Origin of the sequence: Martinezella lusitana, from assembly GCF_016901135.1 — a bacterium.
Classification (GTDB): Bacteria; Pseudomonadota; Alphaproteobacteria; order Rhizobiales; family Rhizobiaceae; genus Rhizobium; species Rhizobium lusitanum_D.
The window spans coordinates 1-57671 of sequence record NZ_JAFEVL010000020.1 but is presented as its reverse complement, the minus strand read 5'-3'; the positions used below and the strand labels follow the sequence as shown (position 1 = coordinate 57671).

40 protein-coding genes, 1 tRNA gene and 1 pseudogene (1 of these 42 running past the window's edge) are annotated in these 57671 nt (G+C 60.9%); 16 read left to right on the top strand and 26 right to left on the bottom strand.

The window, feature by feature from the left end; translation table 11 throughout:
• The 5 genes from rirA to JTP94_RS07385 form a co-directional block, all read right to left on the bottom strand.
• Positions 1-174 carry the start of an iron-responsive transcriptional regulator RirA gene (gene rirA / locus JTP94_RS07405; RefSeq protein WP_204849890.1) on the bottom strand. 315 nt of this gene lie to the left of the window's left edge, so only the first 174 of its 489 coding nucleotides appear in the window; the start codon lies at positions 172-174; the stop codon falls past the left edge of the window.
• Between the two features lie 120 nt (positions 175-294).
• The gene (locus tag JTP94_RS07400) at positions 295-1398 is read right to left on the bottom strand and encodes a M48 family metallopeptidase (protein ID WP_204849889.1); all 1104 of its coding nucleotides are present in this window, start codon (positions 1396-1398) and stop codon (positions 295-297) included.
• Positions 1370-2437 (bottom strand): YjgN family protein, encoded by a 1068-nt coding sequence (locus tag JTP94_RS07395; protein WP_204849888.1) that lies wholly within the window; start codon positions 2435-2437, stop codon positions 1370-1372. The genes JTP94_RS07400 and JTP94_RS07395 overlap by 29 nt, the downstream gene beginning before the upstream one ends.
• A gap of 228 nt (positions 2438-2665) precedes the next feature.
• Positions 2666-3013, bottom strand: coding sequence for a VOC family protein (locus tag JTP94_RS07390; protein ID WP_204849887.1), 348 nt, complete (start codon positions 3011-3013; stop codon positions 2666-2668).
• 145 nt (positions 3014-3158) lie between these two features.
• The gene (locus JTP94_RS07385; RefSeq protein ID WP_204849886.1) at positions 3159-4655 is read right to left on the bottom strand and encodes a CoA-acylating methylmalonate-semialdehyde dehydrogenase; all 1497 of its coding nucleotides are present in this window, start codon (positions 4653-4655) and stop codon (positions 3159-3161) included.
• Positions 4656-4766: 111 nt separating this feature from the next.
• Between JTP94_RS07385 and JTP94_RS07380 the strand changes: the two genes are divergently transcribed.
• Complete coding sequence (locus tag JTP94_RS07380; protein ID WP_204849885.1) at positions 4767-5648, top strand: LysR family transcriptional regulator; 882 nt, start codon at positions 4767-4769, stop codon at positions 5646-5648.
• A gap of 14 nt (positions 5649-5662) precedes the next feature.
• Here JTP94_RS07380 and JTP94_RS07375 read toward each other — a convergent pair whose 3' ends face one another.
• Entirely contained in the window at positions 5663-5821 is a 159-nt protein-coding gene (locus tag JTP94_RS07375) for a hypothetical protein (protein ID WP_204849884.1), read from the bottom strand.
• 220 nt (positions 5822-6041) lie between these two features.
• On the opposite strand from JTP94_RS07375, the gene JTP94_RS07370 reads away from it, so the two are divergent.
• A complete protein-coding gene (locus tag JTP94_RS07370) occupies positions 6042-6755 on the top strand; it encodes a hypothetical protein (RefSeq protein ID WP_204849883.1) in 714 nt (237 codons plus the stop codon).
• Positions 6756-6870: 115 nt separating this feature from the next.
• A complete protein-coding gene (locus tag JTP94_RS07365; protein WP_162183873.1) occupies positions 6871-7017 on the top strand; it encodes a hypothetical protein in 147 nt (48 codons plus the stop codon).
• A 51-nt stretch (positions 7018-7068) separates the two neighbouring features.
• On the opposite strand, the gene JTP94_RS07360 is transcribed toward JTP94_RS07365, so the two are convergent.
• Together JTP94_RS07360 and JTP94_RS07355 are read right to left on the bottom strand one after the other, a co-directional pair.
• Positions 7069-7145, bottom strand: a tRNA-His gene (locus JTP94_RS07360).
• Between the two features lie 216 nt (positions 7146-7361).
• Positions 7362-7811: a phasin gene (locus JTP94_RS07355; protein WP_204849882.1), complete on the bottom strand. Its 450-nt coding sequence runs from the start codon at positions 7809-7811 to the stop codon at positions 7362-7364.
• Between the two features lie 221 nt (positions 7812-8032).
• On the opposite strand from JTP94_RS07355, the gene JTP94_RS07350 reads away from it, so the two are divergent.
• Positions 8033-11665, top strand: a complete 3633-nt coding sequence (locus JTP94_RS07350) for an ATP-binding protein (protein WP_204849881.1) — start codon at positions 8033-8035, stop codon at positions 11663-11665.
• A gap of 301 nt (positions 11666-11966) precedes the next feature.
• Here the strand turns inward: JTP94_RS07350 and JTP94_RS07345 are convergent, their stop codons facing one another.
• Complete coding sequence (locus JTP94_RS07345) at positions 11967-13898, bottom strand: DEAD/DEAH box helicase (protein WP_204849880.1); 1932 nt, start codon at positions 13896-13898, stop codon at positions 11967-11969.
• Positions 13899-14253: 355 nt separating this feature from the next.
• Positions 14254-16206 (bottom strand): acetoacetate--CoA ligase, encoded by a 1953-nt coding sequence (locus JTP94_RS07340; RefSeq protein ID WP_204849879.1) that lies wholly within the window; start codon positions 16204-16206, stop codon positions 14254-14256.
• A 165-nt stretch (positions 16207-16371) separates the two neighbouring features.
• Here JTP94_RS07340 and JTP94_RS07335 point away from each other — a divergent pair, with 165 nt between their 5' ends.
• On the top strand, positions 16372-18276 hold the full coding sequence (locus JTP94_RS07335) for an AsmA-like C-terminal region-containing protein (RefSeq protein WP_204849878.1): 1905 nt from the start codon (positions 16372-16374) through the stop codon (positions 18274-18276).
• A gap of 23 nt (positions 18277-18299) precedes the next feature.
• Here JTP94_RS07335 and JTP94_RS07330 read toward each other — a convergent pair whose 3' ends face one another.
• The 4 genes from JTP94_RS07330 to JTP94_RS07315 all read right to left on the bottom strand — a co-directional run bounded on the left by JTP94_RS07330 (position 18300) and on the right by JTP94_RS07315 (position 22494).
• Positions 18300-19115 (bottom strand): ABC transporter permease subunit, encoded by an 816-nt coding sequence (locus JTP94_RS07330; RefSeq protein ID WP_204849877.1) that lies wholly within the window; start codon positions 19113-19115, stop codon positions 18300-18302.
• A 3-nt stretch (positions 19116-19118) separates the two neighbouring features.
• On the bottom strand, positions 19119-20030 hold the full coding sequence (locus JTP94_RS07325) for an ABC transporter permease subunit (protein ID WP_204849876.1): 912 nt from the start codon (positions 20028-20030) through the stop codon (positions 19119-19121).
• A gap of 2 nt (positions 20031-20032) precedes the next feature.
• Positions 20033-21175 carry an ABC transporter ATP-binding protein gene (locus JTP94_RS07320; RefSeq protein ID WP_204849875.1) on the bottom strand — a complete coding sequence of 381 codons (1143 nt, stop codon included), beginning with the start codon at positions 21173-21175 and terminating at the stop codon, positions 20033-20035.
• A 230-nt stretch (positions 21176-21405) separates the two neighbouring features.
• Positions 21406-22494, bottom strand: coding sequence for a polyamine ABC transporter substrate-binding protein (locus JTP94_RS07315; protein WP_246754735.1), 1089 nt, complete (start codon positions 22492-22494; stop codon positions 21406-21408).
• Positions 22495-22825: 331 nt separating this feature from the next.
• Between JTP94_RS07315 and JTP94_RS07310 the strand changes: the two genes are divergently transcribed.
• The gene (locus tag JTP94_RS07310; protein ID WP_204849873.1) at positions 22826-23824 is read left to right on the top strand and encodes an aldo/keto reductase; all 999 of its coding nucleotides are present in this window, start codon (positions 22826-22828) and stop codon (positions 23822-23824) included.
• A gap of 36 nt (positions 23825-23860) precedes the next feature.
• Here JTP94_RS07310 and JTP94_RS07305 read toward each other — a convergent pair whose 3' ends face one another.
• A complete protein-coding gene (locus JTP94_RS07305; protein ID WP_204849872.1) occupies positions 23861-24733 on the bottom strand; it encodes a LysR family transcriptional regulator in 873 nt (290 codons plus the stop codon).
• Positions 24734-24821: 88 nt separating this feature from the next.
• On the opposite strand from JTP94_RS07305, the gene JTP94_RS07300 reads away from it, so the two are divergent.
• Positions 24822-25079, top strand: a complete 258-nt coding sequence (locus tag JTP94_RS07300) for a hypothetical protein (RefSeq protein ID WP_204849871.1) — start codon at positions 24822-24824, stop codon at positions 25077-25079.
• Here JTP94_RS07300 and JTP94_RS07295 read toward each other — a convergent pair.
• The 3 genes from JTP94_RS07295 to JTP94_RS07285 form a co-directional block, all read right to left on the bottom strand.
• Positions 25055-27592: a HAMP domain-containing methyl-accepting chemotaxis protein gene (locus JTP94_RS07295; RefSeq protein WP_204849870.1), complete on the bottom strand. Its 2538-nt coding sequence runs from the start codon at positions 27590-27592 to the stop codon at positions 25055-25057. The two genes, JTP94_RS07300 and JTP94_RS07295, sit on opposite strands and share 25 nt — an antisense overlap.
• Before the next feature lie 321 nt (positions 27593-27913).
• Positions 27914-28057 carry a hypothetical protein gene (locus JTP94_RS07290; RefSeq protein ID WP_202904179.1) on the bottom strand — a complete coding sequence of 48 codons (144 nt, stop codon included), beginning with the start codon at positions 28055-28057 and terminating at the stop codon, positions 27914-27916.
• Between the two features lie 155 nt (positions 28058-28212).
• Entirely contained in the window at positions 28213-29397 is a 1185-nt protein-coding gene (locus JTP94_RS07285; RefSeq protein WP_204849869.1) for an NAD(P)/FAD-dependent oxidoreductase, read from the bottom strand.
• A gap of 137 nt (positions 29398-29534) precedes the next feature.
• Here JTP94_RS07285 and JTP94_RS07280 point away from each other — a divergent pair, with 137 nt between their 5' ends.
• The 5 genes from JTP94_RS07280 (at position 29535) to edd (ending at position 36603) form a co-directional block, all read left to right on the top strand.
• Positions 29535-30971, top strand: a complete 1437-nt coding sequence (locus tag JTP94_RS07280) for a glutamine synthetase family protein (RefSeq protein ID WP_204849868.1) — start codon at positions 29535-29537, stop codon at positions 30969-30971.
• Between the two features lie 11 nt (positions 30972-30982).
• Complete coding sequence (locus JTP94_RS07275; protein WP_204849867.1) at positions 30983-32281, top strand: FAD-binding oxidoreductase; 1299 nt, start codon at positions 30983-30985, stop codon at positions 32279-32281.
• Between the two features lie 132 nt (positions 32282-32413).
• Positions 32414-33889 carry a glucose-6-phosphate dehydrogenase gene (gene zwf / locus JTP94_RS07270; protein WP_204849866.1) on the top strand — a complete coding sequence of 492 codons (1476 nt, stop codon included), beginning with the start codon at positions 32414-32416 and terminating at the stop codon, positions 33887-33889.
• Between the two features lie 15 nt (positions 33890-33904).
• Complete coding sequence (gene pgl, locus JTP94_RS07265) at positions 33905-34603, top strand: 6-phosphogluconolactonase (protein WP_204849865.1); 699 nt, start codon at positions 33905-33907, stop codon at positions 34601-34603.
• A gap of 179 nt (positions 34604-34782) precedes the next feature.
• Complete coding sequence (edd, locus tag JTP94_RS07260) at positions 34783-36603, top strand: phosphogluconate dehydratase (protein ID WP_204849864.1); 1821 nt, start codon at positions 34783-34785, stop codon at positions 36601-36603.
• Between the two features lie 58 nt (positions 36604-36661).
• Here edd and JTP94_RS07255 read toward each other — a convergent pair whose 3' ends face one another.
• On the bottom strand, positions 36662-37459 hold the full coding sequence (locus JTP94_RS07255) for a DUF3313 domain-containing protein (protein WP_246754715.1): 798 nt from the start codon (positions 37457-37459) through the stop codon (positions 36662-36664).
• Positions 37460-37780: 321 nt separating this feature from the next.
• Between JTP94_RS07255 and JTP94_RS07250 the strand changes: the two genes are divergently transcribed.
• The 3 genes from JTP94_RS07250 (at position 37781) to JTP94_RS07240 (ending at position 48926) form a co-directional block, all read left to right on the top strand.
• Positions 37781-38371, top strand: a complete 591-nt coding sequence (locus tag JTP94_RS07250; protein ID WP_204849862.1) for a TetR/AcrR family transcriptional regulator — start codon at positions 37781-37783, stop codon at positions 38369-38371.
• A 275-nt stretch (positions 38372-38646) separates the two neighbouring features.
• Positions 38647-46542, top strand: coding sequence for a hypothetical protein (locus JTP94_RS07245; protein ID WP_204849861.1), 7896 nt, complete (start codon positions 38647-38649; stop codon positions 46540-46542).
• A gap of 314 nt (positions 46543-46856) precedes the next feature.
• The gene (locus tag JTP94_RS07240; RefSeq protein WP_409456591.1) at positions 46857-48926 is read left to right on the top strand and encodes a glycosyl transferase; all 2070 of its coding nucleotides are present in this window, start codon (positions 46857-46859) and stop codon (positions 48924-48926) included.
• Positions 48927-49093: 167 nt separating this feature from the next.
• On the opposite strand, the gene JTP94_RS07235 is transcribed toward JTP94_RS07240, so the two are convergent.
• The 6 genes from JTP94_RS07235 to JTP94_RS07210 all read right to left on the bottom strand — a co-directional run bounded on the left by JTP94_RS07235 (position 49094) and on the right by JTP94_RS07210 (position 56115).
• Complete coding sequence (locus tag JTP94_RS07235) at positions 49094-49447, bottom strand: hypothetical protein (protein WP_204849859.1); 354 nt, start codon at positions 49445-49447, stop codon at positions 49094-49096.
• Between the two features lie 197 nt (positions 49448-49644).
• Complete coding sequence (locus JTP94_RS07230) at positions 49645-50736, bottom strand: ABC transporter ATP-binding protein (protein WP_204849858.1); 1092 nt, start codon at positions 50734-50736, stop codon at positions 49645-49647.
• Between the two features lie 23 nt (positions 50737-50759).
• On the bottom strand, positions 50760-52412 hold the full coding sequence (locus JTP94_RS07225; protein WP_204849857.1) for an alpha-glucosidase: 1653 nt from the start codon (positions 52410-52412) through the stop codon (positions 50760-50762).
• Positions 52413-52448: 36 nt separating this feature from the next.
• Entirely contained in the window at positions 52449-53612 is a 1164-nt protein-coding gene (locus JTP94_RS07220; protein ID WP_204849856.1) for a carbohydrate ABC transporter permease, read from the bottom strand.
• Position 53613: 1 nt separating this feature from the next.
• Positions 53614-54630, bottom strand: coding sequence for a carbohydrate ABC transporter permease (locus JTP94_RS07215; RefSeq protein ID WP_204849855.1), 1017 nt, complete (start codon positions 54628-54630; stop codon positions 53614-53616).
• Positions 54631-54753: 123 nt separating this feature from the next.
• Positions 54754-56115, bottom strand: coding sequence for an ABC transporter substrate-binding protein (locus tag JTP94_RS07210; protein WP_204849854.1), 1362 nt, complete (start codon positions 56113-56115; stop codon positions 54754-54756).
• Between the two features lie 308 nt (positions 56116-56423).
• Here JTP94_RS07210 and JTP94_RS07205 point away from each other — a divergent pair, with 308 nt between their 5' ends.
• Positions 56424-57449 carry a substrate-binding domain-containing protein gene (locus JTP94_RS07205; protein WP_204849853.1) on the top strand — a complete coding sequence of 342 codons (1026 nt, stop codon included), beginning with the start codon at positions 56424-56426 and terminating at the stop codon, positions 57447-57449.
• A gap of 7 nt (positions 57450-57456) precedes the next feature.
• Here the strand turns inward: JTP94_RS07205 and JTP94_RS07200 are convergent.
• Positions 57457-57671 (bottom strand): annotated as a pseudogene (locus tag JTP94_RS07200) (bifunctional methylenetetrahydrofolate dehydrogenase/methenyltetrahydrofolate cyclohydrolase); the annotation flags it as partial.

Below are 57671 nucleotides of genomic sequence, written 5' to 3'. Positions count from 1 at the left end.
GCGTACGGTTTCGACGAGACCTGCCTTCGTCAGCGGCTGCAGAATCTTGAAGAGGAAAAGCTCGGAAACGCTGTATGCCCTGGCGATTTCCGGGATGCGGCTCAAATGGCCGTCGTTCGCGGCGCAATACATCAACATGCGCACCGCGTAATTGGTCTGTTTCGTCAAGCGCATGCCGATCTCCTGGAATCGAGGCTGCTTAGGGGGTCGATCCGTATATAGAGACTTTCTTAGTTTTGAACAATTCCAAAATATGAAATTCATATTCACGTTATTCTGACGGCGCCGACTTCCTCATCCGCCCGTCCTCGCCTGCTTCTCCTTCAGTTCCCTGGCATAATCGAGGATCGCCTGCTTGCGCTCCGGCGGACCCGGATGGGTCGACAGCATGCTGGTGTCACCATGATCATCGAGCTTCGCTTCGAGGAGATCGAAGAAGCGCGACAACGCTGCCGGATCCTTGCCGGCGGCCAGCATCAGCTCCACCGAGCGGCGATCGGCCTGCGCCTCGGCTTGCCGGGAGTAGGAAAGCGCGAGAAGGCCGCCGCCCTGTGTCAATACGTCGTGAACGCCGGAGCCGACGTCTCCGGCGATCAGCAACACGAGACCGGCGACACCCGCGGCGCTATATAGCTGGCGCAGGCTGTGCTTGTATTCGACGTGACCGATCTCATGGCCAAGCACAGCGGTGATCATCTCCTTGTCGCCGCCGGCCAGCTCGACGAGCTGATCGGTCAGGACGAGATTGCCGTCCGGCAGCGCGAAGGCGTTGGGGCCGATGAGGCCGCCATCGCGGAAATTCAGATGATAGCGGCCCGCACCGCCTTCCGCATTCGCGGCTATCCCGGCGAAATCATCGCGAATTTCCGCCTGCTGCGCCTCGGGAAGCTTGCTGGGGCCGAAGGTCACTCGATCCAATGTCTTCAGCGTTCCCGCCGACATCATCTCCGGCACCACCGGCGGCGTTACCAGGACGGCGACTTCCACGAGGGCCGGCAGGGCATAGCGATAGATGATCGAGCCCAGGACGAACACCGCCAGGGCGAAGGCGATCAGCCGGGGACGGACGATCTCGAGCCGATGAACGAAACTGCTTCGTCCTTCGCCGCGGCTTTGCAGATAGGCATCGACGGCGTCGTTATCGCGGGTTTCGAAAACCGAATCGTTTCCGAACACGATACGGCGCGGGATGGAACCGACGCGCTGACTGACGTCGATATCGGAGCGGATGCCCCAGGCAAGCCGCCTGCTCTCGTCTCCCTCTTCGTCCGACAGCACGATGAGCGATCCGCCGACATCCAGCAGCCGGGCAGGAACCTCCCGGCTGGAATGCGGCGGATGCCAGATGCCAGTGGCGATCGCTTGCGGATCAGAAGCCAAAGTCGAATCCATCGACATCGAGATATTCCGCGCTGATGGCAGTGCCGGTCGAGCTGATCTGATCGAAGACGACGCCGATTTCACCGTCGACGCTGATCGCCGTGTGTTCTGCCAAAAACCGTTGCATCTGCACCGCTGCCCACGGACGCATCAGGCCGAGCGTTACAAGCGTCAGCACCGTATTAACAACGACAACCCAAATATATTGCCGGCGGCCGAGATTGCTACGGAGCTGATGGCGATGATCGATCATTGCTGCCGACCAGATGATGTTACGGATCGAGGCCCGATAATAGAGGCCTGCGAACACATATGCGAGCAGGCCAACAACAAACCCGAAATGCACCGGACTGAGACCGGCGCCTGTCGAACTCATCGGGACGTGGCGGAAAACGCCCAAGGCGCCGGCAGCAAAACCAAGGATCGCACCACCTGCAAGAGAAAGCGCGATCATGGTGCCGAAAACCTTGTAAATCGCGCCCAATCGCGGCTCGGTCGAGAACGGTCGATCTCCATAACGCAGATTATCGAAGACGTATTTGTAGAACCAGCGGCTGGCGACCGGAGACAGCAGCCCGACCGATATTACAGTTACCAGGGTACCCAGGAAGATCGCCTTGAACGCGCCGCCATAGGTCCCGACGAAATCAAAACGCACATTGCGATAGCTCGTCACGCGCGCATTGAACCTAAGCCCGCGCATGAGAAACCATGGGAATACCACCAGCATGACAGGCCAAATCGCCAGCACCGCCAATGGCGCCACATGTGAAAGTATGTTCACCACGATGAGAAAGCCGAACACGATCAGCCGGCCGATGAGTATCTGTTTGCCCTTGGCATGATATTCGAAGCTGTGGCCCAGAAGGACCGTATTCCCATAAAAATACCGGTTGCGGCGTACCTTTGCCCAGGCCGAATAGATGCCTAGTGTCACGATCGTCAGCAGAATATTGACGATCCAGATGCCGAAATATTCGGAGGCGTTGCCCGTGAAGGAAGCCCTCTGGAAAAAGGGCCTTCCGCCCAACGGATAGCTTTGCTCGACAGTTGCCATATTGTAATCCCCTACCCCACAAGAGGACGAGCGTTTCCCAGAGACGCCTCACATGAGCACGAGCCGCGGGGAGATGTGTTGCGCATCACATCACTCGCCTTACCGTTGCACTTGAAAGCAGGAAAATAAGCGCCGATCAACGGAAAAATATCCGGCAGCAGCATTCGCCCCGCCGGGGGACAAATAGCCCGCGTAGCTGCAACCTTAATGTCACACTGGCCTGGATGCTCAGGGCGCGGAGACCCAGACGGCCATTTCGCAGCCGCCCGGCTCGCGGAAGTGAAAGCGTCGGCCACCGGGGAAATCGAAGGCGGGACGAGTTACGACACCGCCGGCGAATTCGACCGCGCGCTGGGCCTCTTCCAGATCGGTGGTGCGCACCACGGGCAGCGGCGCGCCGGCGGCTTCCCCTGCGTCCCCATCGATGCCGGCGTCTATCCCCGCCGCCTCGATAACATGGTAGGTCGGCCCGTAACTGACGAAGCTCCAATCGAAAGCTTCCTCGAAGAAGCGCCGTGTTTTCAGGCCATCCTTCGACGGAAATTCGAGATAGTCGATCTGATAGGTCACGGTCATCACGCGGCCCTCCCATTGTTCTTGTTTTGTTCTAGAGCAAAACAATGGCGTAGACAAGCTCACTCTACCCAAAACAATCGCAACAAAAAACCGCCGCCCGGCATATTTCCGGGCGGCGGTTGAAATCATTCGATAATAGCGATCCTTAATTCATCGTCGGCATGACGAATTCGGCGCCATCCTTGATGCCGGACGGCCAGCGGGCGGTGATCGTCTTGGTGCGCGTCCAGAACTTGATCGAATCTGTGCCGTGCTGATTGAGATCGCCGAAGCTGGAAGACTTCCAGCCGCCGAAGGAATGATAGGCGAGCGGAACCGGGATCGGAACGTTGATGCCGATCATGCCGATATTGATGCGCGAGGCGAAGTCGCGGGCCGCATCGCCGTCACGGGTATAGATGGCGACGCCGTTGCCATATTCATGCTTCATCGGCAGGTCGAGCGCCTCTTCATAGTTCTTTGCACGAACAACAGAGAGAACCGGCCCGAAGATCTCGGTCTTGTAGATATCCATGCTCGGCGTGACGTGGTCGAACAGCGTGCCGCCGACGAAGTAGCCGTCCTCGTATCCCTGCAGCTTGAAGCCACGGCCGTCGACGACGAGCTTGGCGCCCTCTTCGACACCGCGGTCGATCAGACCGTTGACGCGGTTATAGGCGTCCTTGGTGACGAGAGGGCCCAAATCGGCCTTGTCGTCAGTGTAGGGGCCGATGCGCAGGGATTCGATCTTCGGCACCAGCTTCTCGACGAGACGGTTGGCCGTGTCCTCGCCGACCGGCACCGCGACGGAAATCGCCATGCAGCGCTCGCCGGCCGAGCCGTAGCCGGCGCCCATCAGCGCGTTGACAGCCTGATCCATGTCTGCATCCGGCATGATGATCATGTGGTTCTTGGCGCCGCCGAAGCACTGGGCGCGCTTGCCGTTCATGGCAGCCGTGCCGTAGACGTAACGGGCGATCGGGGTGGAGCCGACGAAGGAAACGGCAGCGATATCCGGATCGGCCAGGATGGCATCGACGGCGGCCTTGTCACCGTTGACGACGTTGAGGATGCCTGCCGGCAGGCCGGCTTCGATGATCAGTTCGGCAAGACGGATCGGCAGGGAAGGATCGCGCTCGGAAGGCTTCAGGATGAAAGCGTTACCGCAGGCGATTGCCGGCGCGAACATCCACATCGGGATCATGCCCGGAAAATTGAACGGCGTGATGCCAGCGCCGATGCCGACCGGCTGGCGGATGGAATACATGTCGATCGCCGGACCGGCGCCCTCGGTGAACTCGCCCTTGGCGAGATGCGGAATGCCGCAGACGAATTCACAGACTTCCAGGCCACGGATGATGTCGCCCTTGGAATCCTCGATCGTCTTGCCGTGCTCCTTGGAGAGCATCGCGGCCAGCTCATCCATGTGCTTGTTCAGAAGCTCGACGAACTTGAAGAAGACGCGAGCGCGGCGCTGCGGGTTGGTGGCCGCCCATTTCGGCTGCGCTGCCTTGGCGTTTTCCACCGCTGCGCGGATTTCCTCGACGCTGGCGAGTGCTACCGTCGCCTGAACTTCGCCGGTTGCCGGATTGTAGACGTTGCTGGTGCGTCCGCTGGTGCCGGCGACGTGCTTGCCGCCGATGAAATGACCGATCTCTTGCATGATGTGCCTCCTCGTTTTCTTGGATGAACACAGGATCGCACTTCAATTTGCACAAATCAATCAGCTGTTATAAGCAACCGTTGTGCAAAAATTAAAGCCCTGGATGTGCATATGGATTGGGATGATGTCCGCATGTTTCTTGCCGTCGCCCGCACGGGGCAGATTCTGGCGGCCTCCAAGCGGCTCGGCGTCAACCATGCCACGCTCTCTCGGCGAGTGACGACGCTGGAGGAGCGGCTGAAGACGCGGTTGCTCGTGCGCCGCACCAATGGCTGCGAGCTGACGGCAGAGGGCGAGATCTTCCTGCATGCGGCGGAGCGCATGGAAACCGAGATGCTGCGCGCGCAGGCAAGCATCGGCCACCTCGACACCGCCATTACCGGCACGGTGCGCATCGGCGCACCGGATGGTTTCGGCGTCTCCTTCCTGGCGCCCAGGCTCGGACGGCTGATCGCGCGATATCCGGAGCTGCGCATCCAGCTCGTGCCGGTGCCTCGCTCCTTTTCGCTGTCGCAGCGCGAGGCCGATATCGCGATCACGCTGGAGCGCCCCGAGCAGGGCCGCTTGGTCTCATCGAAGCTGACGGATTACACGCTCGGCCTCTATGCCTCGAAGGCCTATCTGGAGCAGGCAGGCCTGCCCGATAGCGTGGAAGCCCTGAAGCTGCATCCGCGCATCGGCTATGTCGAAGACCTGATCTTCACCGCCTCGCTGAATTTCTCCGGCGAGATCATGCGCAGCTGGGATGCCTCTTTCGAAATCTCCACCTCCATCGGCCAGACGGAAGCGGTTCGCTCCGGCGCCGGCATCGGTATCCTGCACGATTATATCGCCAGGCAATTTCCGGAACTCACCCGCATCCTGCCCGATATCTCCATCAAACGCGCCTACTGGACTGTCTATCACGAAAGCGCCCGCGATCTCGTGCGTGTGCGCACCGTGTCGGACTTCCTGCAGGAGCTGGTCAGTGAAGAGCGGCGGATGTTCCTGTAAAGCCATGCCTGGCCCTAAGCATGTTTCGGCGGCTCCTCGTTCTCGTCGGGATTGGGCATAGGAATTTCATCCGGCAACCTGTCCGGATCCGGCTCCTCTATCGGCGGCTTCGGTGCCCAACCCGGATCGGGCATCGGTGGCGTCTCGGGAATCGGCTCGTGTGGCACGGACATGCCAGCTCCTTCTATTTCGTTGCTGATATTGGCTAACGGTCGGGAGCAGGCAGGGTTCCACAGGAAGTCTCGCAGGTCCATCATCGGAAGCCGCGACCGAAGCCGGCACCGTGTCCTCGCCTTGGAAGACTTTCGGTTTTATTTGCGCATACGGCCAGCTCGTGCATAAGTAGAGTGGCAGGCTTTCATTTCATCTGAGCAGATTCCGAGGGAGCGCTTGATGCTGAAAGGCGGGGTATTCTTCACGGCGCTTGCCGTTGGTCTCAGCGCATGCACGACTGTCGACTTTTCACAGCTTGCTCCGGCGACGCTAACCGGCAGCCTGTTTGTGATGTGGGTTGGCGAGGGTGATTCCAGCGGAGATGGCAAGTTCGTCTTCGTTCCCGATCCCGCCGATCCCTTGACGTTCCGCCGAGCTGATCGCTCTCTGCCCGGCGCCGAAATCCAGCCCGGCTTGATGTACACGGACGGGGGCTCTATTCCGAAGATCGCGCAGGTCTTCAAAGGATTGTCACCGTGGGGTTATGCGCCGGCCTACATGATCCACGACTGGCTGTTCACGGCGCACCATTGCATTGTGGATGGCGAGAATAGCAAGCGGTTCGACCAGGTACGCAACGTATCGTTCGAGGATTCCGCCAAGATACTCGGCGAGGCCATCCGGGGGATGGTGAAAGCAAACAAAGTTCAGCAGAACGATATAGCCGGAACAGCCATCACCGCCGCGGTGGGCAGCAGCATTGCCGAAAGACTCTGGAACAAACAGGGTGCCTGCACCGCCGCCAAAGTCAAACCCGAGGATATCGCCGCAGTCGAAAGCGCCATCCCTGGCACCGCGCAGCGCGCCGCGAGAAAGACATTCGGGGTTCCCCCCGAGACTCCCGCAATACCACCTCGCGGCCGCGCTACGATCGTGTCGCGGATTACATTCTAAGAACATCTCGCGGTGGATGCCAAGAAGCGCACGACACGGCGTTCAGATGAGGCCACGCTGGACAAGGGCATCCCACGGTCTAGTTATTTCAGGAACACCTTGGGGAGTAAGGATGATGAGCGAGAAAAAGAAACCGAAGCAGGCCGAGAAAGACCACAAGGAGCAGGACGACTATCTCGAGGAGGCGCTCGAGGAAACCTTTCCCGCGAGCGATCCGATCTCGCCGGGGCATGTCGTAAAGAAGCCCGAAAACAAGAAATAGCCCTCGGCCGGTGTCGGGAGAGCTATCATGTCTGATCGACCAAAGAGAGAATGGTACGGTTGGGGGGTCTCGAACCTCCGACCTCAGGTGCCACAAACCTGCGCTCTAACCAACTGAGCTACAACCGCACATGCTCGCGTCGCCGCGAACGGGGGTGACATACGAGGACTTTGAAAGTATTTCAAGTCCTATCTCCCCGCAATACAAAAAAGCTTCAAAGATATCCGGATGATGGTGCGCCGCCGGCATTTGCACGAACAGAAACCATCCCTAAACGAAAAGTCCCGCCTTCAGAGCTTTCACCTGAAAACGGGACGCTGGTGCCTTGGGAGGCTTTTGGGAAATCAGACCGTCTTGAAGGAAGCCATTGCCTTTTCAGCGGCATCCTTGGCCGGCTTTGCCAGCTTTTCGGCAACCTTCTTGGTGGTTTCCTGAATGGACTTGGCCTGTTCGATGGTGACTTCGGCCTGCTTGCGGATGAAGGAGGTCTGAAGTTCGAAGAGTTCGGCAACGGACTTGACGCGAAGCAGGGCTTCCATGTGCGCCAGCGAGCTTTCGGCATTGGTGCGCAGAACGTCGATTGCCTTGAGGCCGATCTCGACGGAGCCAGCCTGTGCGGTCTGCACGGTCGCCTCGACGGTCTTGCCGGCTTCCTCGGTGGCAGCCTTCATCTTGGCGAAGGCTTCCTTGGACTGGGCAGCACCCTTTTCCGCGAATTCGCGGAAGGATTCGGAGACCTTGGAAGGATCGAATGCAGCCGTTGAAAAAACGTCGTCTTTCTTTACAGTAGCCATGATTACGCTCCTATGTGGGTCCTCTTCGAGGCACCCTTCGTGAACTGTGTGAGGCTTATATAATATAAAAAATTGTGCAGTGCAACATATTTGTGCGGCGCACAACGCGTTAACCTTTCCGGCCGAAAGATGGGGCCTTCGCTGGACCCAAAAGCGGGGCACGGTTATTAATAAACCGTTAAAACACGAGAGGCGGTCACGCCCGCAAAACAGGTTGGAATATGCCCGCAGTTCAATATCCGTTCATTGACATTGCCGTGCATCCGCGCGTTCGGGAACGCTTTGCCCGTGGTGAAGCCATGGTGATGTTCTCGACCGGCATGGATCGCGTGCTGTGGGCCAATGGCGCCGGCGCCAACCTCTTTGGTTACGACGTCATCTATGATTTCCTCGATCAGGGACCGAAGCCCGGCGACGTCTCGTTCCGCCAGCTCGAAGCGACGGCGCGCGGACTTGGCGGCATCGGCAACCAGCGTACCTTCCTGATCCGCATGGCCTCCGGCTTCCAGCGCGCGGTCGTCAACGCGGCGGTCGAACTCATCCGAATTCAGGCGGGCGAGGAAGCGATCCTGTTTTCCTCGCCGGTCTCGGCCAAGCCGATGGCATCAGCCGAATGCGCCAAGCGCATGATCGATGGGTTCGACGACCCCGATACCCACATGGCCGTCATCGGTCGCGACGGCGAAGTGATCGCCGCATCCGCCCGCTTCGATACGCTCGGCGTCACGCCGCAGACGGCAAGAATGCTGACGACCATGGCCGGCGCGCAGCCGGACCGGTTGATCAAACGGCCGATCCCGACCGGTCGCGGCTATCTGCCGGCCGCCATCGGCAAGCTGTCGGAAATCCCCGCCCTGCACCTGCTGTTCGTCGTCGAAACCGTGCTTGGTCACCTCGATCTGACGGGCAGCGTCGGCGCCGCGGCGGCTTCGGCCGAACCACAGGCGGAAGAAGCTCGCCGGGAACTCGAAGGTGCGGCCCTGGAGGAAGCGCCCAACCCCGCTACGACAGCGCCTTTCGGCGACGTCATCGATGCGGTGGCGCATATTCAGGAACTGGACGAGACGCCGGAATATCAGGCGGGCGAGCAGCCAGAGGCGGCTCCGGCCACCGATGGCACGGCAGAGGATACGCATGCGCTGGCCCTGATGGATGGCGCAAGCGACGCCGATGTCGAAGCAGCTGCTCAATCCGACGAACCGAACATGGAAGCGGCAGATGACGGCGAAGACCATATCGCCGATGACCCAACGGACGTGAGCGCCGAGCCGGCCGCCCCGCCCGAAGCGCCCGCCGCCGAAGATGATCATCCGGAAAGCTTCACCTTCACGCGCAACGGCCGCGCTACCCGCTTCGTGTGGAAGATTGATGCCGCAGGCCACTTCAGCGAGGTTTCGCGTGAGTTCGCCGATGCTGTGGGACCGCACGCGGCGCAGCTTGCAGGCGCCGCCTTTACCGATGTCGCCGCCCGCTTCAATCTCGATCCGGACGGCAAGATCGCCGAACTGCTGGCGCGGCGCGACACCTGGTCGGGTCGGACGATCTATTGGCCGGTGGAAGGCACGGGCCTGATGGTGCCGGTCGACCTGGCGGCCTTACCGACCTATACGCGCAGCCGCGAATTCGACGGCTTCAGAGGCTTCGGCGTGGTCCGTCTGGCGGATACCATCGAAGATCCGATGAAGCGTGGTATGATCCTGGGCGCGCAGGACGACCAGTCCACGCCGCCTGCCGCTATCGATCAGACGGCGGAGATGGAAGAGGCGGCGACCGAACATCCAGCTCTCGAGCAGGAAGAGGCAGCCGCGACCGAACAGGCCGAAGATATTGGCCATGCAACGATTGAAGACGCCCCCGCCACAAGCGAGGAGCCACCCGCTCTGCAGATCGCCGACACACCGAACCGCCGCGAGTCGGACAAGGTCATCCGGCTCTACGAGCGCCGTCCGCTGACACCGGCCGGCCTTTCAGCCAGCGAGCAGGCCGCCTTCAGGGAAATCGCTCGGCAGCTCGAACCCTTCGGCAAACGCACTGAGCCACCCGCCGAGCAATCTGAGGAAAGCGTCGATATCGCGCCGCAACCGAACGCGGCCGACGAAATCCTGTCCGACGCGGCCGAAACGGCTGTCGGAAATGACAATGTCGACGCTCAGCATGCCGACCTTGCGGCAGAAGCGAGCGCATTGCCATCCGAACCGACCCAGGAACCCTCCGAAGCTACGGGGGAGCCGGGCGATGCCGCCACCGGCAATGCTCCCGGCGAAACGCCGGCCGCGTCAGCCGAGCCGGAAGAGGATTTCGATCCGCTGGATGTTCTAAGCACCGCCATTCCGTCGCGCATAAAAATGCACACCGGCCTGTCGGCTGAGATTGTTGATCAGTTGCCGCTGGCCGTTCTCGTTCATGCCGGCGATCGGTTGATCCATGGCAATCCGGAATTGCTGCGGCTGACCGGCTACGAGAGCCTGGCGGATCTGGAGCGGGTCGGCGGTCTGGATGCGCTCCTGCAGCGCAACGATCTCGAAGGCAAGACCGAGCAGCCGGGCACGATGATGGTCGTGCGCGCCGACGATGCGTTGGTGCCGGTCACCGCACGGCTGCAATCGATCCGCTGGGAGGACGGCACCGCCTTGATGCTGGCACTGATGCCCGTGGAAAGGAATGAGCCGACCGCCCCGCCGCAACCGGTTGCCGAGGAAGCCCGCCCCGAACGCATCCTCGAAAAGGTCGCAAAGCTGCAGGTCGAGATCGAGGAACTGCGCTCGACGCTGGAAACGGCGACCGACGGGGTGATCATCATCGGCCAGGAGGGCGAGATCCGCTCGGTGAACCGCTCGGCAAGCGCGCTCTTCAACTATGACGACCAGGAAACCCGCGGCAAACCTTTCACCATGCTGTTTGCCCATGAAAGCCAGAGGGCGGTGCTCGATTATCTCGGCGGCCTTTCCGGCCACGGCGTCGCCAGCGTGCTCAACGACGGCCGCGAAGTGATCGGCCGCGAGGCGTCTGGCGGCTTCGTGCCGCTGTTCATGACCATGGGCCGGCTCAACTCCTCCAACGGCTACTGCGCCGTCATCCGCGACATCACGCAATGGAAGCGGACTGAAGAAGAGCTGCGCAACGCCAAGCGCGCGGCCGAAACCGCCAATGCCCACAAGACGGATTTCCTCGCCCGCGTCAGCCACGAGATCCGCACGCCGCTCAATGCCATCATCGGCTTTTCGGACATGATGGCCGGCGAGCGTTTCGGGCCGATCGGCCACTCGCGCTATATCGAATATGCGACCGATATCGGCCGATCCGGCCGGCATGTGCTCGACATCGTCAACGATCTGCTCGACATCTCCAAGATCGAGGCCGGCGAGATGGATCTGGAATTCGCGTCGGTCGGCCTGAACGAGGCGATCACCGAGTCCGTCTCGCTGGTGCAGCCACAGGCCAACAGCCAGCGCGTCATCATCCGCACCGCGCTGTCGCAAGCCGTGCCGAATGTTGTGGCCGACCAGCGTTCGATCAAGCAGATCGCGCTGAATATCCTGTCCAACGCCATCCGCTTCACGCCTTCAGGCGGCCAGATTGTCGTCTCGACCTCCTATGAAGGCAATGGCAGCGTTGTCTTGCGCATCCGGGACACGGGCGTCGGCATGACGCGCTCGGAACTGGAACAGGCCATGAAACCTTTCCGACAGGTCTCGACCAATTCCCGCAAGCGCGGCGACGGCACCGGCCTCGGCCTGCCGCTGACGAAAGCCATGGTCGACGCCAACCGCGCGAGCTTCTCGATCAACTCCGCGCCCAATGAGGGAACGCTGGTGGAAATCACCTTCCCGTCGCCGAGGGTGCTGGCGAATTAGGTTTTAATCAGTGAAATTGGGCGACATGTTGCCGCAAATTCGGAGCCCTATCTCGCCCTTGGCGGGCGAGAAAGCAATTTCACTGGTTTAGGAATTGCGATATCGAGGGCTCAGCATATTCGAGGCTCAGCGCAATTTCTAAGCCATTGAAATTTCCAGAGCGGGGGTCGCATTCTTGCTTAAATCATTCCGAGGGTTGGTGCGTCCCTGCCTACCCCCGCCCTTGCAAAATCTAGCAGTTAGCCTTGCGGCTAAATGCTGATTTTGCTTTCCCGCCCGCAAGGGGCGGGATAAACCAAGGCTATTCCCCCCGAACCTTCGCCACCTTGCGCTTGGCCCGCGAATTCGGCTTGCCGGGCGCCGGGGCTGCATCGCTCTTGGCGAAATGCGGTTTGCCGGGCTTCTTCACCCAAGGCTTCTTATCCTGGCGTTCAGAAGTAACGCCCTCGCCTGCCTGCGCCCGTTCCGGCTTGCGGTCGGATTTCCATTTCGGCTTGCCGCCCTCCTGCGGGCGGGCGCCCTTGTCGGCGAAGGGCTTCTTTTTCTCGAAAGTCCCTTCTCGCCTGGCTTGCTGGAAATCCGGTACTCCGGCGAGCGGCTTCACACGGATGCCTCTTTCCAGCGTCTTGTCAGGCCCAATGGCTGCAAGGAAGCGTTCGGCGCCTTCCTGTGAAAATTCGACGAAGGTTTCCTCCGGCTGCATCTTGATCGCGCCGATGTCGCGCTTGGTCAGGTTGCCGTTGCGGCAGAGCATCGGGATCAGCCAACGCGGCTCGGCATTCTGCTTGCGTCCCACAGAGAGCGACACCCAGACGCCGTCGGTGAAATCGTTACGGCCATCGCCATCACGAAAAGCCGGCGCATCATCGCGTGACACGGGGAAATCGTCGCGGCGGGGCTTCCTCCGTTCGCCTTCAGCGGGCACGTCCTGCAGGTCCTCCGGCGCGGAATGGCCGGCGCGGTATTGTCGCAGGAAGGCTGCCGCGACTTGTTCGGCGCCGTGGCTCTGCAACAGCTGCTGAACCAATGACTGCTCATCGTCACCCAACGGCGCGGAGAAAATCGGATCGGCGAGAAGACGCTCGTCATCGCGTCGGCTGACTTCGTCGGCGGACGGCGGCTTCGCCCAGGTGGCGCGCAGGCGAGCGGCCTCCAGCAGGCGTTCGGTGCGGCGGCGAGCGCTGAGCGGCACGATCAGGGCGCTGACGCCCTTGCGGCCGGCACGGCCGGTGCGGCCGCTTCGATGCAGCAGCGTTTCCGGATTGGTCGGTATGTCAGCGTGAATCACCAGATCGAGGCCCGGCAGGTCGATACCGCGGGCAGCGACGTCGGTCGCAATGCAGACGCGGGCGCGGCCGTCGCGCATGGCCTGCAGTGCATGCGTACGCTCGCTCTGGCTAAGCTCACCCGACAGGGCGACGACGGAGAAGCCGCGATTGTTGAAGCGCGCCGTCAGATGGTTGACGGCTGCACGCGTCGAGCAGAAGACGATGGCATTCTGCGCTTCGTAGTAGCGCAGAACGTTGATGATGGCGTTTTCCCTGTCGCTCGGCGCGACCGTCAGGGCGCGGTATTCGATATCGACGTGCTGCTTGGTTTCCGAAGCCGTGGCGATACGCACGGCGTCACGCTGGTAATTCTCGGCAAGCTTGGCGATCGAGCGCGGCACGGTCGCCGAAAACATCAGCGTCCGCCGCTCGGCCGGCGACGTTTCCAGGATGAATTCGAGGTCCTCGCGGAAGCCGAGATCGAGCATCTCGTCGGCTTCATCCAGTACGACGGCCTTCAGCTCGGAAATATCGAGCGAATGACGGCGGATATGGTCGCAAAGGCGGCCCGGCGTGCCGACGACAATGTGCGCGCCGCGCTCCAGCGCCCGCTTTTCGGTGCGCATGTCCATGCCACCGACGCAGGAGACAATGGTGGCGCCCGTCAATTCATAGAGCCATTCCAGCTCGCGCTGGACCTGTAGCGCCAGTTCACGGGTGGGCGCGATCGCCAAAGCCAGCGGCGTGCCGGCGCGGCCGAAGCGCTCCGCGCCCTCCAGCAGGGTTGGGGCCAGCGCCAGGCCAAAGGCTACCGTCTTGCCGGAGCCGGTCTGGGCCGATACCAGCGCGTCCTTGCCGGCAAGGTCGGGATCGAGCATGGCCTTTTGCACCGGCGTCAGCACTTCGTAACCGCGCTTCGCCAAAGCCTGGGCAATCGCAGGAACGATGCCTTCGAATTCGGTCATAGTTTGTCTTTCGGAATTCTTCGCGTGCCAAGCGGCACGGATCATCGTGGCCCGCACGTCGCAGGCCTCTTCTTCAAGCCTGCACATACTTGGTCGGTAGGCCAATGTACAGAGCGGGCGCGTATTTGCGTGCGGCGGAACGAAAAAAAGGCAGCGAACGCGCTGCCTTTGAAGTTGATGCTGCCTAACGAAAGCTCGAGTCGGTTAACTTCATGTCTCGGGAGCCAGGGGTAGCTCCAATCCGCTCATAGCTCATGCGAACGGTCTCAAGTTGGCTTTTACCTTTGACCAATCTTTCTTAACGCGCGGTTAGCAGAGGGAGGTCATCGTTTGCCCATCAGTTTTAGGGTACGGCTCAATTCTTCAGCTCCTCCAGCCCGGCGAAGAGATCCAATGCTTCCGGATTGGCAAGCGCTTCCTTGTTCTTGACGGGCCGGCCATGCACGACATCGCGCACCGCAAGCTCGACGATCTTGCCGGATTTCGTGCGCGGAATATCGGCAACGGCGATGATCTTGGCCGGCACGTGGCGCGGCGAGGCTCCGGTGCGAATAAGCGTCTTCATCGCCTTGACCAGGTCCTCCGTCAGCGCGGCGCCGGCGGCGAGGCGGACGAAAAGTACGACACGGACATCGTCGTCCCAATCCTGGCCAATGCAAAGCGCCTCCAGAACCTCCGGAATCTGCTCGACCTGATTGTAGATCTCGGCCGTGCCGATGCGCACGCCGCCGGGATTGAGCGTCGCGTCAGAGCGGCCGTGAATGATCAGGCCGTCGTGCTCGGTCCATTCGGCGAAGTCGCCATGGCACCAGACATTGTCGAAACGCTCGAAATAGGCGGCATGATATTTGGCGCGCTCTGGATCATTCCAGAACATGACCGGCATCGAGGGAAAGGCCTTGGCGCAGACCAGCTCACCCTTCTCGCCGCGCACCGGCTTGCCGTCCTCGTTCCAGACGTCGACGGCAAGGCCGAGGCCAGGTCCCTGGATCTCGCCGCGCCAGACAGGCTGCAGCGGATTGCCGAGCACGAAGCAGGAGACGATATCGGTGCCGCCGGAGATGGAGGCCAGCTGGACATCATCCTTGATGCCTTCATAGACGAAGGAGAAACCTTCCGGCGACAGCGGCGAGCCGGTGGAGGTCATCAACCGCAGGCTTGAAAGATCATGCGACGTCTTCGGGGTCAGGCCGCTCTTGCGAACGGCATCGATATATTTGGCCGACGTCCCGAACACGGCGAACTTCTCTTCCTGCGCATAGTCGAACAGGATGTTGCCGTCGGGCGCAAAGGGCGAACCATCGTAGAGGCAGAGCGTCGCGCCGGCGGCAAGCCCGGTCACGAGCCAGTTCCACATCATCCAGCCGCAGGTGGTGAAATAGAAGACCTTTTCGCCGGGAACGACGCTGCAATGCAGCCGATGCTCCTTGATCAGCTGCAGAAGCGCGCCGCCGGTGGAATGGACGATGCATTTCGGCACGCCGGTCGTGCCAGAGGAAAACAGGATGAACAGCGGATGGGAGAAGGGCACCGCGACGAACTCGACCGCCTTCGCCTCGAATGGCGCGACAAACTCATCGAGGGTTCGCGCGCCAGGCGTAGGCACCACGACCGCGTCGGCGCTGCCGGCATAGGGCACGACGAGGGTGGGCACATTCAACCGCTGCGCAATGGCGCTGACCTTCGACGTGACATCCTGCAGCTTGCCGCCATACCAATAGCCGCTGCAGGCGATGAAAAGCTTCGGCTCGATCTGGCCGAACCGATCCATGACGCCCTGCTCACCGAAATCGGGAGAGCAGGAGGACCAGATCGCGCCGATCGACGCGGCCGCCAGCATGCAGGCGATGGTTTCAGGCATGTTCGGCATCATTGCCGCCACGCGATCGCCCTTGCCGATGCCGAGGGCGCGGTAGGCCTGCTGCAGGCGCGATACCATCGCCGCCAGCCGATCCCACGACCAGCGATCGCGCACCTTGTCCTCGCCCCAGAACACCAGCGCATCGCCCTCGCCGCTCCTCGACAGCAGGTTCTCGGCGAAATTCAGTTCGGCATCGGGAAAGAAGCGGGCTTCCAGCATGAGGTCGCCGTTGATCAGCGCCCTCTCCCCACGTTCTCCCTTGATGCCGCAGAAATCCCAGACCGCTGTCCAGAAGTTCTCACGGTCGGCGATGGACCAGGCATGCAGACCGCCGAAATCGGACATTGACAGGCCGAAACGCTGGTTGCATTCCTGCATGAAGGAAAACATCGGGCTCTGGCGACGAAATTCTTCCGATGGCGTCCAGAGCAGCTGTTGATCGTGCATATTTCTCTCCCCCTCTTTTCGACGTATATAGCAATGCTGCAGTGCATTATAAAGTCACGGAGTCGTGGGCATTTCCAGTGTGCAATGTTTGCATCCGCTAAACATTTCCTATATCCGGCAAACGCAGGCAGATCATCCCTATCAGTTTGAGAGTCTCACGGGATCATGAGAGCGTCGAGAAACAATAAGTGGCGGTTGACGATGCGATCGGCCTCGCGCTGGCTGCCGACCGTCGTTCGCACGACGGGCATCATTCTTCTAACAATCCTCATCATCTTTGCTGTCTTCAGAGCGACGGCGCCTTTCCTGATCTCAAGCGGGCTGGTTCGCTCCGGCATCGAAAAGGCGCTTTCGGAATGGACGGGATACCGCGCCCAGATCGAGGGCGATCCCACTCTCGATTTCTGGCCGACACCGCGCGTGACGCTCAATCAGGTCACGATCCGCGAACCGACGAAGAACGGCAAGGTACTCGGCCATGTCGACAGCCTGTCGGCGGATTTCTCGCTGCTTTCAGCCATCCGCGGACGCGCGCATTTTCATGAGTTCCATTTCCTGCGCCCGACCCTCTACATCCGACGCGACGAGAACGGCCTGATCGATTGGACGAACGAAGGCCGCCTTTCCAAGGCGATCGAGCAGGTGGACGCCTCCTCCTCCAGCCAAGGTGTGTCGATACCCAAGGAGCAGGATGCCGCCATCGGCATGCTGACCATCGAGGACGGCAGCGTCGAGATGACGGACGATCGCAGCGGCAACGTCTACAAGATGAACGGCGTCAATGCGGACATATCGTGGCCACGGCTGTCCCGCCCGATGACGGCTGTCATCCTGGCTCGTTTCAATGGGCAGGACGTCAAGCTCAACTTCGATTCCACCCAGCCTCTGCTGCTTTTCGCCGGCAAGAGCGTGGATGCCAGGACCAGTTTCTCTTCGCCGCTGATCAGCTGGACTTATGCGGGCGTCACCAGCATCTCGGATTTCTCGACGCTTGCCGGCAATCTCGAGCTCAGCGTGCCCGACATGCCGTCCTTCCTGACCTGGAGCGGACAGCGCCTGCCGGCCGCCGATGCGCTGAAGAACGTCTCGCTCAACGCCGATATAGCAGCGATCGAGAACGGCCTGCGCTTCAACAATCTGAATTTCAAGGTCAACGATTCCGCTGCCTCCGGCGTCATGGATCTGAATTATACCACGGCCGGCAAGCCGAAGATCTCCGGCACGCTCGCCTTCGACCAGATGAACCTCAATCCGTTCCTCGCCGCCTTCTCCATGCGTCTTGCCGCCGAGACCGCCTTCGATGCGCTGCTGAACGGCAATCCGCTGCAGCGGCTCGATCTCGACATGACGCTTTCATCGAACAAGGCGGCGCTCGGTCCCTTCCAATTCGACAATATCGGCGCGAGCTTGCTCGTCGCCGGCGGCAAGGCGAAATTCGACATTGGCGATAGCGGCTTCGAGGGCGGCTCGCTGACCGCACATCTGGAAGTCGCTCCAGGAGACTTCGATGGCGGCGGCAAATTGCAGATATCCATCCGCGACGCCGATTTCGGCGGGCTCTTTACCCGGTTGAAGCTGCCAGGCCCGCTGCCGTTGATGACAGCAGGGTCGCTGGACCTTGCGCTCAGCACTTCCAAGCCGATCTGGGTCGCCACGCTCAGCGACGTCGCCGGAAAGATGCATTTCCAGTCGACAGCCGGTTCCTTCCGCCAATTCGATATCTCGTCCTTCCGGGGTCTGGCTGCCGAGAAAGCCTTCTTCCGAATGAGTGACATTGCCGGCGGATCCTTCGATTTCGACAGCATCAATGTCGATGCAAGCTTCGCAAAGGGATCGGCCGAGGTCCAGAGCGCCACGATCGCCGGGCGGAACGAAACCGTGACATTGAATGGTGTCGTTCCGTTCCGCAGCAACGGCCTGGCGCTGTCAGGCGCGATCGATGCGACCGCGCCCGCCGATTCGGAAGAGCTGCCGATGCTGCCCTTCTTCATTGGCGGCACTTGGCCGGATCCGGTCGTCTCGCCGGTGACGACGCTTTTGCAGAAGCCGGCCCAGTCGCAGGAGCAATAAAATCCGCTCCACGCAACATTGTCTCAAGCTGCGGCCGCCGCCTGCTCGTCCCTTTGACGCTGGACCTCGCGACGCTTGGTCGCAATGGAAGCGCAGATGACGCCGATGGCGACAACGCCGATCAGGATGGTGCAGATGGCGTTGATCTCCGGCGTCACGCCGAGCTTGACCTGGCTGTAGATCAGCATCGGCAGCGTCTTAGCACCGGCGCCGGACGCGAAGGTCGCGATCACCAGATCGTCGAGCGACAGCGTCAGAGCCAGCACCCAGCCCGAAAACACGGCCGGCGCGATGATCGGCAGCGTGATCTCGAAGAAGGTGCGCACCGGCGGAGCGCCCAGATCCAGCGCCGCCTCCTCGATCGAGCGATCGAAAGTCAGCAAGCGCGACTGCACGACGACGGCGACGAAACACATGGTCAGCGTCGTGTGGGCCATGACGATCGTCCAGAAGCCGCGATCGACACCGGATGTTACGAAGAGCAGCAGCAGCGACAGGCCGGTAATGACGTCAGGCATGACCAGCGGCGCATAGATCATGCCCGAAAACAGGATGCGGCCGCGGAAGCGCGTGTAGCGCACCAGGGTCAGCGCCGCCATGGTGCCGAGCACGGTGGCGATGGTCGCCGACAGGAGTGCGATGCGCACCGTCAGCCAGGCGGCGTTCAGCATGGTGTCGTTGCTGAACAGATGCACGTACCATTGCGTCGAGAAACCGCCCCAGACCGTGACCAGCCGGGACCTGTTGAACGAGTAGATGACCAGCAGCAGGATCGGCAGATAGAGGAAGGCCAGACCGAGCGTGACCGAGACGATATTGAAACGAGACCAGCGGATCATCGACTATCTCCCCTTCTCGTCGGCCTTGGCCTGGAAATGCTGGAAGAAGACGATGGGCACCACCAATACCAGAAGCAGGATGGTCGCCACCGCCGATGCCAGCGGCCAGTCGGTATTGCTGTAGAATTCGGTCCAGAGCACCTTGCCGATCATTAGGGTTTCCGAGCCGCCGAGCAGGTCGGGAATGACGAACTCGCCGACAGCCGGAATGAAGACCAGCATGCAGCCGGCAATGACGCCGGGAATGGAGAGCGGAAAGGTGACGCGCCAGAAGGCGCCGATCCGCGTGCAGCCGAGATCCTGCGCCGCTTCGATCAGCGTGTCGTCCATCTTCTCCAGCGCGGAATAGAGCGGCAAAATCATGAAGGGCAGATAGGAATAGACCATACCGATATAGACGGCTGTATTGGTGTTGAGGATGACAAGCGGCTGGTGGATGATGCCGAGCGCCATCAGCAGCTGGTTCAGCAGACCCGTGGTGCTGAGGATCGACATCCAGGAATAGACGCGGATGAGGAAGCTCGTCCAGAAGGGCAGGATGACCAGCATCAGCAAAGTGGGCCGGATCGTGCGCGGCGCTTGCGCCATGCCGTAGGCGATGGGATAGGCGATGATCAGCGTCAACAGCGTCGAGATGCCGGCGATCTGAAGACTCTGAATGTAGGCATTCATATAGAGCGGATCGCCGGTCAGCCATACGTAGTTGTCGAACGACATGGCCTGCAGCTTATCCCACCAGTCGGCGAAGCTGTCGGCCCAGGCGAAGGACGGATCATAGGGCGGAACGGACAGCGCCTTGGTCGACAGCGAGATGCGGAAGACGATGAGGAACGGCGCGAGGAAGAAGAGCAGCAGCCACGTATAGGGAATGATGATGACGAGGCGCTGATAGATTAGGGAACCGAGCGCTCTCATGATCAGTCCTTCAACAATACGCCGGCATTCTCGTCAAAGGACACCCAGACATTCTGGTCATAGGCGAAGGGCTCCTCCACGGCTCGGACCGCGTTCAGCGACGAGGCCTTGAGCACCTGTCCGCTCTTCAGCTTGACATGGAAAACGGTCATGTCGCCGAGATAGGCGATATCCCAGATCTCGCCTTCGGTGGCATTGACTGACGCGTTGGCCGGCGGCCGCGGCGTGACCCTCAACTTCTCAGGCCGGAGCGCGAGGCTGGCGCGGCTTCCCGCAGCCGGTGCCTCGCTGGAGGCGGTGCGCAGCGTGAGGGCGGGATCGACAGCGATCTCGACGATGCCGGACTGCGCGGAGGTGACGTTGCCGTCGAGTATGTTCACATCGCCGATGAAGTCTGCGACGAAGCGGCAATTGGGCGCCTCGTAGATTTCTGCCGGCGTCGCCACCTGCACCACCTTGCCGTGGCTCATGACCGCGATGCGGTCCGCCATGGTCATCGCCTCTTCCTGGTCATGGGTGACGACGACGAAGGTAAGCCCCAGGCTCTGCTGCAGATCCATGAGCTCGAACTGCGTCTCCTCGCGCAGCTTCTTGTCGAGCGCGCCGAGCGGCTCGTCGAGCAACAACACCTTCGGCCGCTTGGCAATCGAACGGGCCAGCGCCACGCGCTGCCGCTGGCCGCCGGAAAGCTGGTTAGGCTTGCGCTTGGCGAACTGCTCCAGCTTGACGAGCTTCAGCATCTGCGCGACGCGATCGTCGATCTCCGCCTTCGGCATGCCGTCTTGGCGCAGGCCGAAGGCAATGTTCTTTTCCACCGACATATGCGGAAACAGCGCGTAGGACTGGAACATCATGTTGACGGGGCGGCGATAGGGCGGCGTACCCGCAAGATTCTGGCCATCGAGCACGATCTCGCCGGTCGTCGGCTGCTCGAAGCCCGCCAGCATGCGCAGCAGCGTGGACTTGCCGCAGCCCGAGGCGCCGAGAAGGGCGAAGAATTCGCGGTTGTAGATATCCAGGGAGAGATTGTCGACAGCGATGAAATCACCGAACTTCTTCGTCACGTTCTTGAAGGAAATGTACGGCTTGGCCGAAGGATCGGTCCAAGGAGCAAAGGAACGCCGGATATTACCGAGTGACTTCATCATCTATCCCCAAATGGATTCCCGGGCGGGCTTTCCTAGAGCATCTCCGCTTTTCTTCGAATCGCGAAAACGCTCTATCTTCTTGTTTTTTCGCATTCCGGACGGAAAACCGCTGCGCACTTTTCCTGGAGATGCTCTAGCGCCGGCTCTTCCCCCTCCGGCACGCTCATGATTCCTAACGCTATCCTCATAAGGAAAGGCCCGGACGTTGCCGTCCGGGCCGCTTCGAATTACTGGCCAGTGGTGACCTTTGTCCACAAGCGCGTGGCCACTCGCTGTGTTTTCGGATCCCAAGGGGTCAGCGTGAACAGCTTGCTCCTGACCTCATCCGTCGGGTAGACGGCCGGATCTTCAAGCACGTCCTTGCTTACGAACTGCTGCGAGGCCTTGTTGCCGTTGGCGTAAGAGACGAAGTTGCTGGCCTTGGCGATGACTTCCGGCTTCATGATGTAATTGAGGAAGGCATGCGCTTCCGCGACATGCGGCGCATCGGCCGGGATCGCCATGACGTCGAACCACATCTGCGCGCCCTTCTTGGGGATCGAGTAGCTGATGTTCACACCGTTCTTGGCTTCTGCGGCCCGGTTGCGTGCCTGCAGCACGTCGCCGGAATAGCCGAAGGCGATGCAGATATCGCCGTTGGCGAGCGCATTGATATATTCGGAGGAATGGAATTTGCGGACGAAGGGCCGGATCGAGGTCAGCAGCGCCTCGGCCTTCTTGAAATCCTCGGCCTTGGTCGAATTCGGATCGAGGCCGAGATAGCGCAGAGCGGCCGGAATGGCGTCCGTCGGCGAATCCAGCACATAGATGCCGCAATCCTTGAACTTGGCGGCAACCTTGGGATCGAAGATGACGTCAATGTCAGGTGCTTCGTCGGAGCCGAGGATCTGCTTCACCTTGTCGACGTTGTAGCCGACACCGCTGGTGCCCCACATGTAGTCGATGGCGTACTGGTTGCCGGGATCGTAGGTGGCGATGCGTTGCTGCACCGTATCCCACATGTTCGAAATGTTCGGCAGCTTCGATTTGTCGAGCTTCTGGAAGACACCGGCCTTGATCTGGCGTTGCAGGAAATACGCCGTCGGCACGACGATGTCATAACCGGTCTTGCCGGCCAGAAGCTTGGTTTCCAGCGTCTCGTTCTGGTCGAACGTATCGTAAACGACCTTGATGCCGGTTTCCTTGGTGAAATCGGTCAGGATCGAATCATCGATATAATCCGACCAGTTATAGATATTGACGACCTTGTCTTCTGCCTGAGCGGCCGTCGCCAGCGAAACGACTGCGAAAGCCGTTGCTGCAAGCCTTGCGAACATGGACTTCATAATCTCTCCTGCTTCGTTCAAGGGCATCTTGGCGACACCCAACCCTCTGTTTTTCCCGTTAGACTAGAAAGGAAATCGGAACGCCACAAGGGGGAAAAGCAAGCCATTACGAGCTTTAGCGGATTTACCAAGAAACGATGGATCGCGTTGCAAAGGGCGACGCTGCCTGCTCGCACGCGATTGTGAACTCAAGATCCGCTTCCTGCGTGAATGCGGAAACCAGCTTTGCTAACATCGGAGCGTCTCACTCCTAGAATAGTCTCATGCCCGTTTCGCACCCCTGCCCAGCGGGCAAACCCAACCCATAATTCAAGGGTGCATCATGCAGTATCAAAAATTCGGCAATACCGGTCTCAATGTCTCGCGCCTATGTCTGGGCACGATGACTTTCGGCCTTCAGATCGAGCAGGAAGACACAGCCTACGCCATTCTCGATAAGGCGGCCGATGCCGGCGTCAACTTCATCGACACGGCCGACGTCTACCCGCTCGGCGGCGGCGAGCAGCTTGCCGGCCGTACAGAAGAGATCGTCGGCGGCTGGCTGAAGGGCAAGCGCGACCGCTTCATTGTCGCGACCAAAGCCGTCGGCAAGGTCGGCCCGTCCTCCTGGGACCAGGGTGCATCGCGCAAGCACCTTCTCGATGCCATCGACGCGTCGCTGCGCCGTCTCGGCACCGATTACGTCGACCTCTACCAGCTGCATTCCGACGATCGCGAAACGCCGATCGACGAGACGCTGGAGGCGCTCGACATCATCGTACGCTCAGGCAAGGCGCGTTATGTCGGCGTCTCGAACTTCCTGGCCTATCGGTTGGCACTGGCGCTCGGCCGCGCCGATGTCCTGCGCACCGCCCGCTTCGTCTCGATGCAGCCGCGCTATAATCTGCTGTTTCGTCAGGTCGAGCGCGAATTGCTACCGCTTGCCGAAGAACAACGCATCGCCGTCATCCCCTACAACCCGATCGCCGGCGGTCTTCTCACCGGCAAGCACAGGCACGATGTCGCGCCGACCGAAGGTCGCTTCAGCTCGCAGCTGCGCAGCGCCGGGACCAACTACCTGCAACGCTATTGGCACGAACGCGAATTCGCGACGATCGAGAAGCTGCGCGGCATCGCCGAAGAGGCAGGCCAATCGCTCGTCAAGCTCGCCGTCGCCTGGGTCGCCGCCAATCCGGTCATCACGTCAGCCATCATCGGCGCGAGCCGCCCGGATCAGTTGACGGACACGCTCGCCGCCATCGATCTCAAGCTCGATCCGGAGCTGAAAGCTAAGCTGGATGACGCCACCGTCGAATATCGCTGGGGTGACGCGGCGCGCTGAACAAGAGCAAACCGGCGGTCGATCACCGCCGGCCTTTCACACGTAGGTCGGGCGCTTGCCGGCAAACAGCTCCGAATGGCTTTTCAACAGCCGGGTCATGCGATCGACCACGGTGCGGATTTCCCGGCGATAGCGGTCGGCGTTGTTCATGACGATCCATTGCCGATGGCGGAGGGCTGCGATTTCTTCGCCGACCCGCTCCAGCCTCGGCTCCTGATCGCCGACGAAGCAGGGCAGAACCGCGATGCCCGACCCGGCCAGCACCAGGTCATGAAGCGATCGCGGCCGGCTGACCGTGAAGGCGATCTCCTGCCGCCGGTTCTGGTGCGGCCAGCGCAAATAGGCCGAAACCGCCTCGTCTTCCGCCACGGCGATCCAGCGCTGCGGCCCGGCAAAGCGCATGTTGCGGGCCTGATAGGCGGCATAGGCGACATCGCCGGTCTTGATGGCGGCGAGATTGGTCTCTTCCGGCTCGAAGGCGCGGATGCCGATATCGCTTTCGCGATGGGCAAGGCTGGCGCGGCGCTCGCCGAGATGCAGATCGATGCGAAAGCCGTCCCGCTCCGAGCAGATCGACGGCATGTTCTGGCTGAGCAGCCAGCCGACCCAGGTGCCGGCAGCGATCCGGACGATCGAGGCGCCCTGGGCATCGCGTTGCCAGCTATCCACCTTGCGGGCCGCGGCTTCCATCTCCAGCAGCTGGTCGAACAGCGCCTGGCCATCGCCGGTCAGGGTGTAGCCGGCCTGGCTGCGCTCGAAAAGCAGGCGGCCGATCTGCCCTTCCAGCTCCAGCATGCGCCGGCCGATCGTTGGCGGGCTCAAACCGCTAGACTCGACCGCCCCCGTCAGGCCGCCGCCACGGGCGACGTCGAGGAAAAGCTGATAGGAATCCCATGTCGTGTTTTTCATAATTGAAAAACATAGGGCGAAAACGGCTGTTTATAAAGCAAATTTCTGTGTGTAGTTGAAGAGATGCCCCACAAGATGGAGATATCTCATGATGGACAGCATCGGTTTGGCCAAGGCCATCGAACTACAATGCCGGGCGCGCGAGGAGCAATGGCGCCAGAACGAGGATCTGTTCTACCTCGACTATGGGCACGACCCCTGGCCGCTTTTCACCTGGATCGGGCGTATGCTCGACCGCCTGCATGCCGCTTATAAGGCGACAAAAAAGGCGGACCGGTTGGAGATCAACCGGTCCGCCTGCGATGATGACGGTTGCTGCGGTCAGGCCGCTTCTTCCCGCATATAGCCTGAGCTGTATCCGGCTTCGATCTTGAACTGCTGGATGAGATGCAACAGCGCGTCGGCTTCGGTGGCCAGCTCGCGGCTTGCCGCTGTAGTCTCTTCCACCATGGCGGCGTTCTGCTGCGTCATCTGATCCATGTGGTTGACCGAGGCGTTGACCTCCTGCAGCGCGCTTGCCTGGTCGTGGCTGGCGCGGGCAATCATTTCCACATGCTGGCTGATCGTGACGATCTGGCTGCTGATCTGCGCCAGGACCGAACCGGCCTCCTGCACGAACTGCGAGCCGGAATTGACCTCCTGGGTCGATTTGTTGATTAGTCCCTTGATTTCCTTTGCGGCGGCGGCAGAGCGCTGGGCCAGCTCGCGCACTTCCATGGCGACGACGGCGAAGCCCTTGCCGGCGTCACCGGCGCGCGCCGCCTCGATACCGGCATTGAGCGCCAGGAGGTTGGTCTGGAAGGCGATCTCGTCGATGACGCCGATGATCTGCTCGATCTGGCGCGAGGCACCCTCGATGCGCGTCATCGCGTCGATGGCATTGCCGACGACGACAGAGCTGTCATCGGCGCTGCGCTTGGCTTCGCGCACGATGGCATCCGCGTCCTTGGCGCGCTTGGCGGACGAGCGGACGGTGACGGTGATCTCGTCGACAGCGGCGGCGGTCTGCTCCAGCGAAGCGGCCTGCTGCTCGGTGCGCTTCGACAGATCCTCGGCGGAGGCCGCCATCTGGTTGCCGTTGCTCTGGATCATCTCGACATTGCTGCGGACCTGGCTCAGCGTCTCCTGCAGGCGCGACAGCGAGCTGTTGAAGTCCTGACGGAGCTGTTCGAGGCGGCCGATGAAGGGTGTCTCGATCGTGGCGGAAATATCGCCCTGCGCAAGACGTTCGAGACCGGCTGCGAGCTCGCTGACCGCGAAATCGATCTGTCGGTCGAGTTCGCGCTTTTCAGCGTCGTTGCGCTGGCGTTCGTGTTCAGAGGAAGCGCGCTCCTCGTCGCTCTGCTCCTCGATGCGGATCTTCGAAATGGCGTTTTCCTTGAAGATGCCGAGCGCGCGGGCCATGTCGCCGATTTCGTCGTGACGCTGCTCGCCGGAAATCGCCGTCTCGAGCATGCCATCGGCGATCCGGCGCATGGCGGCGGTGATCTGGCCGATCGGGCGCTGCAGGGTCAGGACCAGCGCGATACCGCCGGCAACCGAGAGGATGATACCCAAAGCCGTCGCCAGGATGGATATGTAGTTCGCCTGGTCGCGTTCGGTGCCGGCGCTCTGCTTCTGCGTCTCGGCAAATGCCGTGAGCTGGCCCCATACCTGATCGAGTTGCTGGCGGGCGCTTGCATATTCTGCAATCCGCTGGGTGATCGTATCGACCAGCTTGCCGCCGGCATCGTCCATCGACTTGATCGCCGGGCGGATGGCGGCATCGATGTCGCCGGCGAAGTCCATGCTTTTGGCACTCTGGTTCAGCGTATCGATATCGCCGCCGAGCTTTGCGATTTCCTGGCGCAGGCGGACGAGATTGTCCTTGTTGGTATTGGCGTTGAACTCGGCCAGCACAAGCTGCAGAGAGTAGACCGAATCTTCCAGGCGGCGGGTATCCTGCAGAACGGAATTGGTCTGCGCGACGCGGGCATCCAGCGATACGAAGGTCGTGGTCGCCTGACGCATCATCTGCGTCGCCGTCAGCTGCGTGTAGGTCGATGTCTGGCGGAAGCGCGAGAGAAGACGGCCGATATTGGTAATGGTGTCATCGGTCGGCACATCAGTGCTTTCAGTGAAAGCGGTCAGATCCTTGATCGTGCTCGTCAGCGACTGAACGACACTTTTCTGGTTCTGCGGCAGCGCAAGGTCGATGGCGCGCAGGGCCTTGTTCAGATCCGGCAGCCGGTCCTTGAGAAGCTTGACCTTATCGGCCGGCGTCGCGGCCTTGTTGAAATCCTCCGCAACCGAGGCCAGCAGATCGCCGCCTTTCAGCAAGCGGTCGGCGGCGCGCAATGTCGAGGTCGCGTCGGCCTGATCCTGCCGCATCTGATCTTCCAGCTGCTGGCTGTTGAAATCGACGTTGAAACGGGCGCTGATCAACGCTCTCTGTGCGTCGTCGATCGTCTTGCGGAACGCAACCTCCTGCTCATGGAGCGTCCACAGCCTGCCGACGAGATTGGCCGTGTCGGCCGTCTTGGCGGTCGCGTCGGTCAGATTGTCGCGGCCCTCCGCATCCGCGCCGAGCTGGCCGAGCGTCGCATTGAGCACGCCCTGCTGGGACTTGATATCCTCATAGAGCTTGTCGCGTTGCTGCGTATTGGTGATGCGCAGGAAGTCATCCATGGAGCCGTAGAGATTCTTGAAGCCGGTCAGCGATTGCAGCACGCTGTTGGAGATTTCCATGCGTCCCTGCAGCAGGCCGGAAGCATAAAGCCCGGTGAGGCCGACGGCGGAAATGCTGATGACGAAGGGCAGGACGAATAGGAGAACCTTCGTCTTGATCTTGAAACGAGACAGTATCCTATCAATAAACATAGTGGCTCAGACCTCTCACACCGCTCCCCTCGCCGACGCCTGCGCGGCGCTGGCCGGACGTATATCGTCAATCTTGAAATCGTCGCAGGCGGGGTCCTGAGTGGCGTCAGGAAGCAATCATTGCATCGGCTCGGTCTCGCAGACGAGCGCCCCATAAAACTGCGCGAATTGTGGGTCTGATAGATTAATTTTCAGATAAGGCGCCAGCGAGGGCCCTTGTTGCTGAAGAGATCCGAGTAAGAAGGCGTCGAAAAGAATATTGGCGCGCAAACAAAGGCCGCCATGACAATGACGGCCAAGACAGATAAAGCGGCTAAACTATCAGTAGCCGCGCACGGCCAGATACGCGATGCAGGCCGCAGTGGCGCCCGTCGCCAGCATCAAAAGCCTTGTGGCCAGGAGCTTGGCGTTATCCCGGGTTTGAGCGATTGCAATGGCGCGAGCACGACGATTGGTTTTGTTCATGAGCATATTCCCATTTTCGCACTGACACGATAACCGGCAAATGGTCTTTTCGGCAACTGCCAATGTATTCAATAAACATGTAGGAAAGGAAAACGCGAGAACCAGAGGCCGGTTCCATTTTCTGACGGAACGCACAAGGTATTGAATATAGAGGCTCACGCAGCCTCGCCGGCAACATGACCGGACGCCCATGCCCATTGAAAATTATAACCGCCGAGCCAGCCGGTCACATCGACGCATTCGCCGATGAAGAAGAGGCCGGGCGCGGCTTTCACCTGCATGGTTCTCGAATCGAGGCAGGTGGTATCGATGCCGCCGAGCGTCACCTCCGCAGTGCGGTACCCTTCCGAGCCGGACGGCTTCACCGGCCAGGACTGGATGGCGGCCCCGAGTTGTTGCAGGCGCTTGTCGGACTGATCAGCCAGATTGCCCGACATGCCCTCAGCCTCGACGAAGTGCTGCGCCAGCCGCTTCGGCAGGAGCTCGGCAAGGGCTGTTTGCGCCGATTGCCGGCCGTTGGCCTGCTTTGCTTTCTTAAGAAGCGCAAGGACATCGACGTCAGGCTCGATCGTGACAGTAATCTCCTCCCCTTCCCGCCAGTAGGAGGAAATCTGCAGGATGGCCGGTCCGCTGAGGCCGCGATGGGTGAAGAGCAGGGCTTCGCGAAATGCCGTCTTGCCGTGACGGATTTCGGCAGGCGCGGCGATGCCGGAAAGTGGCGCCAGGCGCTGAAGGAGCTGCGGATCGAGGGTGAGCGGCACCAGGCCCGGCCGCGTCTCGACAACAGGCAATCCGAATTGCTCGGCGATGCGATAGGCAAAACCGGTCGCTCCCATTTTCGGGATCGATTTGCCGCCGGTCGCCATGACCAGCGAGGATGCCTCGAAGGTGCCCTCCGAAGTGCTGATGCGATAGCCGCCGCCGGCAATCTGTTCGACCCCGCCCGTTTCCGTGCGCAACCACAGTTGCGCGCCGGCCGCGCGCATCTCGTCGGTCAGCATGCGGATGATGTCTTTGGCGCTGTTGTCGCAGAAGAGCTGGCCAAGCGTCTTCTCATGCCAGGCGATGCCATGGCGCTCGACCATGGCGAGGAAATCCCTGGGGGTGAAGCGGGCCAGCGCCGATATGGCGAAATGCGGATTGGCGGAGACGAAGTTCTTCGGGCCAGCATGGATATTGGTGAAATTGCAGCGGCCGCCGCCGGAAATGCGGATCTTCTCGCCGGGTGCCGCGGCGTGGTCGAGCACAGCGACGGAACGCCCGCGCTGGCCGGCGCGGATGGCGCACATCATGCCTGCCGCGCCCGCTCCGAGAACGATCACATTATACCTGCCGACCACGCTTCAACCCCTAATCATTCGCCGCGCTCACTGATCATTTTTCCATCATACGGCGAAAGTCCGAGCGGTTTTCCCCCTCGCCAATTGGCAAACTGCGGTTATGATGCAATCACCGATCAACCCAAATACGGTGTTTTATGCCTGCGAGAAAGACCCCGCTGAAAGCTTCCGTGCCTGTCTCGAAAGTCCCTACGGTACCTCCTAGCCTGAGATCGGCACGCGGCGTGGCAAACTGGAGGGAGGCAGAGCAATGGCTGCGGGCGCGCGGGATCGAGGATATCGAATGCATCACACCGGACCTTGCCGGCGTGCCGCGCGGCAAGATGATGCCGACCTCGAAATTCACCTCCAACACATCGCTGGCACTGCCTTCTGCGATCTATCGCCACACGATTTCGGGCGAATATCCGGAGGAGACTGAGAGCTTCCGCTACGAGCCGCGCGACAGCGACCTGAAGCTGGTGCCGGACCTTTCGACGCTGTCCGTCGTCCCCTGGGAAACCGATCCGACAGCGCAGGTGATCTGCGATATCGTCAATTCCGAAGGACACGCGGTGTCCTATACGCCACGCAACCTATTGAAGCAGATTCTGGGACTCTATCGCGATCGCGGCTGGAAGCCGGTGGTTGCGCCCGAGATCGAATTCTATCTCGTCGCCAAGAATGACGACCCCGACTATCCGCTGCATCCGCCGAAAGGTCGCTCCGGCCGCTCGATCCTCGGCGGTCAGGGCTACTCGATCGCCGGCATCAACGAGTTCGACGAGCTGATCGACGATATCTATCACTTCTCGGAGAAGCAGGGTCTCGAGATCGACACGCTGATCCATGAAGAGGGTCCGGCGCAGCTGGAAATCAACCTGCGCCATGGCGACCCGATCGAGCTTGCCGACCAGGTGTTCATGTTCAAGCGCACCATTCGCGAGGCGGCGCTGAAGCACGGCATCTATGCCACCTTCATGGCCAAACCCATGCAGAGCCAGGCGGGGTCGGCGATGCATATCCACCAGTCGGTCGTGAACATCGAGACCGGCAAGAATGTTTTCACCAATCCGGACGGCAGTCCGTCGCAGGAGTTCTTCCACTTCATCGGCGGCATGCAGCGCTATGTGCCGAATGCGCTGGCCATGCTTGCGCCCTATGTGAATTCCTATCGGCGGCTGGCGCCGAACATGTCGTGCCCGGTCAACAATGCCTGGGGCTACGACAACCGCACCACGGCTTTCCGCGTGCCGGTCTCCGATCCGCAGGCCCGCCGCGTCGAAAACCGGCTGCCGAGCTCCGACGCCAATCCCTACCTGGCGCTTGCCGCCTCGCTCGCCTCCGGCCTGCTCGGCATCATGAAGAAGGTGGAGCCGACGGCACCGACCGAGGATTCGGCCAACGAAGGCTCGATCGACCTGCCCCGCGGCCTTCTTGAAGCCATCGCGCTCTTGGAGGGCGAACCGGCCTTCCAGGAGGTCCTCGGCAAGGAATTCATCGACATCTATGCCGGTGTCAAACGCGGCGAGTTCGAAACCTTCATGCAGGTGATCAGCCCGTGGGAGCGGGAATTCCTTCTGCTCAACGTGTGAGGGGATCGCCCATGACACTGCACGAAACATGGCAGAGCCCGATCGCGCCGGGACTTTCCTTTTATCAGGCAACTGTCGGCCCACGCCCAATCTATCCCAAGCTCGATGGTTCGCGCCTGGCCGATGTCGCCATCATCGGCGGCGGCTATACTGGCCTCCAGGCGGCCTACAATCTCGCCAAGGGTGGTGCCGAAGTCGTTCTGATCGACGGCAACCGCTTCGGCGACGGCGCTTCAGGCCGCAATGGCGGTCAGCTCGGCACCGGGCAGCGCTCGTGGCCTGAAGAGCTTGAGGAGACGATCGGCTACGAGCGCTCGAAGGCACTTTTCGATCTTGCCGAGGATGCGAAGCGTCATCTCCTCGATTTCGCCTCCGAGCACGGCATCGACATCGATTTCCTGCCGGGCCAGATGAATGTCACACACAAGCCGAGCTACAAGCACGCCTATATGGAAAATGCGGAGATCGCAGCGACACGCTACGGCTATCCGCACGTCAAATTCATGGATAGGACCGAGACCCAGGAACGGCTGGGCTCCGAATTCTATCTCTACGGCGTCAGGGATATGGGCACGGGCCATATCCATCCACTGAAGCTGCTCATCGGCCTGGCGCGGGTCGCCGCCGAGGCCGGCGCCTCCCTCTTCGAAATGACCAGGGCGAAGGCCTTCCGGCAATCTGGCGGCAAGACAATCATCCAGACGGACGGCGGCGAAATCACCGCCGAACGGGTGCTGATCGCCTGCAACGGCTATATCGACAATCTGGAGCCGGTGACCGCGAGCCATGTGATGCCGATCCGCTCCTTCATCGGCGCCACCGAACCGCTCGATCGCTTTCCGACCGTGCTTCCCGGTAACGAAGCCGTAGCGGATTCGCGATTCGTGGTGCGCTACTTCCGCAAATCGAAAGACGGACGCCTGCTTTTCGGCGGGCGCGAGGCTTATACATCAGACAATCCACGCGACATAACGCAGCACATCCGCCGTCAAATCGCCGAGATCTATCCAGCCCTGGCGGATATCAACATCGACTATGCCTGGGGTGGATCGGTCGGCATCACCATGCCGCGCCAGCCCTTCGTGCGTGAGGTCATGCCAGGCGTCACCTCGATCGGAGGCTATTCCGGGCACGGGGTCATGCTGTCAAACTATTGCGGTAAACTCTATGCGAAAACAGTTCTCGGGAATGCGGACGAGCTTCACCTCTTCAAGGAGCTGAATGTCCCGCCTTTTCCGGGCGGCGCGCGCATGCGGGCGCCTCTGCTTTTCCTGGCGCTCTCGTGGTTTGCGTTGCGCGACAGGTTCTAAAAATCGGAAGATGGATTTCTTCCGCAGGCAATCCGCTATAAAAGCCGAGTCTGAATTTTGCGATGCACACTGGCCTTTTTAAATCGATTAGATTAAAAGGGGCCTCAACCAAGACCGATTGAGAGATACCTCATGAGCAGCCAAATCATTCCCGTTGAACCATTTGATTATGTCGTTTTCGGCGGCAGTGGCGACCTTGCCGAGCGCAAGCTCCTGCCCGCTCTTTATCATCGCCAGATTGAAGGCCAATTCTCCGAACCGACCCGCGTCATCGGCGCTTCGCGTAGCGCGCTTTCGCACGAGGAATACCGCAAATTCGCCGACGCCGCCCTCAAAGAACACCTGAAGAAGGGCGAATATGACGAGGCGCAAGTCAAGAAATTCCTCGCCCGTCTGTTCTATGTTCCCGTCGACGCGCGCAGCGATGCCGGCTGGGACCAGCTCAAGAAAATCCTCGACGAGGGCAAGGAGCGCGTCCGCGCCTTCTACCTCGCCGTCGCTCCGGGCATCTTCGGCGACATCTCGCAGAAGATCCACGACCACAAGCTGATCACCAAGCAGACCCGTATCGTCGTCGAAAAGCCGATCGGCCGCGACCTCGCTTCGGCCCTACAGCTCAACGACACGATCGGCAGGGTCTTCAAGGAAGAACAGATCTTCCGCATCGACCATTACCTCGGCAAGGAAACCGTGCAGAACCTGATGGCGCTGCGCTTTGCCAACGCCCTCTACGAACCGCTCTGGAACGCCAATCACATCGACCACGTGCAGATCACGGTGGCGGAATCGGTTGGCCTCGAAGGCCGTGCCGGCTACTACGATACCGCCGGTGCCCTGCGCGACATGGTGCAGAACCATATCCTGCAGCTCCTCTGCCTGACCGCGATGGAAATCCCCTCCTCGATGGATTCCGAAGCAGTCCGCGACGAGAAGCTGAAGGTGCTGCGCGCGCTGAAGCCGATCAACGCTTCCAACGTCGAGCAGGCGACGGTTCGCGGCCAGTACCGCGCCGGCGCATCCTCGGGCGGCCCGGTCAAGGGCTACCTCGATGAGCTCGAAGGCGGCGTCTCCAACACCGAAACCTTCGTCGCCATCAAGGCCGAGATCGGCAACTGGCGCTGGGCCGGCGTTCCCTTCTACATCCGCACCGGCAAGCGTCTTGCCGGCCGCATGTCGGAGATCGTCATTACCTTCAAGCCGATCCCCCACAATATTTTCGATCAGGCCGCCGGCCGCACCGTCGCCAACCAGCTGATCATCCGCCTGCAGCCGGACGAAGGCGTCAAGCAGTCGCTGATGATCAAGGACCCTGGCCCGGGCGGCATGCGTCTGCGCAACGTTTCGCTCGACATGAGCTTCGCCTCGGCCTTCAACGTCCGCAATCCGGACGCCTACGAACGCCTGCTGATGGACGTCATCCGCTCGAACCAGACGCTGTTCATGCGCCGCGACGAAGTGGAAGCGGCGTGGAAGTGGGTCGACCCAATCCTCAAGGGTTGGGAAGAAGCCGGCCAGCAGGTGCAGGGCTATACGGCCGGCACATGGGGTCCGAGCCAGGCCATCGCGCTGATCGAGCGCGACGGCCGCACCTGGCATGACGATATTTAATCCGGGACGACAACGATGACAGCGAATATGCATGCTTTCGCCAATGGCGCCGAACTCGCCGGCAAGCTCGCGGACAAGGTGGCCGAGACCCTCTCGGCCGCCATCGAAGCGCGTGGCTCCGCAAGCATAGCGGTCTCCGGCGGCTCCACGCCGAAGGCCTTCTTCCAGGTGCTGTCCTCGCGCACGATCGACTGGGGCAAGGTGACGATCACCCTGGTCGACGAACGGTTCGTGCCGGCCGACAATCCGCGCTCGAACCACCTGCTCGTCCAGGAGAACCTGCTGAGGGACAAGGCCGCTGCGGCCAAGTTCCTCCCGCTCTACCAGGCCGTGGCTTCCGTCGAGGAGGCCGCAGCCATCGCCACGGAAAAGACCAAGATCGTCAGCCAGCCCTTCGACGTCGCCATCCTCGGTATGGGCAATGACGGCCACACGGCCTCGTTCTTTCCGGGCGGCAGCAATCTCCTGACTGCGCTTGACCCGAACACCCCGCGCGGCATCATCACGATGGAAGCGGAAGGTGCCGGTGAGCCGCGGCTGACATTCACCTTCTCCAGCCTTCAGGATGCCCGATTGCTGGTGCTCCATATCGAGGGAGAGGGCAAGAAGGACGTTCTCGCCAAGGCGGAAGCGCCGGGCGAAGAAACCGAGATGCCGATCCGCGCCATGCTGCGCCGGGCTGCCTCTCCAGTCGAGATTTACTGGGCTCCCTGACGCGGCTGACAGGCCTCGTCATCGAACCCTGAAAGACCAGCAACAGCTGCTGTGCCGCGCGCCCGCAAGGGCGTATCGGCATCGCATTGACATTCGAACCACGCGCCACGCCCTCTACCAAGACAGATCGAAGCCGATCTTCCGGGGCACCGCGCAGAACAGACGGAGGCAGATCGACCATGGCCGCTGACGCCCGCATTTCCGCGATTACCGCACGTATCGTCGAGCGCTCGAAGCCGACGCGCGAGCGCTATCTGGACCGCCTGCGCAATGCTGCAACCAAAGGCGCACAACGCTCCGTGCTCGGCTGCGCCAACCTTGCGCATGGCTTCGCAGTCTGTTCCCCCTCCGAGAAGGATGCATTGGCGGGCGACCGCGTGCCCAATCTCGGGATCATCACCTCCTATAACGACATGCTCTCGGCGCACCAGCCGTTCGAAACCTATCCCGCGATCATCCGCGAGGCAGCGGCGGCGGCCGGCGGCATCGCCCAGGTGGCTGGCGGCGTGCCGGCCATGTGCGACGGCGTCACGCAGGGACAGCCGGGCATGGAGCTCTCGCTCTTCTCGCGCGACCTGATTGCCATGTCGGCCGGTGTCGGCCTGTCACACAACATGTTCGACGCGGCCGTTTTCCTCGGCGTCTGCGACAAGATCGTGCCGGGCCTGGTCATCGCCGCCCTCTCCTTCGGCCATCTGCCGGCCGTCTTCATTCCAGCCGGGCCGATGACATCGGGCCTGCCGAACGACGAGAAGTCGCGCGTGCGGCAGCTCTACGCCGAAGGCAAGGTCGGCCGCGCCGAACTGCTGGAGGCGGAATCGAAGTCCTACCACGGCCCCGGCACCTGCACCTTCTACGGCACGGCCAATTCCAACCAGATGCTGATGGAAATCATGGGCTTCCACATGCCCGGCGCGTCCTTCGTCAATCCTGGCACGCCGCTCCGCGAAGCCCTGACCCGAGAGGCCACCAAGCGCGCACTCGCTATCACCGCCATGGGCAACGAATTCACGCCGGCCGGCGAGATGATCGACGAGCGCTCGATCGTCAACGGCGTCGTCGGCCTGCACGCCACCGGCGGCTCGACGAACCACACGATGCACCTGGTCGCCATGGCGCGCGCCGCCGGCATCGTGCTGACCTGGCAGGATATTTCGGAGCTTTCCGACATCATCCCGCTGCTTGCTCGCGTCTATCCGAACGGGCTTGCCGACGTGAACCACTTCCATGCCGCCGGCGGCATGGGCTTCCTCATCAAACAACTGCTCAAGAAGGGGCTGCTGCACGACGACGTACGCACCGTCGCCGGCCAGGGGCTTGGCGCTTATTCGATCGAGGTCAAAATCGGCGCCGATGGCGGCGTAGTCCGCGAACCAGCACCCGAAAAGAGTGGCGATCCGAAGGTGCTCGCTAGCATCGAGACGCCTTTCCAGGGCAGTGGCGGCCTGAAGATGCTGCGCGGCAATATCGGCAAGGCGGTCATCAAGATTTCCGCCGTCAAGCTGGAACGCCACATCATCGAAGCGCCAGCTGTGATCTTCCACGATCAGCTGGAGATGCAGCAGGCATTCAAGGATGGCAAGCTGAACCGCGACTTCGTCGCCGTCGTCCGTTTCCAGGGGCCGAAGGCCAACGGCATGCCGGAGCTGCACAAGTTGACGCCGGCGCTCGGCGTGCTGCAGGACCGCGGCTTCCGCGTGGCGCTTCTGACCGACGGACGGATGTCCGGCGCATCGGGCAAGGTGCCCGCCGCAATCCACGTCACGCCGGAGGCCGTCGAAGGCGGACCGATCGCCCGCATCAGGGAAGGCGACATTATCCGCATCGACGCGATCGCCGGCACACTTGAGGTGCTGGTCGACGCCGCCGACATGGCCGAGCGCGAACCGGTCACCGCAGACCTCTCCGGGAACGAATTCGGCATGGGGCGCGAGCTCTTCGCCCCGTTCCGCCGAGCCGCAGGCCCGGCCGATCAGGGCGCAAGTGTCCTGTTCCACTGAAGCGTCTCACGGCTCGGAGTCGTGAAACGCCAGCGGCGAGCATCACAATGACGTCGGCTCAGGAGGGGTTGGGGGCGGCTTTATCGGTCCATTTGGGCGGCAGCCCCATGCGTTGTCCGATAAAGCCGGCAACACCAGGCGATTTTCCGAACGCCTTGCACGCTTCATATTTCGGCGCGCGTCCAACCAATGCATTGAGCTTCGCCTTGGAAAGCATGGAAGGCATCGTGCCGAAAGGCGTGCGGCCCTTGACCAACAGCTTGCTGAAATCGCCGCCGAATTTCGCTGCGAGACTATAGGCATCTCCTTCCTTGGCGACGGTTCCCGAATCAAGAAACGCGTTCGCACCCCGTCCCCAAATCATCGCCGCCTTCGGCACGCCCTGACGATCAAGCGCCTCGGCTTCGAGGGAAAGGCTGCCCATGCCGATCGGGATACGCGGAATGGGCACGGGTACGCCCGGCAACAGTACGCTCGTTCCCACCGACGCGACTTTTGACACACCGACCGCCGTGGCGTTCGTTGCCTTGACCTGGGTGACAAGCGCACGAACAGTCAGATCCGCTGGTTCTGACAAACCGACGACGACGAAGCGTTCGCTCAATCCCGAGCAAAGCGCTCTGTCGACGGCATTGGTGACGAGGCTGCGCTGCGCGGGGGTAAAAGAGGCGCTTTCCGCCTGCATCGAAAAAGCGGTCGGAATGATCTTCACGGTCTTTGCCGCAAGAACATCGTCCTTGCTCACCTTGAGAAGCGAGTGGGCGACCAGCCCATTCGACCGTGTCAGGCCATCATAGGACCGCAGGGATCCCGCGCGATCCAATGGCGCCGCAGCGCAGCCTGCCAATAAACTCATCAAAAGAGCTATCGTCACGATATTGAACCGACCGGGTCTGACACCTTCGGCGGCGAATGAATCGTATATCGCAGTAGTTTCATGATCCGGAACTAGGTTGACTGACATTGACGTACCGCTCTCCTGCACCCTCTCAGGGTTCTCGTGCCAACATTAAATATTACACTTGGTGTAAAAATTGATGTTGGCTACTTTGCGGCAATTGCGAACGAAGCTGCAGAATTATTTCTGCCGGAAATAGCAGTGGCAAAAACGAGGCGCGCATGGCGAAGCAAGGCGCCACAGTTTGTGCGCCGCGATGATTTATGGCAGAATTGAGCCATGCAAGATCCCCCCTCAAAACCGGAAGGCCTGCGCGAGCGGAAGCGACGGCTGACGTTTCAGCGCATCGCAGATGCGGGACTGAAATCCTTTCTTTCAAAGGGCTATCAGGAAACGACTCTCGATGACATTGCGGCAGCGGCTGGTATTTCCCGCCGGACTTTCTTCTATTATTTCAAAAGCAAAGACGAAATTCTGCTGGCACATCGGCACGGATACATAGAGGCTCTCAGAACATGCGTTCTGGAGAGCGCATCGGCCGGACGACCGTTCGACGTAGTCCATCAGGCGACGCTGAAGCTCGCAGCGCGTCTCCAGGCCCCTCAACTTCTGGCAACCGCCCGACTTATGCGGCAAACCAAGCCGTTGCGTGCCCAAATTGGGGGCAACTATCTGCAGCTAGAACAGGTTGTCTACGAGAGCCTATGCGAGCTGTTTCCAGCCAAGGACCGCGACGGACTGCGGCTGGTTTCAATGATGTCGGTGAGCCCACTGCGTCTTGCGGTCGACAAATGGCTCCAGGAAGACGGCAAGCTGCCGCTGATCGACTACATCGAGGATGCGCTCAGGAAATGGCGGGCGGAGATCTGATCTTTTGACCGCCTAAGCCGCTTGTCTCATTGGCGCGCATCTGCAGGGCGCACCGCTTGCAAAATCGCTTGACGCTGGAACGGACGCTGCTTGACGGCGCCCGTCGAAATCCCGCTGGGCACACCAACCTCAGGTTCGGGCAAGCTAGTCTGACTACACTCACTCTGTCAGGCTGTGAATTTTAATGACTGTCAGTTTTCAGGCCCCGAACATTCACGCGATGCTGGTTATCGGGTGAATGGGTTTCCGTATTAGCTAACACAAGAGCTGCACGTATGACTTCGATCGTCTCCACCCTAAGCACCACCCAGATCAGGTCTCTTTCGACAGCTGCAGTTAAGGCCTGGACGACGGAAGACGTCGCATCGCTGTCCACAAAGCAGATTAGCGTCCTTTCCTCGGCTCAAATTGCCGCGTTGGATACGGAAGACGTTGAGGTCCTCAGTTCGCAGCAGTTGAACGCCATTTCACAAAGCGCCATCGTTGGCCTGACGCTTGATCAGCTCGCTGTTCTCACCAGTTCTGACATCGAAAGTCTGAGCACGCTTCAGATCGCCGCGATCACCACGGCGCAGATCAGCGGCCTGTCGACAGATCAGGCGGAAGCCTTGACCACGTCTCAGGTCAAAGCCCTTAGCTCAAAGCAGCTGGCGGCTCTAAGCGCTGCGGACGTGTCGACTTTCTCCACCGATGATATTGCGGCGCTTACCAATCAAGCCATATCGGGCCTGAATACAAGCGCCGTTGCAACGCTCTCCTCCACGCAGGTTGCCGCCCTGAGCACAAGCGCGATCGCCGGCCTGACGACGAGCCAGATCGCAGCGCTGACCACGGCTCAAGTCGCCGCCTTAACAACAACTCAGATCGCTGCTCTCAAAGCTTCGCAAATCGCGGTGATGGGAACAAACGATATTGCGGTGCTTTCCACCGCACAAATTGTTTCCCTGAGTACGAGTGCGATCGCCGGCCTGACGACGAGCCAGATCGCAGCACTGAGCACGGCTCAGGCCGAGGCGCTTTCTTCCTCGCAAGTCAAGGTGCTGAGTTCGTCCCAGCTTACGTCACTCGGGACGGATGACGTCGCTACATTCTCCAGCGCGGATATGGCGGCAATCACCGTCTCGGCGGTGCCAGGCTTGTCCACGGCCGTTATCGCAGCCCTCTCGACCGATCAGATCGCCGCCTTGAGTACCGGCACGATCTCCGGTCTGACGACGGCCCAGATAGGAGCGTTGAGCACGAAGCAGGTCGCTGCCCTGACGACGACGCAGATCGGCGCTCTCAAGGCGACGCAAGTCGCTGTTATGGGCACAGACGACATCGCGGCGCTGTCAACCGCGCAGGTAGCCGCCCTGAGCAAGACCGCAGTCGCCGGCCTGACGACAACCCAGATTGCCGCCTTGAGCACGACGCAGGTCGCTGCCTTGACGACGACGCAGGTCAACGCCCTCAAGGCGACGCAAGTCGCTGTTATGAGCACGACCGAAATCGAGGCGCTATCGACCGCACAGATTGCCGCCCTGAGCATAACCGGTCTTTCCGGCCTGACGACGACCCAGATTGCCGCCTTGAGCACTGTGCAAGCTGAGGCGTTGACGACGACGCAGGTCGCGGCACTGAGTTCGACACAGTTTTCTGCCTTGGGAACGGACGATATCGCGACCTTCTCGACCGCCGATATCACGGCGATTTCCAGCAGAGCGATATCAGGCCTGAGCACGGACGTCATAGCGGCCCTCTCTTCGACCCAGATTGCTGCTTTGAGCAAGACCGGGATTACTGGTCTGGGCACCGATCAGATCGCGGCGCTGAGCACGACACAGGCAGCAGTCCTGACGACGACCCAGGTCGCCGCGTTGAGTTCCAAGCAGATTGCGGCTTTGGGTACGGATGTCATCGCATCCCTCTCCTCCGAACAAGTCACTGCGCTCAGTACGGTCGGCATCGCGGGCCTGACCACTGGCCAAATCGTCGCCTTGAGCACGACGCAGGCCGCGGCGCTTTCCGCCGCTCAAGTGAAAGCGCTGAGCTCAACCCAGCTTTCCGCCATGGGTGCGGACGACATAGCCACGTTCTCGACCGCCGAGATCGCGGCGCTTTCCAGCAAAGCCATAGCAGGCTTGGCCACCGATGTTATTGCATCTCTTTCCACCGAGCAGGTTGCCGCCTTGGGCACGAGCGCGGCTGTCGGCCTGACGACGAGCCAAATCGCTGCGCTTTCGACCGCACAGGTCGCTGTCCTCAGTTCGAGTGCCGTTGCAAGCTTGACGACGAGCCAGATCTCTACCCTGAGCACGGCGCAGGTTGCCACCTTGACGACCGCCCAGGCCGCCGCCCTGAAAGCGGCGCAGGTTGCAGTCATGGGTACGAACGACATCATGGTGTTTTCGACCGCGCAGATCGCGGCCCTCAGCACCAGTGCCGTTGCGAACCTGACGACCAGCCAGATCGCGGCGTTGAGCACAGCACAGGCCGAGGCGCTTTCGTCCTCCCAGGTCAAGGTGCTCAGTTCAACACAGCTTGCCGCCTTGAGCACGGATGACATAGCCACGTTCTCGACCGCCGATATTGCAACGATCTCCAGCAAAGCCATAGTCGGCTTGAGCACCGGTGTCATTGCATCGCTTTCCACCGAGCAGGTTGCGGCGCTGAGCACAAGTGCGATCGTCGGCCTGACGACCAGCCAGATCGCAACCTTGAGCTCCAGCCAAGTTGAGGCGCTGACGACGACCCAGGTCGCGGTGCTGAGCTCAACTCAGATGGCCGCTTTCGGGACGAATGATATAGCAGCCTTCTCGACCGCAGATATGGCGGCGATTACAAGCAAAGCCGCTGCGGGCTTGAGCACCGGCGTCATTGCAGATCTTTCCGCGGCGCAAATTGCCGCCCTGAGCACAAGCGCGCTCGCCGGTCTGACCACCAGCCAGATCGCAGCGTTGAGCACCAGTCAAATCGCGACGTTGAGCACAGCTCGAATTGCAGTGCTGACGTCGACACAGGTCGCCGCTTTGAATGCGGGCGTGGTTACATCCCTTTCCACGGCGCAGATTGCAGCACTGAGCACATCCGGCGTTACAGGTCTGACGACCGATCAGATCAACACACTGAGTACGGCGCAGATGCAGGCATTGACGACGAGCCAGGTTGCCGTGCTGAATTCTACCCAGCTTGCCGCTCTTGGAACGGATGATATCGCCACCTTCTCGACCGACGAGATCGCGGCGCTCTCAAGCAAGGCCATATCGGGCCTGAGTACGAACGTCATCGCAGCTCTTTCGACGAGCCAGGTCGCTGCTCTGAGCGCGGTCGGAATTGTCGGGTTGACGACCAGCCAGATCGCGGCCTTGAGCACGGCGCAGATCGCCGCCTTGCCGACCGTGCGCGTCACGACGCTCAGCTCGGCGCAGATCGCGGCGCTTAGTACGGATGTCATCGCCTCCCTTTCCACCACGCAGTTCGCAGCCATAAGCACCTCCGGTGTTGCCGGGTTGACCACAGATCAGGTCAACGCTCTGAGCACCGCGCAAGTGGCGGCATTGACGACGAGCCAGTTCGCGGCACTGAAATCCACTCAGCTCTCCGCCCTTGGGACGGATGATATCGCCGCTCTGTCGACTGCCGATGTCGCGGTGATCACTTCAGGTGCGATATCGGGATTGTCCACCGCTGCGATTGCGGCCCTGTCGACCGCGCAGATCGCGGCCTTGAGCACGGCGGGCGTCGCCGGCCTCAACTCGACACAGATCGAAGCATTGAGTACCGGCCAGGTCGATGCTCTGGTCACGAAACAGGTTGCGGCTCTGCGTTCATCGCAGATCGCCGCCATGGATGAGGATGTGATAGCCTCCCTCTCCACTGAGCAGATTGCCGCCCTGAGCACACTCGGCATCACGGGTCTGACGACGAGCCAGATCGCCGCCCTTGGCACGGCGCAGGTCGAGGCACTGTCCTCCTCGCAGGTGAAGGTGCTGAGTTCGACCCAGATTGCTGCTTTGGGTGCCGACGACATAGCTACATTCTCGACTGCCGACATAGCGGCGATTTCGAACACCGCCGTCCCCGGCCTGAGCACGGCCGTCATCTCCGCACTCTCCACCGGCCAGATCGCGGCTCTGAGTACGACCGGCATCGCAGGCCTGACAACCAATCAGGTCGCCGCCCTGACGACGGCGCAGATTGCCGCCTTGACCACGGCGCGAATTGCGGCGCTGAGTTCGAGCCAGGTCGCCGTCTTGAGCACGGGGGCTATCGCATCGCTTTCCACCGGCCAGATAGCTGCACTCAGCACCGCCGGCATCGACGGCCTCACCACCGATCAGATTGCGGCCCTCAGCACGGCACAGACCGAAGCGCTGACGACGAGCCAGGTCGCAACACTGAGCTCAACCCAGCTCGCCGCGTTGAGCACGGCAGATATAGCAACCTTCTCGACCGCCGATATCGCGGCGATCGGTTCGCTTGCCATTTCGGGCTTGTCCACGGCTGCCGTCGCAGCCCTGTCGACAAACCAGATCGCGGCCCTCAGCACCGCTGGCGTTGCCGGGATGACGAGCGATCAGATCCTCGCCTTGAACAGCGGTCAGATGGGTGCCCTGCTTACCAAGCAGATTGCAGCGTTGAGTTCGACACAGGTCGCGGCTTTGGGCACAGGCGTTATCGCTGCGCTTTCCACCGCGCAAATCGCGGCTCTAAGCACTTCCGGCATCGCCGGCCTTTCCACAAAACAGATCGCGGTACTGAACACCGCCCAGGCCGAGGCCCTGACGGTTGCCCAGGTCGGCGCTCTGAACTCCAAACAGGTTGGAGTCCTGAGTACGGAAGACATCGCGACCTTCTCGACCAAGGACATCGCGGCGATCGGCTCGAGTGTCATATCCGGCCTGTCAACGGACGCCGTTGCCGCGCTGTCAACGGCGCAGATCGCCGCGCTCAGTGCTTCCGGCATTGCCGGTCTGACCACCAAGCAGATTGTCGCTTTGAGCACTGGCCAGCTTCACGCTCTCACCACGACACAGATCGCGGCGCTGAATTCGGCCCAGCTTTCAATGCTGACGTCGGACGACATGGCTGTTCTCTCGACCAATGGTATCGCCGCGATCAGCTCCAGCGCCATATCCGGCCTGTCCACCGCTGCCGTTGCCGCACTATCGACGGCGCAGATCGCCGCACTCAGTACATCCGGCGTCGCCGGCCTGACCACCAAACAGGTCGCAGCCTTGAATACCGGCCAGGCCGAGGCGCTGACGACGGTTCAGGTCGCCGTCCTCAGTTCTACGCAGCTTGCAGCCCTGACAGCCGACGACATAGCTGTTTTCTCGACCAAGGACATCGCGGCGATCGGCTCCAGCGCCATATCGGGCTTGTCCACGGCAGCCGTTGCCGCGCTGTCGACGGCGCAGATCGCCGCACTCAGCACGGCAGGGATCACCGGCCTTTCGACCAGGCAGATCGCGGTCCTGACCACCAGTCAAGTCGATGCTCTGCCTACCAAGCAGATTGCGGCTCTGAGCCCGACACAGGTCGCGGCCTTGAGCACGGGCGTTATCGCTGCCCTTTCCACTGCACAAGTCGCCGCGCTCAGCACATCCGGCACCACGGGTCTGACCACCTCGCAGGTTCCCGTCCTCAGCACCGGTCAGACCCAGGCCCTGACGACAGCCCAGATCGGCGCTCTCAGCTCCAAGCAGGTCTCGGTTCTCACCACCGACGACATCGCCGCCCTGTCGACGGACCAGATCGCGGCACTGAGCACGGCCGGTATTGCGGGCATGACCACCGCGCAGATCGCCATATTGAGCACCGATCAGGCCCAGGCCCTGACGGCCACGCAGGTCGGCGCGCTGAGCTCGAAGCAGATCGCTGCCTTGGGAACGGATGCTCTGGAGACTTTCTCGACCGCCGATATGGCAGCAATCAGTTCGAGCGCCATATCGGGATTGTCCACGGCCACGCTTGCCGCCTTCTCGACGGACCAGATCGCGGCGCTGGGCATAGCCAGCATCGCAGGTCTGACCACAGGGCAGATTTCCGCCTTGGGCACCGGCCAGCTCGCGGCCCTGACCACCGCGCAGGTTGCTATCCTTGCCTCCACCCAGATTGCCGCCCTCGGCACCGCAAGTATCGCTGCTCTGTCAACCGCGCAAATCGCTGCCCTCAGTACGGCCGGCATCGCCGGCCTGACCACTGCTCAGATCGGGGCTCTGAGTTCCGGCCAGGCCGAGGCCCTCACGACGCCCCAGGTTGCCGTGCTGAGCTCGACACAGATCGCAGCCTTCGGAACGGCCGATCTTGAGACCTTCTCCACCGCCGATATCGCGGCGATTAGTTCGAATGGCATATCGGGATTGTCCACGGCTACGATAGCTGCCTTCTCGACAGACCAGATCGCGGCGCTCAGCACTGCCGGCATCGCGGGCCTGACCACTGCCCAGATTTCCGCCTTGAGCTCCGACCAGCTCGAAGCTTTGACGACGGCGCAGATCGGGGCGCTTGGTTCCAAACAAACCGTGATACTCGGTACGAAAGGGATCGCGGCTCTCTCGACTGCGCAGGTCGCAGCGTTAAGCACGTCCGGCATCGCGGGCCTGACCACCGACCAGATGGCCGCGCTCAGTACGGATCAGGCCGAGGCCCTGACGCCGACCCAGGTCGGCGCCCTCGGTTCCAAGCAGATCGCAGCCCTCGGGACGGATGATCTCGACACTTTCTCGACCGCCGACATAGCGTCGATCAGTTCGAACGCGGTATCGGGCCTGTCCACAGCCGTTATTGCGGCGCTGACGACCGCGCAAATCGCTGCGCTTGGCACGGCCGGCATTGCAGGCTTGTCCACCGACCAGGTCGCGGCGCTGAGCATGAACCAAGCGGAGGCCTTGACGCCTGACCAGGTGGGAGCCCTCAGTTCCAAGCAGATTGCGATCCTCGGAACCGACGCTCTCGGTACTTTTTCGACCGCCGATATCGCAGCGATCAGCGCGAGCGCCATATCCGGTCTGTCCACGGCCGTTATCGCAGCGCTGTCAACGGCGCAGATCGCTGCTTTCGGCACGGATGGCATCGCAGGACTGACGACGGCGCAGGTCGCCACTCTGAACACCGACCAGGTCGAGGCTTTGACGACAGCTCAAATCGGCGCCTTCGGATCCAAGCAGGTTGCTGTCCTGAGCACCGACGATATCGCAGCCCTGTCAACGGCGCAGGTCGCGGCGATGAGCACGGCGGGCATATCAGGTCTGAGCAGTGCACAGGTTGCCGCCCTAAGTGTCGAGCAGATCGAAGCGCTCTCCACGGCCCAAATTGCCGCCTTGAGCTCGACAGGCATTGCAGGGCTGAGCACCAGCGACCTGGCAAAGTTCTCCTCCAGCGATATTGCCGCGATCAGCTCCGGCTCCATCCAGGGATTGTCCACGGACTTTGTCGCATCGCTTTCCACGGCCCAAATCGCCGCGCTGGGCACAGCCAGCATCGCCGGCCTGAGCAGTGCGCAGGTCGGGGCTTTGAGCATCGAACAGGTTGAGGCGCTGTCGGCCGCCCAGATCGCAGCCTTGAGTTCCGCAGGTGTAGCAGGCTTGACGACGGAAGATCTGGGAACCTTCTCCACCACCGAACTCGCGGTGATCAGCTCGGACTCGATACAGGGTCTGTCCACGGCCTTTGTCGCAGCCCTGACCAGCGACCAGATCGCAGCCCTGTCAACCAGCCAGCTTGCCTCGCTGGGTTACAATCAGATAGCGGCGATGGGCACCGATCAAATCGCAGCGATGTCGACATCACAGATCAATGCACTGAATGCATTGCAGCTCGCTGCACTGGACACCGACGACATCGCCGTGTTCACCACGGATGATATCGTCGCCATAAATTCGAAGGCGATCGCGGGATTGACCACCAGGGCCATCGCCTCCCTGACGACGACACAAGCCGAAGCTTTGACCTCAAGTCAGGTCAGCGGGCTGACGTCAGCGCAAGTTGCGGCATTGACGACGCAAGAGCTGGCGGCGTTCTCAACCAGCGATATCGCGTCGTTCAGCTCGAACGGCGTGGCGGGACTATCCACGGAAGACATAGCGAGCCTGTCGAGCGCGCAATTGAGCACTCTGATGAAATCCCAGATGGGGTATCTCACTCCAGATCAGATCGCGGCCGTCATTTCGAACTATGTGAGTGCCTGATCCGCGTTTTTTTGACCAGATCACGATCTCGGGGAAGCCGTACTTCAAAACTCGCGCGAGGGGCCGGCTTGACCCCGGCCCGGGCGAGAACGTGTGACTGAGGACTTGCAGCCACCGCTAGGGCAGCCACCGCCAGGATTGCAGGAGGTTTCCCGGCATGGTTCGAGACCGCATAAATCTGTTGATGGCTGACAAGGCCCCCACCGATTTTAGGAGGCATGGGCGTGACATGTTCAAGGCAAGCTAGCACAGTTAACCACTGACAACCATTTCATAGATGGTTGCAATGCCTGCCGCCAATTCGTGGGATGTCCATGGTCACCAACAATGCATCAGCTCCAGTTTCCGCTCAGTCTCTTGCCGAAATTCTGGAGTTAGCGCGCACTCAGCGCCTTCCCTTCAATGAGCTGTTCCAGTTCGCGGAAGGCCGAAGTGGTGCGGGACAAAAAGTCGAGGCGGTAGAGGCCTACAAGGTCTGGATCGCATTCAACGAAACCCATCCCTACCTGCATCTCGTCTATTTCAATTATTCCGTTACCTTGCGGCAGTTAGGCGATGTGGCGGGATCTATTCATGCCTTGCGCGCTTGCCTCAAGCTCGATTCGCGTTTTGGTCCGGCGCACATCAATCTCGGACGGGCGCTGGAAGATAGCGGCATCGCCACACAGGCAATCCTGCAATGGCGGAGTTTCGCGGACATGACCGCGGACAGCACACCCGACAAGCTGACGCATCGCCTGTTGGCGCTTCAGCATATCGGTCGTGTCATGGAGAACGCCGGCCTCATGGAGGATGCGGAAACCGTTTTGTGGCAAGCAATCGAACTTCGGCCGGACAAGACCGAGGCTGGACAACATTGGAGTGCGCTGCGCCAGCGCCAGTGCAAGTGGCCGACTTTGGTGACATCAGACCATGTGTCCATGCGCCAACTGCTCGATGCGATGTCGCCGCTGACACTTGCCTGCTTTTCCGACGATCCGCTGTTCCAACTCGCCAAGGCCTATCGCTACAACAAGTCTTTCGTCGGACGTCCAGATATCAGCGGCTTCCCGCGCAAGGCGCCAAAGCAGAAGACGGGAACCGGCCAGCGCCTTCGTGTGGGTTATGTTTCCTCGGACCTGCGCGATCACGCGGTCGGCTTTGCGCTCCGGGAAGTGCTGGAACTGCATGACAAACGCAGTGTTGAAATCTACGCCTACTACTGTGGAGAGCCCGCGGAAGGTGATGCGACACAGGCTCGCATGAAGGCAGCCGTCGATTGCTGGCGCGATATCGCTGCAATTGGCGAAGCGGAAGCTGCAAGGCAGATCGCCGACGACGACATCGACATTCTGGTGGATGTCAACGGCTATACCAAGCATGCGCGGACGAAAATCTTCGCCTATCGGCCGGCGCCCGTTATCGTCAACTTCTGCGGCTATCCAGGCACGATGGGCAGTCCGTTCCATCACTATATCATTGCGGACGAACACATTATTCCGCCCGAGAACGAGATTTACTATTCGGAGAAAGTGCTCAGAATCGCCTGCAACCAGCCGATCGATCGCAAGAGGGTGATTGCCGAAAAGTCGTCACGCACGGAGGCAGGGCTGCCGGAAGATGTTTTCGTCTTTGCCTGCTTCAACGGCATGCAGAAAATCACGCAAGAAACGTTTGCGTACTGGATGAAAATTCTTGCTGCGACGCCCGACAGCGTGCTTTGGCTGCTCACCGGAGGCGACGATGTCGATAAGCGCCTGCGCCAGGTGGCCGAGAATGCCGGCGTTGCGCCGGAGCGCCTCATTTTCGCGCCCAAGGCACCGAATGCAAGGCATCTCGCCCGGATTTCGCTCGCCGATCTGTTCCTCGACACGTTTCCCTACGGGGCGCATTCGACCGCAGCCGACGCCCTGACCATGGGGCTGCCTGTCCTTACATTCCCCGGCAAGAGCTTTGCTGCGCGCTTCTGCCACAGCATCGTTACCGCAGCCGGCGTGCCGGAGTTGATATGTTCGGACCCGCAATCCTACATTGACAAGGCCGTCGGTTTTGCAAAAATTCCCCGGAGCCTCGCGAGGGTCAGGGAGACCCTGCAGGCTAAACGGGAGACATCGGCGTTGCGCGACATTCCGGCGCTGGCCCGCCGTCTCGAAGAGCTTTTCTGGCAAATGCAGGCAGAGTGCGAAGCTGGCAAGACCCCGGTGCCTGACTTGAACAATCTCGACATCTACTACGACATTGGGGTGGAGCTTGTTCAGGAGAATACCGGCTTCGTAGATCATCAGGCCTACAGAAGGGCTTACCACGACAGGCTGGCCGCATGGCACGATTATGCACCATTGCCACACGACAGACGACTGTGGCTGAGGGAAGATGCCACGCGCAGCAATGACCGAGGCGTATAATCAAATCGCCTGACTCAGTCCAGAGCTTTTCTGGCCTGGTCGAAAGACGGGGAAGCGGTAACAAGCCTCAGTCCGGCACTTTAAAGTAGCGGACAGAGGCAAGACCGTTGCGGGTGGCTTTATGTTTCGGCCCTTTGGCTGCGTAGACCGTCGATCGCTTTTGCTGCCTAGGCCCGGATGTCGAGCACGCGGTCGCGATGGGCGGGGTGCGTGCTGTAGACGAAGATCTTATTCATTTCCTTATCCGTGAGCAGACGCAGGAAACGGACTTCCACCGTGTTGTTGGGGAAGACCTTCATTAGCACGCAGCCAACCTTGGTGATGCGCGCGTCTGGGATATCCAGATAGAACTGCTTCGGCAGATTATACTGGGTGAGGATCGCCAGGATGGCGCCGCTCTGCGAGATGCGGATGATGTCGCAGCGGCGCGACGCAAGGTTCATCACGCCCTTTTCCGTGTATTCGAGCCGTGCGGCGTTCATCGTATCCTCCATTCTGAACCGCACTTCGCGGTCATACATGAAGGATTCTTCTTTATTGAGGAAATGTTGACCTGAATTAGCTCTGCCGAAAGCAGCCATCTTAGTAAACCCCTGAGGTATATTACGAAGACAAGACTATCAGCGGGTCTTTAACAGAAAGTTTGAGTGCGCCAGCTCAAGTTGAATTTTGTTATTCGTCTTTGCTTGAGCCGGCATCGTCTCATGGGCGCGATCTGCTACTGCTTTCCATAGGTGTGGCCTTCGGCATTGAAGAGATGCAGCTTCTGCCTGTCGGCGGCAAAGCGCATCTTCTGGCCGCGGTGGATATCGGTAATGCCGGGGATCTTGACGATGATCGGCTCGCCATCGACCAGACCTTCGATATAGAGCTGCGTCACCTCGCCAAGCGCTTCGACGATGGAGACTTCGCCTTCGAAGAGATAGTTTTCGTCGGTCGCAATGCGCAGATCTTCCGGGCGAACGCCGAAGCTCGCCGACTTGCCCTTCTCGGACGCATCGATCGGCATGTCGAGCGTCACCGACTTGCCGCCCTTCAGCGTCACCGTCGTCGTTGCGCCGGTTTCGGTCACGGTTGCCGGAATGATATTCATCGCCGGAGAGCCGATGAACTTGGCAACGAAGAGGTTGGCCGGGCGCTCGTAGAGTTCGAGCGGCGCACCCACCTGTTCGACGCGGCCGGCCGACAGCACCACGATCCGGTCGGCAAGCGTCATCGCTTCCACTTGGTCGTGCGTGACGTAGATCATCGTCGTCTCGGGCATGGAGTCGCTGAGCTTGGCGATCTCGATGCGTGTCGCGACGCGCAGGGCGGCATCCAGGTTCGAGAGCGGCTCGTCGAACAGGAAGACCTTCGGGTTGCGGCAGATGGCGCGACCGATGGCGACGCGCTGACGCTGACCGCCCGAAAGGGCCTTGGGCAGGCGCTCGAGATATTGGGTGAGCTGCAGGCTGGCGGCGGCCGCGCGGACGCGACGGTCGATCTCCTGCTTGTTTTCACCGGCAATCCGCATGCCGAAGGCCATGTTGTCGTAGACAGTCATATGCGGATAGAGCGCATAGGATTGGAAGACCATGGCGATGCCGCGCCTGGAGGGCGGTACCTCGTTCACCTTCTGCCCGGCAATGAGCATGTCGCCCGAGGTGATGCTCTCGAGCCCGGCGATCATCCGCAGCAATGTGGATTTGCCGCAACCGGACGGCCCAACGAAGACGATGAACTCGCCCTCGTTGATCTCCAGATCGATGCCATGCAGCACATGCACGCTGCCGTAGGATTTTCTTATATCCTTCAGAACAAGTCCCGTCATCTGTTCTTCCTCCTCCCAAGGGCTCAGGCAAGGCGCGCGAAATAGGCGCCCCATGCCGGAATATCGATCTTGTTGCCGTAGTTGTTGCTGGTAAAGCCGTGCCCGGTCAACGCTTGCCAGTTCCCCTCAGGCAAGGCTGCCAGGGCTTCGGCAGGACTCATGTTGAACGCGCAGAGAATGGTCTCGTTGCCGTAGGTGCGGGTAAAGATGAGTATGTCGCCCTGCGGATCCGCAAAGGCGATCTCGCCCTTGGCAAAGGCGGGATACTGCTTGCGGAAGGCGAGGAAGCGGCGGTACTGCTCCAGCACCGAGTTCTCGTCGCCCTGCTGAACGCTGACGGCGCGCAGGATGTGTTCGACAGCCACAGGCAGCCATGGCTTGACTGTGGAAAAGCCGCCCTGTGCGACCTGGCTGTCCCAGACCATCGGCGTGCGGCAGCCGTCGCGGCCCTTGAATTCCGGCCAGAACTGGATGCCGTAGGGGTCCTGCAGATCCTGATAGGCGAGATCGGCTTCGGTGAGTGCCAGTTCCTCGCCCTGATAGATGCATACGGAACCGCGCACGGTGAGCAGCAGCGCCGCATAAAGCTTGGCGAAGGCATCGCGGTCGGCGACCAGATTGCCCCAACGGCTGACGTGGCGCACAACGTCATGGTTGGAGAATGCCCAGCAAGCCCAGCCATCGGGGGCAGCAGTGGCGAAATCCTTCATGACCTCCTCGACGCGATCGGGCGTCAGCGCGTCGGGCGCCAGAAACTCGAAGGCATAGCACATATGCATCTTGTCGTTGCTGGAGGTGTATTCGCCGACGATTTCGAGACCGCGCTGGCTGTCGCCGACTTCGCCGACGGCGGCAATGGCCGGATATTCGTCGAGGACGGCGCGGAAACGCTGCAGGAACTTCAGGTTTTCCGGGCGGTTCTTGTCGTAGAGATGCTCCTGGAAATTATAGGGATTGACCGCCGGCGCGGTCGAGGCGTTGCGGCGCGCGGGCTCCAGCGCCGGGTTGTCGCGCAGTTCCCTGTCATGGAAATAGAAATTGATGGTGTCGAGCCGGAACCCGTCGACGCCCCGGTCGAGCCAGAAACGCACGACATCCAGCAACCTGTCCTGCACCACCGGATTGTGCAGGTTGAGATCCGGCTGCGAGGTCAGGAAGTTGTGCATGTAATATTGCATGCGGGTCGGATCCCACGCCCAGGCCGAGCCGCCGAAGATCGACAGCCAGTTGTTGGGCGGCGTACCGTCCGGCTTGGCGTCGGCCCAGACATACCAGTCGGCCTTGGGATTGTCCTTGCTCGCGCGGCTTTCGACGAACCAGGGATGGCGATCCGAGCTATGCGACAGCACCAGATCGATCATCACCTTGATGCCGAGGCGGTGGGCTTCCGTCATCATCGCATCGAAATCGGCGAGCGAGCCGAAAATCGGATCGACGTCCTCATAGTTGGAGACGTCATAGCCGAAATCGCGCATCGGCGAGGTGAAGAAGGGCGATATCCAGATTGCGTCGACACCCAGGGCCGCGACATGCGGCAGGCGGATGGCGATGCCCTTGAGGTCGCCGATGCCGTCGCCATTGGAGTCCTGGTAGGAGCGCGGATAGATCTGATAGATCACCGCGCCACGCCACCAGTCCTTATCAACTGCCGAAATCGATTGAGGGGCAATGCTCATGCTGAATAGGTCCTGTTAGAATGGAATAGTCGTGGATCAGCCCCCCTTCACCGACCCGGCGAGCAGACCGCGCACGAGATAGCGCTGCAGACCGAAGAAGACGAAGAGCGGGATAAGGATGGTAACGAAGGCCGAAGCCGTCAGGATCTCCCAGTTGCCGCCGCGCGAACCGAGCAAGGCGTTCAGGGCCGCCGTCAGGACCAGATGATCCTTGTCCGTGCCGAGGAACACCATGGCGATCAGCAGGTCATTCCAGACCCAGAGGAACTGGAAGATCGCGAAGGAGGCCAGCGCCGGGAAGGACAGGGGCAGGATGATCTTGACGAAGATATCGAAATCGCTGGCGCCGTCGACACGAGCGGATTCGATGATCTCCTTCGGCAGGCCGGCAATGTAGTTGCGCAGCAGATAGATGGCGAGCGGCAGACCGAAGGCCGTATGCGCCAGCCAGATACCGGGATAGGTCTTCGACGGAACGCCGAAGATCTGGCCGATCTCGTTATAGATGCGCAGAAGCGGGATCAGCGACATCTGCAGCGGCACGACGATCAGGCCGACGACGAGCGCGATCAACAAGGCGCGTCCCGGGAACTCCATCCAGGCCAGCGCATAGGCGGCAAAGGCGGCGATCAGGATCGGGATGACCGTTGCCGGGATCGTCACCGTCAGCGAGTTGATGAAGGATTGGCCGATGCCTTCGCCGCCGAGCACTGAGCGGTAATTGTCCAGCGTGAATTGCGGCGGCGTGGCGATCGTCAGATAGATGCGCTTGCTGCGGGCATCGGCACCGAAAGGACCGGTCTTCTGGTAGCGATAGCTGCCATCCGCATTGACGGTGAGCGTCTCGCCATTGCCGAGGTCGGCTGATGAACCGACCTTGTAGGTGGCCGGCTCCTGCACACGCAGGCCAAAGGCCTGGATCCTGCCATTGCCGCTATTGCCTTCGCCGGCAACCGTACCGGCGATAACGTAGTTGGGCCCGTCCTGCTTTGCCTTGTCCGGGCCGTCGAGGCGGACGGCCGCCGTCTGCGACGAGCCGGAGAAAGCCGTCCACCAGCCGGAGACGACGATCTGATCCTTGTCGCGCAGCGCGGTGACGAAGATGCCGAGCGTCGGCAGCAGCCAAAGCACGACGATGAGCAGCACCGCGGCATGAACGAAGATGCGGGCGGGACCGATGCGACCGAGATTTCCAAGCATATCAGCGCCCCTTCGTTTCCGCGTTTGCACGACGAATGTTCCAGATCATGATCGGTGTGACAGCCGCCATGATGACGAGAGCGATGACGGCGCTTCGGCCGGAATCGCCGCCGCCGCGGAACATCCAGTTGAACATCAGGTTTGCGAGCACCATCGTGTTCCATTGACCGTTGGTCATGGTGAGCACGATATCGAAAACCTTGAGCACGAGAATGGTTATGGTGGTCCAGACCGTGGCGATCGTGCCCCAGACCTGCGGGACCATGATCTTCCAGAAGATCTGCCAACCGTTGGCGCCATCGATGACGGCAGCTTCGATGGTTTCCTCCGGAATGCCGCGCAGCGCCGCCGACAGGATCACCATGGCAAAGCCGGTCTGGATCCAGATCAGCATGACCATCAGAAAGAAGTTGTTCCAGAAGGGAATGGTGATCCAGACTTCCGGCGTGCCGCCGAACAGCTGGACGACAGAATTCAGAAGGCCGATCTGCGCGTCGGTGCCGCCGCGATATTCGTAGATGAATTTCCAGATGACCGAGGCGCCGACGAAGGAGATCGCCATCGGCATGAAGATGACGGCCTTGGCGATATTGCCCCACCAGATACGGTCGGTCATGACGGCGATCACGAGGCCGAAGAAGGTGCAGGCGGCCGGCACGACGGCGAGCCAGAGGATATTATTGAAGATCGACTGGCGGAATTCGGTGTCGTTGAGGGCCCAGAGATAGTTGGCGCCGCCGACGAACTGGTTGCCGTCAGGCCCGTAGAAGGACAGGATGAGGGTCGCAACCACCGGATAGACGAGATAGACGACCAGCAGGAAGAGCGCCGGACCCAAGAAGAGCCAGGGCCGGATCAGGCCGCGACGGGTCAGGTTGACGGCGGCCGTATGGACCTCGGTCCCCTCCTTTGCCGGAAAAATTATGTCCAGAAGCTTGTTGGAGAACCAGAAATAAGCGGCGCAAAAGGCAACGCCGAATATCATGGCTCCAATCGCCGACAGTATCTGCGAAAACATCCTTCCCTCCCGAATTTACCTGCTTGAGGCCACCCGCCCGACATCGGCCACGCCTCCCGGGCGTGCCGTAACATGGTGCATGGCGTCGCCGGTATCAGCCGGCGACGCTTGGCTTGTTATGTCTTACTTGATGGAGTCCCAGGACTTCTGGATCCCGTCGGCAACATCCTGTGCGGACTTGCCGCCAACGAAATCCACCATACCGGTCCAGAACGAGCCCGCGCCGATCTTGCCCGGCATCAGGTCGGATCCGTCGAAGCGGAAGGTCGTCGCGGTGGTGAGGATTTCGCCTTCCTTGCGCAGCGTGTCGTTGGCGTAGGCCGCCGTGTTGACACCCTTGTACGGCGTCAGGAAGCCGGACTGCGCCATCCAGACTTCCTGGGCGATCGGCGTCTGCAGGAACTGGATGAAGGCGCGGGCAGCCTTCGAGTCCTTGGTGATAGCAGCAAGCGTGCCAGCACCTAAGACCGGCTTGCCGAGTTCAGGATGCGCGGCATAGGGCGGGAAATAGAAGAAGTCCGCGTCCTGGCCAAGCTTGGTGCCTTCCGGGAAGAAGGACGGGATGAAGGAGGCCTGCTTGTGCAGATAGCACTTCGGCGGAACCGTGAAGAGACCCTTCGGGCTGTCGCGGAAATCGGTCGAAGCAACCGCTGCGACGCCGCCGGCGACATATTTCGGGTTCTTGGCGAACTTGCCGAATTCCTCGACGGCGGAGACGACCTTCGGATCGTTGAACTTCAGCGTGTTGTCGACCCAGTGATCGTAGTCCTGCGGCGCATTGATGCGCAGCATCAGATCCTCGACCCAGTCGGTTGCCGGCCAGCCGGTGGCGCCGCCCGAACCGAGACCGATGCACCAGGGCGTGCCGCCGTCCTTGACGATCTGGTCCGAAAGCTTGAGCAGGTCCTCCATCGTGGTGGGAACCTTGTAACCGGCTTCCTCGAAATTCTCAGGCACGTACCAGACCAGCGACTTCAGGTCGGCCTTGTAGGGGAAGGCGTAGAAGGCGTCCTTGCCGTCCTTGCCCTTGTAGGTGCCGTAGCCGACCCAGCTGTCGCCGGCGCCGTAGTTGCTCTTGATCCAGCTTGCCAGGTCGTCGCCGAGCGGCGTCAGATAGCCCTTGCTGGCGAGGTTGGCGAAAAGACCCGGCTGCGGCAGGATGGCGACGTTTGGCGGCGAACCGGCCTGCGTGTCGATAACGATCTGTTGCTCGTAGTTTTCCGAGGACGAATACTTGGCGTTCACGCCTGTCGCCTCGGTGAAGTAATTCAGGACGCTGGTAAAGAGTCCTTCGTCCTCACCGCGCCAGGGACCGAAGATGGTCAGCGTCTCGCCCTTCAGGTCGGCGTGAGCAGCCTTGAAATCGTCGTAGCTCTTCCAGTTAAACTTGGAGTCCTGACCGGGCTGGAACTTCAGATCGGCCGCCATCGTTGTACCCGCCACCAGAGCGGCGGCAGCGACAGTCATCAAAAACAACTTCTTCATGTGGTTGTCCTCCCAAACATAAAACCCACGAGCCGAAACACGTTGTCGCGTTGCGCGCTCCATTCCTCAAAGCGCTTTGGCTACTTCTCTCATCCATTGAGGACGGGACAAAGTCAAGCGATTTTCGGATTTCGGCTAATATACATAGCATTTCTCGCGCTGCAGCATAAAATAGACACCAATATTTTGCTAATTGTCTTGTCTCAGGCGCGTCGCCTGCTACATATTTGAAAGCGCTTTGGAAGCCGTGGACGTTGCGGGAGGTTACGTTGGCATCTTAGCGGGCGAGGAGTTGGGAGCCGAAATACGTGAATCTGAAACAGCTATCGCAAATGCTGGGGCTGTCGCAGACGACAGTTAGCCGCGCCTTGAACGGATATCCGGAAGTCAATCGCGAAACCCGCGAGCGAGTGCTCAAAGCGGTTCGGGAAACTGGCTATCGGCCTAACAAGGCGGCGCAAAGGCTCGCGACAGGCAAGGCCGGCTCGATCGGGCTGGTCATGCCGACATCGCCAGGCAATTCTTCCGACGTGCATTTCAGCGAGTTCCTGACCGGGCTCGGCGAAGAGGCCTTGCGGCACGATTTCCATTTCGTGCTCACGCCCGCCGATCCGAATGATGAAGTCGGTGCCTTGAAGCGGCTGGCGGCCAGCGGCAATGTCGATGCCCTGTTCGTCAACTATATGCGCGGCCACGATCCGCGTCTGGAAATGCTGAAGACGCTCTCCATGCCCTTCCTCGTGCATGGGCGGTCGATCGGCTCGGAACCGGATTATCCCTTTCTCGACATCGATAACGAAGCCTCGTTCTATGACGCCACGAAGCTGCTGCTGCAGCTCGGGCACAGGCGCTTTGCGCTGCTGAACGGCCCCATCTATCTCGATTTTGCCATTCGACGGAAAAACGGCGTCGAGGCTGCGCTCGCCGAATGGGGCCTGGCTTTGAACGAAGCCTGCGTCAGTCACACTGCCATGACGGATGAGCAGGGCCTGTTCGAGATGGAGCGCATCCTGCAGCTCGAAAAGCGCCCCACGGCAGTTCTCTGTTCCAGTACCGTGCTGGCGCTCGGCGCGGTTCGAGCCATTAATCAGGCGAAGCTAAAGCTGGGTGAGGATATATCGCTGATCGCCCATGACGACGTGCTGACCTTGCTCAAGCCGGAAAGCTTCACCGTGCCGCTGACGACGACGCGCTCGTCGCTGCGCGCCGCCGGCATACGCATCGCCGAGCGCCTGATCGGCGAGATCAAGCATAACGAGACTTTTCCGGCGCAGGAACTCTGGAAGACGGAGCTGATCGTTCGTGCTTCGACCGGCGTCGCGCCGGCCGACTGACGCTGGCTCAAAACTTCGGCGGTTGCCTGCCCGCGGCGCGATGGGCGGCAATGACGGTATTGGCCATCAGCATGGCGATCGTCATCGGCCCGACACCGCCTGGAACCGGCGTGATGGCAGCAGCGACATCCGAAGCCTCTACATAGGCGACATCACCGACCAGCCGGCTCTTGCCCTCGCCGCGCTCCGGAGCGGCAATGCGGTTGATGCCGACATCGATCA

Bases quoted from the DNA above. Each gene is read 5' to 3' on its own strand.
- JTP94_RS07400 (WP_204849889.1), bottom strand. From the start codon at position 1,398: ATGTCGATGGATTCGACTTTGGCTTCTGATCCGCAAGCGATCGCCACT.
- JTP94_RS07395 (WP_204849888.1), bottom strand. From the start codon at position 2,437: ATGGCAACTGTCGAGCAAAGCTATCCGTTGGGCGGAAGGCCCTTTTTC.
- JTP94_RS07390 (WP_204849887.1), bottom strand. From the start codon at position 3,013: ATGACCGTGACCTATCAGATCGACTATCTCGAATTTCCGTCGAAGGAT.
- JTP94_RS07385 (WP_204849886.1), bottom strand. From the start codon at position 4,655: ATGCAAGAGATCGGTCATTTCATCGGCGGCAAGCACGTCGCCGGCACC.
- JTP94_RS07380 (WP_204849885.1), top strand. From the start codon at position 4,767: ATGGATTGGGATGATGTCCGCATGTTTCTTGCCGTCGCCCGCACGGGG.
- JTP94_RS07375 (WP_204849884.1), bottom strand. From the start codon at position 5,821: ATGTCCGTGCCACACGAGCCGATTCCCGAGACGCCACCGATGCCCGAT.
- JTP94_RS07370 (WP_204849883.1), top strand. From the start codon at position 6,042: ATGCTGAAAGGCGGGGTATTCTTCACGGCGCTTGCCGTTGGTCTCAGC.
- JTP94_RS07365 (WP_162183873.1), top strand. From the start codon at position 6,871: ATGAGCGAGAAAAAGAAACCGAAGCAGGCCGAGAAAGACCACAAGGAG.
- JTP94_RS07355 (WP_204849882.1), bottom strand. From the start codon at position 7,811: ATGGCTACTGTAAAGAAAGACGACGTTTTTTCAACGGCTGCATTCGAT.
- JTP94_RS07350 (WP_204849881.1), top strand. From the start codon at position 8,033: ATGCCCGCAGTTCAATATCCGTTCATTGACATTGCCGTGCATCCGCGC.
- JTP94_RS07345 (WP_204849880.1), bottom strand. From the start codon at position 13,898: ATGACCGAATTCGAAGGCATCGTTCCTGCGATTGCCCAGGCTTTGGCG.
- JTP94_RS07340 (WP_204849879.1), bottom strand. From the start codon at position 16,206: ATGCACGATCAACAGCTGCTCTGGACGCCATCGGAAGAATTTCGTCGC.
- JTP94_RS07335 (WP_204849878.1), top strand. From the start codon at position 16,372: ATGAGAGCGTCGAGAAACAATAAGTGGCGGTTGACGATGCGATCGGCC.
- JTP94_RS07330 (WP_204849877.1), bottom strand. From the start codon at position 19,115: ATGATCCGCTGGTCTCGTTTCAATATCGTCTCGGTCACGCTCGGTCTG.
- JTP94_RS07325 (WP_204849876.1), bottom strand. From the start codon at position 20,030: ATGAGAGCGCTCGGTTCCCTAATCTATCAGCGCCTCGTCATCATCATT.
- JTP94_RS07320 (WP_204849875.1), bottom strand. From the start codon at position 21,175: ATGAAGTCACTCGGTAATATCCGGCGTTCCTTTGCTCCTTGGACCGAT.
- JTP94_RS07315 (WP_246754735.1), bottom strand. From the start codon at position 22,494: ATGTTCGCAAGGCTTGCAGCAACGGCTTTCGCAGTCGTTTCGCTGGCG.
- JTP94_RS07310 (WP_204849873.1), top strand. From the start codon at position 22,826: ATGCAGTATCAAAAATTCGGCAATACCGGTCTCAATGTCTCGCGCCTA.
- JTP94_RS07305 (WP_204849872.1), bottom strand. From the start codon at position 24,733: ATGAAAAACACGACATGGGATTCCTATCAGCTTTTCCTCGACGTCGCC.
- JTP94_RS07300 (WP_204849871.1), top strand. From the start codon at position 24,822: ATGATGGACAGCATCGGTTTGGCCAAGGCCATCGAACTACAATGCCGG.
- JTP94_RS07295 (WP_204849870.1), bottom strand. From the start codon at position 27,592: ATGTTTATTGATAGGATACTGTCTCGTTTCAAGATCAAGACGAAGGTT.
- JTP94_RS07290 (WP_202904179.1), bottom strand. From the start codon at position 28,057: ATGAACAAAACCAATCGTCGTGCTCGCGCCATTGCAATCGCTCAAACC.
- JTP94_RS07280 (WP_204849868.1), top strand. From the start codon at position 29,535: ATGCCTGCGAGAAAGACCCCGCTGAAAGCTTCCGTGCCTGTCTCGAAA.
- JTP94_RS07275 (WP_204849867.1), top strand. From the start codon at position 30,983: ATGACACTGCACGAAACATGGCAGAGCCCGATCGCGCCGGGACTTTCC.
- zwf (WP_204849866.1), top strand. From the start codon at position 32,414: ATGAGCAGCCAAATCATTCCCGTTGAACCATTTGATTATGTCGTTTTC.
- pgl (WP_204849865.1), top strand. From the start codon at position 33,905: ATGACAGCGAATATGCATGCTTTCGCCAATGGCGCCGAACTCGCCGGC.
- edd (WP_204849864.1), top strand. From the start codon at position 34,783: ATGGCCGCTGACGCCCGCATTTCCGCGATTACCGCACGTATCGTCGAG.
- JTP94_RS07255 (WP_246754715.1), bottom strand. From the start codon at position 37,459: ATGAGTTTATTGGCAGGCTGCGCTGCGGCGCCATTGGATCGCGCGGGA.
- JTP94_RS07250 (WP_204849862.1), top strand. From the start codon at position 37,781: ATGCAAGATCCCCCCTCAAAACCGGAAGGCCTGCGCGAGCGGAAGCGA.
- JTP94_RS07245 (WP_204849861.1), top strand. From the start codon at position 38,647: ATGACTTCGATCGTCTCCACCCTAAGCACCACCCAGATCAGGTCTCTT.
- JTP94_RS07240 (WP_409456591.1), top strand. From the start codon at position 46,857: ATGGTCACCAACAATGCATCAGCTCCAGTTTCCGCTCAGTCTCTTGCC.
- JTP94_RS07235 (WP_204849859.1), bottom strand. From the start codon at position 49,447: ATGTATGACCGCGAAGTGCGGTTCAGAATGGAGGATACGATGAACGCC.
- JTP94_RS07230 (WP_204849858.1), bottom strand. From the start codon at position 50,736: ATGACGGGACTTGTTCTGAAGGATATAAGAAAATCCTACGGCAGCGTG.
- JTP94_RS07225 (WP_204849857.1), bottom strand. From the start codon at position 52,412: ATGAGCATTGCCCCTCAATCGATTTCGGCAGTTGATAAGGACTGGTGG.
- JTP94_RS07220 (WP_204849856.1), bottom strand. From the start codon at position 53,612: ATGCTTGGAAATCTCGGTCGCATCGGTCCCGCCCGCATCTTCGTTCAT.
- JTP94_RS07215 (WP_204849855.1), bottom strand. From the start codon at position 54,630: ATGTTTTCGCAGATACTGTCGGCGATTGGAGCCATGATATTCGGCGTT.
- JTP94_RS07210 (WP_204849854.1), bottom strand. From the start codon at position 56,115: ATGAAGAAGTTGTTTTTGATGACTGTCGCTGCCGCCGCTCTGGTGGCG.